At 32.8% G+C, this 57,671-nt stretch carries 53 protein-coding genes (1 of these 53 running past the window's edge); 20 read left to right on the forward strand and 33 right to left on the reverse strand.

Annotated elements, in window-relative coordinates:
* Nucleotides 1–14 precede the first annotated feature (14 nt).
* Both F0000_RS28605 and F0000_RS12680 read left to right on the forward strand, forming a co-directional pair.
* The gene (locus tag F0000_RS28605) at nt 15–161 is read left to right on the forward strand and encodes an IS3 family transposase (protein WP_223148899.1); all 147 of its coding nucleotides are present in this window, start codon (nt 15–17) and stop codon (nt 159–161) included.
* Between the two features lie 67 nt (nt 162–228).
* On the forward strand, nt 229–927 hold the full coding sequence (locus tag F0000_RS12680; protein ID WP_255452713.1) for a M57 family metalloprotease: 699 nt from the start codon (nt 229–231) through the stop codon (nt 925–927).
* 54 nt (nt 928–981) lie between these two features.
* On the opposite strand, the gene F0000_RS12685 is transcribed toward F0000_RS12680, so the two are convergent.
* The 4 genes from F0000_RS12685 to F0000_RS12700 all read right to left on the reverse strand — a co-directional run bounded on the left by F0000_RS12685 (nt 982) and on the right by F0000_RS12700 (nt 2,917).
* Entirely contained in the window at nt 982–1,305 is a 324-nt protein-coding gene (locus F0000_RS12685; protein WP_149625096.1) for a hypothetical protein, read from the reverse strand.
* A gap of 100 nt (nt 1,306–1,405) precedes the next feature.
* Nucleotides 1,406–1,666 carry a 50S ribosomal protein L27 gene (rpmA, locus tag F0000_RS12690; protein ID WP_149625097.1) on the reverse strand — a complete coding sequence of 87 codons (261 nt, stop codon included), beginning with the start codon at nt 1,664–1,666 and terminating at the stop codon, nt 1,406–1,408.
* A gap of 33 nt (nt 1,667–1,699) precedes the next feature.
* Complete coding sequence (rplU, locus tag F0000_RS12695; protein ID WP_149625098.1) at nt 1,700–2,344, reverse strand: 50S ribosomal protein L21; 645 nt, start codon at nt 2,342–2,344, stop codon at nt 1,700–1,702.
* A gap of 99 nt (nt 2,345–2,443) precedes the next feature.
* On the reverse strand, nt 2,444–2,917 hold the full coding sequence (locus tag F0000_RS12700; RefSeq protein WP_149625099.1) for a DUF4199 domain-containing protein: 474 nt from the start codon (nt 2,915–2,917) through the stop codon (nt 2,444–2,446).
* 171 nt (nt 2,918–3,088) lie between these two features.
* Between F0000_RS12700 and F0000_RS12705 the strand changes: the two genes are divergently transcribed.
* Both F0000_RS12705 and F0000_RS12710 read left to right on the forward strand, forming a co-directional pair.
* A complete protein-coding gene (locus F0000_RS12705) occupies nt 3,089–4,411 on the forward strand; it encodes a pitrilysin family protein (RefSeq protein WP_149625100.1) in 1,323 nt (440 codons plus the stop codon).
* 13 nt (nt 4,412–4,424) lie between these two features.
* Nucleotides 4,425–6,488 (forward strand): pitrilysin family protein, encoded by a 2,064-nt coding sequence (locus F0000_RS12710; RefSeq protein ID WP_149625101.1) that lies wholly within the window; start codon nt 4,425–4,427, stop codon nt 6,486–6,488.
* Nucleotides 6,489–7,098: 610 nt separating this feature from the next.
* Here the strand turns inward: F0000_RS12710 and F0000_RS12715 are convergent.
* The 7 genes from F0000_RS12715 to mutY all read right to left on the reverse strand — a co-directional run bounded on the left by F0000_RS12715 (nt 7,099) and on the right by mutY (nt 14,641).
* The gene (locus tag F0000_RS12715) at nt 7,099–7,974 is read right to left on the reverse strand and encodes a DMT family transporter (protein ID WP_149625102.1); all 876 of its coding nucleotides are present in this window, start codon (nt 7,972–7,974) and stop codon (nt 7,099–7,101) included.
* Between the two features lie 130 nt (nt 7,975–8,104).
* Nucleotides 8,105–9,397, reverse strand: a complete 1,293-nt coding sequence (locus F0000_RS12720; protein WP_149625103.1) for a hypothetical protein — start codon at nt 9,395–9,397, stop codon at nt 8,105–8,107.
* Nucleotides 9,398–9,408: 11 nt separating this feature from the next.
* Nucleotides 9,409–10,851, reverse strand: a complete 1,443-nt coding sequence (locus F0000_RS12725) for a glutamate-cysteine ligase family protein (RefSeq protein WP_149625104.1) — start codon at nt 10,849–10,851, stop codon at nt 9,409–9,411.
* Between the two features lie 308 nt (nt 10,852–11,159).
* Nucleotides 11,160–11,735, reverse strand: a complete 576-nt coding sequence (gene gldD, locus F0000_RS12730) for a gliding motility lipoprotein GldD (RefSeq protein WP_149625105.1) — start codon at nt 11,733–11,735, stop codon at nt 11,160–11,162.
* Nucleotides 11,728–13,059 carry a gliding motility-associated protein GldE gene (gldE, locus tag F0000_RS12735; RefSeq protein WP_149625106.1) on the reverse strand — a complete coding sequence of 444 codons (1,332 nt, stop codon included), beginning with the start codon at nt 13,057–13,059 and terminating at the stop codon, nt 11,728–11,730. The genes gldD and gldE overlap by 8 nt, the downstream gene beginning before the upstream one ends.
* A gap of 24 nt (nt 13,060–13,083) precedes the next feature.
* Nucleotides 13,084–13,545: a single-stranded DNA-binding protein gene (locus F0000_RS12740; protein ID WP_149625107.1), complete on the reverse strand. Its 462-nt coding sequence runs from the start codon at nt 13,543–13,545 to the stop codon at nt 13,084–13,086.
* A 43-nt stretch (nt 13,546–13,588) separates the two neighbouring features.
* A complete protein-coding gene (mutY, locus tag F0000_RS12745) occupies nt 13,589–14,641 on the reverse strand; it encodes an A/G-specific adenine glycosylase (protein WP_149625108.1) in 1,053 nt (350 codons plus the stop codon).
* A gap of 130 nt (nt 14,642–14,771) precedes the next feature.
* Between mutY and F0000_RS12750 the strand changes: the two genes are divergently transcribed.
* From F0000_RS12750 to F0000_RS12760, 3 genes are all read left to right on the forward strand, one after another.
* A complete protein-coding gene (locus tag F0000_RS12750) occupies nt 14,772–15,062 on the forward strand; it encodes an HU family DNA-binding protein (RefSeq protein WP_024768281.1) in 291 nt (96 codons plus the stop codon).
* 298 nt (nt 15,063–15,360) lie between these two features.
* The gene (locus tag F0000_RS12755) at nt 15,361–16,902 is read left to right on the forward strand and encodes an Rne/Rng family ribonuclease (RefSeq protein ID WP_149625109.1); all 1,542 of its coding nucleotides are present in this window, start codon (nt 15,361–15,363) and stop codon (nt 16,900–16,902) included.
* 131 nt (nt 16,903–17,033) lie between these two features.
* Nucleotides 17,034–17,459, forward strand: a complete 426-nt coding sequence (locus tag F0000_RS12760; protein WP_255452711.1) for a regulatory protein RecX — start codon at nt 17,034–17,036, stop codon at nt 17,457–17,459.
* A gap of 11 nt (nt 17,460–17,470) precedes the next feature.
* Here F0000_RS12760 and F0000_RS12765 read toward each other — a convergent pair whose 3' ends face one another.
* From F0000_RS12765 to F0000_RS12790, 6 genes are all read right to left on the reverse strand, one after another.
* Nucleotides 17,471–18,877, reverse strand: coding sequence for a S41 family peptidase (locus F0000_RS12765; protein WP_188112111.1), 1,407 nt, complete (start codon nt 18,875–18,877; stop codon nt 17,471–17,473).
* Nucleotides 18,878–19,047: 170 nt separating this feature from the next.
* Nucleotides 19,048–20,451 (reverse strand): S41 family peptidase, encoded by a 1,404-nt coding sequence (locus F0000_RS12770; protein WP_149625112.1) that lies wholly within the window; start codon nt 20,449–20,451, stop codon nt 19,048–19,050.
* Nucleotides 20,452–20,619: 168 nt separating this feature from the next.
* Nucleotides 20,620–21,780 carry an AraC family transcriptional regulator gene (locus F0000_RS12775; RefSeq protein WP_188112112.1) on the reverse strand — a complete coding sequence of 387 codons (1,161 nt, stop codon included), beginning with the start codon at nt 21,778–21,780 and terminating at the stop codon, nt 20,620–20,622.
* A gap of 103 nt (nt 21,781–21,883) precedes the next feature.
* Nucleotides 21,884–22,750, reverse strand: coding sequence for a cupin-like domain-containing protein (locus tag F0000_RS12780; RefSeq protein WP_149625114.1), 867 nt, complete (start codon nt 22,748–22,750; stop codon nt 21,884–21,886).
* A gap of 127 nt (nt 22,751–22,877) precedes the next feature.
* Nucleotides 22,878–23,981 carry a biotin synthase BioB gene (bioB, locus tag F0000_RS12785; RefSeq protein ID WP_149625115.1) on the reverse strand — a complete coding sequence of 368 codons (1,104 nt, stop codon included), beginning with the start codon at nt 23,979–23,981 and terminating at the stop codon, nt 22,878–22,880.
* 112 nt (nt 23,982–24,093) lie between these two features.
* Nucleotides 24,094–25,254, reverse strand: coding sequence for a beta-ketoacyl synthase N-terminal-like domain-containing protein (locus tag F0000_RS12790; protein ID WP_149625116.1), 1,161 nt, complete (start codon nt 25,252–25,254; stop codon nt 24,094–24,096).
* Between the two features lie 143 nt (nt 25,255–25,397).
* On the opposite strand from F0000_RS12790, the gene F0000_RS12795 reads away from it, so the two are divergent.
* Both F0000_RS12795 and F0000_RS12800 read left to right on the forward strand, forming a co-directional pair.
* Nucleotides 25,398–25,838: a cytochrome c oxidase assembly factor Coa1 family protein gene (locus tag F0000_RS12795; RefSeq protein WP_149625117.1), complete on the forward strand. Its 441-nt coding sequence runs from the start codon at nt 25,398–25,400 to the stop codon at nt 25,836–25,838.
* Nucleotides 25,839–25,863: 25 nt separating this feature from the next.
* A complete protein-coding gene (locus tag F0000_RS12800) occupies nt 25,864–26,886 on the forward strand; it encodes a hypothetical protein (protein WP_149625118.1) in 1,023 nt (340 codons plus the stop codon).
* A 240-nt stretch (nt 26,887–27,126) separates the two neighbouring features.
* Here F0000_RS12800 and F0000_RS12805 read toward each other — a convergent pair whose 3' ends face one another.
* Both F0000_RS12805 and F0000_RS12810 read right to left on the reverse strand, forming a co-directional pair.
* Entirely contained in the window at nt 27,127–28,371 is a 1,245-nt protein-coding gene (locus F0000_RS12805; RefSeq protein WP_149625119.1) for a YncE family protein, read from the reverse strand.
* Between the two features lie 80 nt (nt 28,372–28,451).
* The gene (locus F0000_RS12810; RefSeq protein WP_149625120.1) at nt 28,452–29,675 is read right to left on the reverse strand and encodes an AraC family transcriptional regulator; all 1,224 of its coding nucleotides are present in this window, start codon (nt 29,673–29,675) and stop codon (nt 28,452–28,454) included.
* 259 nt (nt 29,676–29,934) lie between these two features.
* On the opposite strand from F0000_RS12810, the gene F0000_RS12815 reads away from it, so the two are divergent.
* Complete coding sequence (locus F0000_RS12815; protein ID WP_149625121.1) at nt 29,935–31,140, forward strand: M57 family metalloprotease; 1,206 nt, start codon at nt 29,935–29,937, stop codon at nt 31,138–31,140.
* 215 nt (nt 31,141–31,355) lie between these two features.
* Here F0000_RS12815 and F0000_RS12820 read toward each other — a convergent pair whose 3' ends face one another.
* The 8 genes from F0000_RS12820 to F0000_RS12855 form a co-directional block, all read right to left on the reverse strand.
* Nucleotides 31,356–31,892, reverse strand: coding sequence for a GNAT family N-acetyltransferase (locus F0000_RS12820; protein WP_149625122.1), 537 nt, complete (start codon nt 31,890–31,892; stop codon nt 31,356–31,358).
* A gap of 461 nt (nt 31,893–32,353) precedes the next feature.
* Nucleotides 32,354–33,619 carry an adenosylmethionine--8-amino-7-oxononanoate transaminase gene (bioA, locus tag F0000_RS12825; RefSeq protein ID WP_149625123.1) on the reverse strand — a complete coding sequence of 422 codons (1,266 nt, stop codon included), beginning with the start codon at nt 33,617–33,619 and terminating at the stop codon, nt 32,354–32,356.
* A 3-nt stretch (nt 33,620–33,622) separates the two neighbouring features.
* Nucleotides 33,623–35,263: a DUF1186 domain-containing protein gene (locus F0000_RS27750; RefSeq protein ID WP_188112113.1), complete on the reverse strand. Its 1,641-nt coding sequence runs from the start codon at nt 35,261–35,263 to the stop codon at nt 33,623–33,625.
* Nucleotides 35,247–35,819, reverse strand: a complete 573-nt coding sequence (locus tag F0000_RS12835; RefSeq protein WP_149625124.1) for an alpha/beta hydrolase — start codon at nt 35,817–35,819, stop codon at nt 35,247–35,249. Before F0000_RS12835 ends, F0000_RS27750 begins: the two co-directional genes overlap by 17 nt.
* Nucleotide 35,820: 1 nt before the next feature.
* On the reverse strand, nt 35,821–36,438 hold the full coding sequence (gene bioD, locus F0000_RS12840) for a dethiobiotin synthase (RefSeq protein ID WP_149625125.1): 618 nt from the start codon (nt 36,436–36,438) through the stop codon (nt 35,821–35,823).
* The gene (locus F0000_RS12845) at nt 36,438–36,815 is read right to left on the reverse strand and encodes a DUF2007 domain-containing protein (protein ID WP_149625126.1); all 378 of its coding nucleotides are present in this window, start codon (nt 36,813–36,815) and stop codon (nt 36,438–36,440) included. The genes bioD and F0000_RS12845 overlap by 1 nt, the downstream gene beginning before the upstream one ends.
* A 14-nt stretch (nt 36,816–36,829) precedes the next feature.
* Nucleotides 36,830–37,978, reverse strand: coding sequence for a pyridoxal phosphate-dependent aminotransferase family protein (locus F0000_RS12850; protein WP_149625127.1), 1,149 nt, complete (start codon nt 37,976–37,978; stop codon nt 36,830–36,832).
* Nucleotides 37,979–38,370: 392 nt separating this feature from the next.
* Nucleotides 38,371–39,123 (reverse strand): VCBS repeat-containing protein, encoded by a 753-nt coding sequence (locus F0000_RS12855; protein WP_149625128.1) that lies wholly within the window; start codon nt 39,121–39,123, stop codon nt 38,371–38,373.
* Nucleotides 39,124–39,538: 415 nt separating this feature from the next.
* Here F0000_RS12855 and F0000_RS12860 point away from each other — a divergent pair, with 415 nt between their 5' ends.
* On the forward strand, nt 39,539–40,078 hold the full coding sequence (locus F0000_RS12860) for a GNAT family N-acetyltransferase (RefSeq protein WP_255452712.1): 540 nt from the start codon (nt 39,539–39,541) through the stop codon (nt 40,076–40,078).
* On the opposite strand, the gene F0000_RS12865 is transcribed toward F0000_RS12860, so the two are convergent.
* Together F0000_RS12865 and F0000_RS12870 are read right to left on the reverse strand one after the other, a co-directional pair.
* Entirely contained in the window at nt 40,056–42,905 is a 2,850-nt protein-coding gene (locus F0000_RS12865) for a prolyl oligopeptidase family serine peptidase (RefSeq protein WP_188112114.1), read from the reverse strand. The genes F0000_RS12860 and F0000_RS12865 overlap by 23 nt on opposite strands.
* A 359-nt stretch (nt 42,906–43,264) precedes the next feature.
* A complete protein-coding gene (locus F0000_RS12870) occupies nt 43,265–44,278 on the reverse strand; it encodes a hypothetical protein (protein ID WP_149625130.1) in 1,014 nt (337 codons plus the stop codon).
* A gap of 314 nt (nt 44,279–44,592) precedes the next feature.
* Between F0000_RS12870 and F0000_RS12875 the strand changes: the two genes are divergently transcribed.
* Complete coding sequence (locus F0000_RS12875; RefSeq protein ID WP_149625131.1) at nt 44,593–45,213, forward strand: dual specificity protein phosphatase family protein; 621 nt, start codon at nt 44,593–44,595, stop codon at nt 45,211–45,213.
* Between the two features lie 14 nt (nt 45,214–45,227).
* Nucleotides 45,228–46,283 (forward strand): NAD-dependent epimerase, encoded by a 1,056-nt coding sequence (locus tag F0000_RS12880; protein WP_149625132.1) that lies wholly within the window; start codon nt 45,228–45,230, stop codon nt 46,281–46,283.
* On the opposite strand, the gene F0000_RS12885 is transcribed toward F0000_RS12880, so the two are convergent.
* Nucleotides 46,280–47,959: a glycosyltransferase family 39 protein gene (locus tag F0000_RS12885; RefSeq protein ID WP_149625133.1), complete on the reverse strand. Its 1,680-nt coding sequence runs from the start codon at nt 47,957–47,959 to the stop codon at nt 46,280–46,282. The two genes, F0000_RS12880 and F0000_RS12885, sit on opposite strands and share 4 nt — an antisense overlap.
* Nucleotides 47,960–48,155: 196 nt before the next feature.
* On the opposite strand from F0000_RS12885, the gene F0000_RS12890 reads away from it, so the two are divergent.
* From F0000_RS12890 to F0000_RS12910, 5 genes are all read left to right on the forward strand, one after another.
* Nucleotides 48,156–49,130 carry a glycosyltransferase family 2 protein gene (locus F0000_RS12890; protein WP_149625134.1) on the forward strand — a complete coding sequence of 325 codons (975 nt, stop codon included), beginning with the start codon at nt 48,156–48,158 and terminating at the stop codon, nt 49,128–49,130.
* Entirely contained in the window at nt 49,090–49,974 is an 885-nt protein-coding gene (locus F0000_RS12895) for a lysylphosphatidylglycerol synthase transmembrane domain-containing protein (RefSeq protein ID WP_188112115.1), read from the forward strand. Before F0000_RS12890 ends, F0000_RS12895 begins: the two co-directional genes overlap by 41 nt.
* Nucleotides 49,975–50,381: 407 nt before the next feature.
* A complete protein-coding gene (locus tag F0000_RS12900) occupies nt 50,382–50,885 on the forward strand; it encodes a hypothetical protein (protein ID WP_149625136.1) in 504 nt (167 codons plus the stop codon).
* 289 nt (nt 50,886–51,174) lie between these two features.
* The gene (locus tag F0000_RS12905; protein ID WP_188112116.1) at nt 51,175–51,666 is read left to right on the forward strand and encodes a Crp/Fnr family transcriptional regulator; all 492 of its coding nucleotides are present in this window, start codon (nt 51,175–51,177) and stop codon (nt 51,664–51,666) included.
* 48 nt (nt 51,667–51,714) lie between these two features.
* Nucleotides 51,715–51,969 carry a 4-oxalocrotonate tautomerase family protein gene (locus F0000_RS12910; protein WP_149625138.1) on the forward strand — a complete coding sequence of 85 codons (255 nt, stop codon included), beginning with the start codon at nt 51,715–51,717 and terminating at the stop codon, nt 51,967–51,969.
* A gap of 311 nt (nt 51,970–52,280) precedes the next feature.
* Here the strand turns inward: F0000_RS12910 and F0000_RS12915 are convergent, their stop codons facing one another.
* The 3 genes from F0000_RS12915 to F0000_RS12925 all read right to left on the reverse strand — a co-directional run bounded on the left by F0000_RS12915 (nt 52,281) and on the right by F0000_RS12925 (nt 56,302).
* Nucleotides 52,281–52,556, reverse strand: a complete 276-nt coding sequence (locus tag F0000_RS12915) for a F0F1 ATP synthase subunit epsilon (RefSeq protein WP_149625139.1) — start codon at nt 52,554–52,556, stop codon at nt 52,281–52,283.
* Between the two features lie 89 nt (nt 52,557–52,645).
* Nucleotides 52,646–54,154 (reverse strand): F0F1 ATP synthase subunit beta, encoded by a 1,509-nt coding sequence (atpD, locus tag F0000_RS12920; RefSeq protein WP_149625140.1) that lies wholly within the window; start codon nt 54,152–54,154, stop codon nt 52,646–52,648.
* Between the two features lie 450 nt (nt 54,155–54,604).
* Nucleotides 54,605–56,302, reverse strand: a complete 1,698-nt coding sequence (locus F0000_RS12925) for a M48 family metallopeptidase (RefSeq protein WP_149625141.1) — start codon at nt 56,300–56,302, stop codon at nt 54,605–54,607.
* A 331-nt stretch (nt 56,303–56,633) separates the two neighbouring features.
* Between F0000_RS12925 and F0000_RS12930 the strand changes: the two genes are divergently transcribed.
* Both F0000_RS12930 and F0000_RS12935 read left to right on the forward strand, forming a co-directional pair.
* A complete protein-coding gene (locus F0000_RS12930; RefSeq protein WP_149625142.1) occupies nt 56,634–57,080 on the forward strand; it encodes a hypothetical protein in 447 nt (148 codons plus the stop codon).
* Nucleotides 57,081–57,509: 429 nt separating this feature from the next.
* Nucleotides 57,510–57,671, forward strand: partial view of a T9SS type A sorting domain-containing protein gene (locus tag F0000_RS12935; protein WP_149625143.1) — the 5' portion only. The gene runs 3,609 nt beyond the window's last position; the window shows 162 of its 3,771 coding nt (coding positions 1–162); it begins with the start codon at nt 57,510–57,512; its stop codon lies beyond the right edge, outside the window.

Consider the following 57,671-nt stretch of genomic DNA (forward strand, 5'->3'; position numbering starts at 1 on the left):
TAAAATATGAGAAAATATATCTCAATCCGCCTAATGGTGGATTAGATTTATATCAAAAAGTAAAAGAATATATTGAGTTTTACAACACCAAAAGAAGACATACTGAAATTGGAAAAGTACCCCCAAATCAAATATTTTACCAAAAACAAATGGCTTCTTAGAAATTAAAAATATCTTTAAGCTGTCCTAAGCATTGGGAGTATCATATACCGTTTCGATGATATTTTTATTGAATCACAAGATCTAAAACAAATGACTAAAGATTTCAGTCATCAATCAAGTGAAACCACAACCAAACTCTATGTAAGAACCAACACAAATCGGATTAGTTTACCAGCAAATGGAAAGCGAACTATAGTTGTCGCCGGGCTTTCTAATACCGAAAGAAAACTAGACAACACACAGATGCAGGCATTAGAAGATGCAGTTAATGATCTAAACAGTCTAAATCTGGAAGCTGTAAGTCTAAAATTTGAAAAAAGAACAGAAAAGCAACACGAGGAATCCAACAACAAAAACTCAACCGTACTCATACTCAGAGACGCTAGAAATATTAATGATTTCCGAGAAGGAGAATTCGCGATAGCAAGTTTCTCAAAAAATGGCAACCCTGGATCACCCATCACCATAACTCCTAATAATACTGAATTAAATACTCCAGAATTCTTTTTTAAAGGCATTTTTTTACACGAACTTGGACACACATTCGGAATTGTTCACTCCGATTTTGATACGCGAACCTCTTGTGGTTTGAATACTACTGATGGTTCCAGAAACAGAGTTATCGAACACATTCCAGGTACCAGCACTGATACCAGTGATACCAATTCAATAATGGCTGCCTGTGCTACCGATATCGGCGTATTCTCACTGACATCACAGGATAAAACCGCAATCCGCAGAATTTTTCAGAGAGCCGAATTTTAATAATAACAACATAGAAGGTCATCTAGAATTTCTATATGACCTTCCTATTTTAAGCTACTTTCTCTTTCTAAAAATATAACTCATCCAGACTGGATCATTTTCTTCAGACACTACCGATTGGCGATCGACAAACTCCCAATTAGCATCATTCATATAATTTAACAAATCAGACGTTCCTTCCAAGTCTTCTATTTCTTTAATAGTAATTCGTTTTCCTTCTAAAGATTTCTGCTCTTGTACTTTTATTCTTTTTACTCGCCCACTATTATTAGCCTTTTGGACTACTATAATTTCTAAATAATTGTATTTAGGAATTTCCTGTGATTGTATCGAAAAAGAAATTAACAAAAGAAAAACTGTAATTGTATATGATTTCATGTGTATGGTTTTAATCTTTTAAAAATAAATAAAAAACAGAAAACCCTTCTTGAGATCAACTCAAAAAGGGCTTCAATATTTATTACAAAGGAAAATATCCTTATGCTTCAAAAGGAACTATAGAAACATAAGATTTATTATCTTTTTTCTTAGTAAACTTTACTACACCATCAATTTTAGCGTGTAATGTATGATCTTTACCAGCGTAAACATTCTCACCTGGCTTATGTGTTGTACCTCTTTGTCTAATAATGATGTTACCAGCAACAGCAGCTTGACCTCCGAATATCTTAACTCCTAAGCGTTTTGATTCGGACTCTCTACCATTCTTCGAACTACCAACTCCTTTTTTATGAGCCATTTTCTTTAGATTTTATATGATTAATCAGTTGGATTATTTCTCAATCCCACCATCTAATTTATCTTGCCATACTTTTAATTCATCCCACTTACCATCAGCAGCCATTTCTGCCTGTTTAGGCCAGGTATCAGGCACGTGATTACCACGAACATCCTTGATAAACTCAGCAATCTGATTAGGGTCAGCTTTTGCCAAATCTGCAAAAGTTACAATTCCATTAGCATTCAAGGTTTCAGCAATTTTAGGACCGATCCCTTCAATCTTCTTAAGATCATCTCCCTTTGCTGTCTTCTTTGAAGCGGCTTTCTTTTCAGTTTTTGGAGCTTCTTTTTTAGCCTCTTTCTTTGGAGCAGCTTTTTTAGCTCCAGAAGATACTATATCTTCTATTATGATTTCAGTAAGAGATTGACGGTGACCATTTCTAACACGGTATCCTTTACGTCTCTTTTTCTTGAAAACGATAACTTTATCACCTCTTAGGTGTCTTGTGATTTTTGCTCCTACTTGAGCTCCATCTATAGCTGGGGCGCCTAAAGTAATATTTTCACCATCTACAGTAAGAAGAACTTTGTCAAAAGCGACTTTATCTCCTTCTTCACCTGCTAAACGATGTACAAAAACTTTTTGGTCTTTTGCAACCTTAAATTGCTGCCCTGCTATCTCTACAATTGCGTACATAGCGTAACGTTTAATTTATTTTATACTAATAAAAGAACTACTGCCTATTCAATTTAGGCGGGTGCAAATATACTGCTAATTAATTAAATGGCAAATATTTTATACTTTTAAAGAATAAGAATTGGAGTTTTTTTTCGTATTCCAGCTTTCTTTAAATAATTGCATAAAAGATAGTGTTAATACAAAAGTGGTTGCAAACCCCATAATAGCCGAAACAAAAACGACAAGACCCACACCTACATGATAATGAGAACTCCAATTGGCAAGCATTATCGGAAGAAAATCAGTATTTATATTCGTAACGTATACTGCAAAGAAAATAACAAAACCTACTGTAGCATTAAACCCTGTAAATAATCCTGCCATAAAACCTTTCTGATATTCAAAAGCACTTCCTTTCTCTTTTTTATAATCTTTCATAGCTCTATACAAACCAATGGCAACGATAATACCATTTCCTAAACTAAATATAGGATTCGTTTGTACACCTATCAATGATAAAATTAAAAAATATGCGATCAATCCTATTGCGATGAGAACTCCATATTTAACTGGTATCGTTGACTTCTTCATGATTCAATGTATTTGATTTAACATAAATTTATGAAATTTAGATCGTTTTTCAACCCAACAAACTGTTAATTTATTGTTTTTAAGTAAATTAGAATTACGTATCGCTTTTTCACAAAAGTTGTAACAAAACACGATATTTACATACAAATCTGATAAATAAAATTATTACTAATGAAAACTAAATTTTACACAATTGCTTGTGGACTTGTAATTGCCGCATCTATTAGTGCTCAGGAAGTGGAATTTACGGAGTATGACATGGAGAATGGTCTTCACGTAATTTTACATCAAGACAATGGGGCACCAGTAGTAACAACCTCCGTTATGTATCACGTAGGCGGAAAAGATCGTACGGAAGGTCGTACTGGATTTGCTCATTTTTTTGAACACCTCTTATTTGAAGGAACAAAAAATATAGGACGAGGAAAATGGTTTGAAATCGTTTCCTCTAATGGAGGACAGAATAATGCTAATACCTCACAGGACAGAACGTATTATTATGAGGTTTTCCCCTCTAATAATATAGAACTAGCCTTATGGTTGGAATCAGAACGAATGTTGCATCCTGTGATTGACCAAAAGGGCATAGACACGCAACAAGAGGTTGTAAAAGAGGAAAAAAGATTACGTTATGATAACTCTCCTTATGGTCAGCTACTACCCGTTTTAGGAAAAAACCTATTTAAAATACATCCTTATAAAGATCCTAATATAGGATACATGAAAGATCTGGATGCCGCCACATTGGATGATGTAATTGCCTATAATAAAAAATATTACATCCCTAACAATGCCGTTTTAGTCGTTGCGGGAGATATTGATATTGATAAAACCAAAAAATTAATTAACGATTATTTTTCTGCCATTCCCAAAGGTGAAAAAATTACGCGCAACTACCCTAAGGAGGAACCTATCACAGAACAAATTAACACCAAAGCATATGATGCCAATATTCAGATTCCTGCAACAGCTATTGCCTATAGAACACCAGGATTTAGAGAAAGAGATGCTTATGTATTAGAAATGATCTCCACATATTTGAGTGATGGAAAAAGCTCAAAACTTTATAAAAAAATGGTGGATCAACAAAAACAAGCCTTACAAGTAGGTGCTTTTAGCATCCCGCAAGAAGATTATGGGATGTATTTGGTATTTGCACTTCCGGTAGGAGACACTACGCTTGATGTATTAATTACCGAAATGGAAGCAGAAGTTGCAAAAGTAAGAGATGAATTAATCTCTGAAAAGGACTATCAAAAGTTGCAGAATAAATTTGAAAATCGTTTCGTAAATTCTAATTCCAGTGTGTCTGGCATCGCTAATTCTCTCGCAAAATATAATCTGCTATACAAGGATACCTCTTTGATTAATAAAGAAATCGAAATCTACCGCTCTATTACGCGTGAAGAAATTAAAGAAGTAGCAAGCAAGCATCTGAATCCTAACCAAAGAGCCATCATTGATTACTTACCAAAAGATAAAGCTGAAAACTAAGAAATTATAAAAAATGAAAAAAATAATAATAACATTGGTATTGGCTTTTGTGGTCATAAACCTTAAGGCGCAAGTTGACAGAAGCAAGATGCCTAAATCTGGCCCAGCTCCAGAAATAAACCTAAAAGAAGCCAGACGTTTCGAACTCAATAACGGATTAAAAGTATTAGTAGTAGAAAATCACAAGCTACCCAGAGTAAGCATACAATTGCAAATTGACAACTCTCCTATACAGGAAGGAGACAAAGCCGGAGTTGCAAGCCTTACATCCAGCCTCCTAGGCAATGGCTCTACCTCCATATCAAAGGATGATTTTAATGAAGAGGTTGATTTTCTGGGTGCAACGATGAATTTTGGATCACAGAGTGCTTTTTCATCTTCTTTATCCAAATATTTTCCAAGAATATTAGAGTTATTGTCTGATGCTGCCATCAATCCTAATTTTACTCAGGAAGAGTTCGAAAAAGAAAAAGCAAAGCTGATTACCGGGTTAAAAACTCAGGAAAAAAACGTTGCCTCTATTGCTGGCAGAGTGCAGAGAGTACTGGCGTATGGAGCAAAGCATCCTTATGGAGAATTCACAAGTGAAAAGACTGTAAATAATGTAGCGCTGGAAGATGTGAAAAGTTTTTATGAAAAATTTTTCACTCCCTCTAATGCATATCTTATTATTATAGGAGATGTTAATTTTGAAGAAGCGCGTTCATTAGTAAAAAAAAGTTTTACTCCCTGGTCTAAAAAAGGGGTGTTTTCGGTTAATTTCTCTAAGCCTGCTAATGCCCAATATACACAAATCAACTTTATAGATGTTCCCAATGCAGTACAATCAGAAATTGCTGTTCAAAATTTGGTAGACTTAAAAATGAGTGACCCTGATTATCTTCCTGCATTGGTTGCCAATCAAATTCTGGGAGGAGGAGGAGAAGCACGTCTTTTCCTTAACCTACGTGAAGATAAAGGATACACATATGGTTCTTATTCCAGATTAGGCAATGACAAATATGCCCCGTCAAGATTTAGAGCAACTGCCAGTGTGCGTAACGTAGTAACTGACAGTTCTGTCGTTGAAATTTTAAAAGAAATAGATCGTATTAGCAAAGAACCCGTTTCTGCAGAAGAATTAAAAAACACAAAAGCCAAATATGTTGGTAATTTTGTTTTAGCACTGGAAAAGCCAGAAACCATTGCTCGATATGCATTGAATATAGAAATTGAAGGTCTTCCTAAAGATTTTTATAAAACCTATCTAGAACGTATCAATGCAATTACTATAGAGGATGTACAAAAGGCTTCAAAAAAATATTTTAATATTGATAATGCACGCGTTGTTGTAACAGGTAAGGGAAGTGATGTTTTAGAAAATCTGGAAAAAGTAACTTTTAATGGCAAGAAAATTCCCGTTTTATACTTTGATAAGTATGGCAACAAAACGGAAAAACCGAATTATAATGCAGCCACTCCAGAGGGTGTAACCGCTCAATCCGTTTTAGAAACTTATTTCAAGGCAATTGGCGGAAAAGACAAGCTAGAAGCTGTACAATCTACTTTTATGACCGCCGCTGCGACTATGGGAGGCGCAAGTCTAAATATGACGACCAAGGTAACTACAAACAATCAAACAAATACAGACATCTTATTTGGCGGTAATTCTGTGAGCAAAAACATATTTGATGGCATAAAAGGATATAGAATGGTTCAGGGGCAAAAAATTGACTATACCGAAGAAGAAACTACAGACGCAAAAAAAGAAGTTTTTCCTTTTCCAGAACTTAAGAACGCTACAGCAGCATTAGATGGTATTGATTCTTATGATGGTGGCAAAGCGTATAAACTAAAAATGAGTGATAAGAAAACTACTTATTTTGACACAGAAAATGGTCTGAAAGTGAAAGACATTTTAGTACAGGAACAAAATGGTCAACCAACTACAACAACAATTGATTATAGTAATTATAAAGAAGTTAATGGAATAAAATTTCCTTTTACCATTTCAATTGCTGTCGGTCCGCAGAAATTTGATTTCAATGTTTCTGATGTCAAAATCAATGAAGGTGTAAGCGATGAAGATTTTAAATAGCACGTCACATTAGACAAAAAATATAAAGACCCGTTCTACACCAGAACGGGTCTTATAGTATTTATGATTTAAAAATACCCACATAAAAGTTGAAATAGTAAACTACCTCGGGGCAAGCCCGAGGCATTTATTGAAAAAAACATGTTGACTTCGAGGAAAGCCACGGAGCATTTAATACGATTTGTGATTAAAAAATTCGTATAAATTCATTGAATTATTTTTTCTTTATGCAAGGCAAAAAAATCAAGCATAGCTATAGCTACGGTTTATTTTTTAAACGAAGTAGAAAGAAAAAAGAAACGATGAATATGCGAAATTTTTAGTTATAAATCGTATAAATCTCGATTATCGAGTAACCTGAGCTTATTATGTAGAAGATTAAAAACCATCAATCCTAGTGTTTTGAAAAAGAAAAAGTGTATCGAGATTAGGTTTTTATACCAAATTCTTAAATGAAGTCACCATACCCTGAGTTAAAAAAGAAATTATTTTAGCATGTAATCTCATTTAAGAAATGGCATCACACCCAAAACACTTGTTTTCGAGACAAAATTTTTATCAGAATTTCACTCAAATCGACGCACTGGAGTTAATCAGAATCAGGTTCGTATTATTTTTTTCGATTTGCCAGATATACTCCCAGAATAATGATTCCTGACGCTAGTCCCTGATATAAAGTGAATATCTCACCATCTAGCATACCCCATGTCATCGCAACAATTGGGATGATATATGTAACTGATGTCGCAAAAACCGGTGTGCTTATCTGAACAAGCTTGTTAAATAAAACCTTGGCTATTCCTGTACCCAAAATTGCTAGAATAAATATATACCCCAAACTTGTATGCACCTTTGGATCTGTCAACACTGCAGTCTTAAAAAAGCCTGAAAAAACCAATATAACCAATGAAGGTATTATCAACATTATAAAATTACCGTTGGCAATAGCCATTGGGGAGATATTTTGCATATAGCGTTTTATAATATTTACATTTATAGCATAACAAACAGAAGCAACAAGCACTAGAGAAACGTACCAATAATTTTGATTAGGGTTGACAGCGGCTCCTTCCCATATCAATGCCAAGCACCCCATTAGCCCCACAATCACGCCAATTAACTGATTTTTATGAAACCCTAGTGAAAATATCAGTGTTCCCAAAATCAATGTTACCAATGGAGTTGTAGAATTTAGTACAGAAGCAATTGCACTGTCTATTTCAGTTTCGGCAAATGCAAATAAAAATGCTGGAATAAAATTTCCAACAAACGCAGAAATAGTTACCCATTTCCATTCTTGCTTTTTTATTGTTTTTATACTTGAAAAACCAATTAATAGTAAAAATATCGCTGCTAATAATGTTCTGATTGCTCCTAATTGTATAGGAGTAAAACCAATCAATGATTTCTTTATCAAGATAAAAGAACTACCCCATACTAATGACAGTACTATCAGGTAAATCCATTTAAGATTTTTCTCTTGCATTTCTTTTTAATAGATCGCAAAAATCACTAAAATTATGCTAGCAGTATCTACATATCAGAAAAATTTAACGAATATGTGATTTATTTAGAGAATAAAATTCAATCGCTCTAAAATATCAATATTTTTACCTCTAATCAAAAATAACAACAGGGCTAAAACCATATCCTTCTTTGTTATTATCTCCAAAATGAATCTTATAAGTGATCTCATCATTTTGATCTCTACTTACATGCCCAATTCTGGCCATGGGTACAATTACCATATCGTCCTTATACTGAGCAGTCATAAATCTTAATTCTACAATTTTCTGCAACCCGTCATCTGTCTTAAAAATTTTGAAATCTACCTTCTCCTGTGCAATATAATCCTGTAAATTTCCTGACAAACTATCCAGCTCTTCTAGTGTTGGAGACAAGATTATTCGATGACCTGCTGCCCCCCATTTATGTTTCCATATATAATCTTCATATTTTAACATCCCTCCTCTAAATTGATTTTCTACTGCCGATAACTCATAACAAGTTGGATTAAAAGGATGTTTTATATAAGGCGAAAGTCGTTTGGAAACCTGAAACTGCCTAGCAGGATGATTAACAAACTTTAAAGAATTATACTTTCTATCAAACCGAAACCTCCACACGTCTGTTTTTTCCGGGTAATTTTCTTCAAAAAGTGCTTCAGATATCAATATTCTATTATAAAACCGAGTAAGCCTGATCAATGATGTATTCGTATCAGAATCAGGGTAAAACAATTCGCCATCTTTTTCAAAAATAGATAGTGCATCCACCATAGCAACACTTTCTTTTAATTCCTTTTGTGTTGCATAAAATTCAAAATTAGTTTTTTGGTTTTTAATATTAAGATCTACAATGGCAGCTCCTGCTGTTCCTGTACCAGTTATCAACTCATTGTACACTTTTATGAAATCTTCCCAGGAAGTAAATGGACTATCTGCAAAAATAGAAGCATTCATAAAAGACATCCTATCCAAGAGGATTTGATTTAATTTTGCAGCGCTAAAAGGATACGTGGCTACGGCCTGAAATTCAATATTCTGAAGACCATTCTCTGAAACTGCCATATCAAAACTACCTAGAGAAAAACCACCTCCCTGTTCGACAGGCAGAAGGTTTTCTAAGACTGAATCAAACCCATCAAGCACACATATATCAGGAAAAGTATCTTCTGATATTTCCTGAGTAGCCTTTTTAATAAAATCGACAAAAGAATTTGACAAAGAACGGCTAATACCTACATAGTAGTTCGCTATTCTCATTTGTCCACCATTCTCGAGACCATTCTTAAAATGATATTCTTCTGTAAAAAAAGTTATCATTTCCTGATAAATTTTATCAGGAATACGATCAATAAAACATTCTTCTTCGGTAATTTTATTCGTGTTCTTTTTTTTATTTTCCAATTGACCTCGAATTATACCATATCATCTTTAAGTTGACTTATGGATGTGTTTTTCATAACTCTTATGCAATGCTCTTTTTTAAATGAATAAAAATCTAAAAAAAGCTTTATCCCGCCATTTCTAAAAACCTCTATTCCTGTATCGCCTGGAGAAGCCTGGCTTTCTAATCTCCTATACAAAGGCTCTAAAAACAGCTCTTCGCATAAGTTTCTTTTCTTTAACCCTTCCTTTGCGATATCCAGCAGTTCTCGAAGTAAACTAATAATAGGTTTCCCGTCAATGTAAACACAAAAAGCTTTCTTGATAGACTCTGATCGTAAATCCTGCCATTCCTGTAATGAGAATCGATTCATCAATTTTTCTGAATTTTCTAAGTTCTCAATCAATCCTAATGTTAAAGCAACAGAAGTTAAGGTTTCCTTTGGAGGTTGCTGACAGCACATTCTGCTTTCTATGGTACCATACCTGGGTACTAAGCGAGCATTAAACCAACTAAATGGAATCAGATATTGCATGTCCGTGATATCTGGCTCTATACTCACCCTGTTTCCTTGCAAATTAGTTGCTATTGTGGCCGTTTTTCCGAATAAAAATTCATAGAAAGTTTTTTTGTTTTCTATCTTTAAGAATTTACCTGCTCTCTTCACCAGCAAGGGTTTAAAATCCAGTAAATAGCTCACATAGGCTTCTATATTTTTAAATTTAGGTGGAATTCCTATTTGATTACGTCTATCAGTAAAACATTGTTCCCAGAATATTTCGCGATTGGTTTTACACACTGCATCTATGCGACCATTCCATATAGGAGAATTAGAATGCAATGCAATTTGCAAACCAGAAAGAGCGTTCAATACATTTGTAGCACGTACAGCATCTTCTAATTCAATTTCTATATGGCATTGATTAGATGCTGTTATCGTTAATAAATCAGCGTCCACTCCTTGTGATGCTGAAACTATATAATTCGTATAAGAAAACTTCTTAAAAAAGCAATATCGCTCCCTGGACATCAGCAATTTAGAAGAAGGTGGTGTAACCGGTTGTATACCATATCCTAATATCAAACAAGATCGATGATCAAAATAAGTTATCAGTACTAATAATAGTTCTGAAAATCTGGTCTGAATATCATACAAATTATCCTGAGGCGCTAAAACTAATTCTAATATAGCATACCCAACATCTGTTGTCACTGAATCAAAATCATAATTGTATTTACCAAGATTAGTGGTATTGATCTTATTTGCAACTGTAAACAGACCAGAAAAAGAATCTTTTCTAAGCACAAAGCCTTTTCTTTCTAAATACAGAAACATATCCTGAATAACATCACTACCTACCGCTTCACCCTTGTGAGTAACAACTGGTAATTCACATTCAATCCCGATTCCTCTTGCCTTGTTATTCTTTGTAAAACGAAAACCTTTTGTAAACTCTGAAACTATGGCTTGCATTAATATTATCTATTTAAAGAAGTACATAAAAACACTATCTGCCATATATTTATAACAAATAAAGCAATTCAAAAATAGACTAAAATTTCCCCAAAAAATAAAATAAAAAAACCAAAAAAAACAGGATTTACCGCAACAAACTACTTCACAATGTATTACAAAAATGAAAGAGGTGAATAACCATACAATTATTATTGTTTCATAATAATATATTCATAGTGAGCATATAAATCGTGTAATATCATTTGCATTTTCTTACTTTCTGAGGTTATGCAGGAATTTTGAGAAAAACAATTCAGGAAGTTATATTATTCTCCCCACTTGATAGTTTCTACTAGATGCAGTACATCATTATGCAAATAGTTTGCCGCTGGTTGTATAGAATCGTAATTGGGTCTTACTTTAAAATATACAGATCCGGATAAAAAATGCGTCGTACTATCTGTCACATAAAACTGACTCTGTGATGCAGCATTACCAGATACAGTATAGATTCTACCATATATTTTGTCTTCAGTATTTATAAAATCTTTTGGCTTAATGGCATCTGCTTTTACAAAATGTTCCTGGGTAAGATTCTGAGCATCTCTGAGAAGTGAATCCAGGTTATTATGTATTTTGTGATATGAAATATAGACTGTTGCCTTTAGGTCAGGATACTCCAGATTGTACCAGCATTTTCTATTATATTTTGGTTTTTGAAACTTGCTGATCTTATTTTTCTCAAAAGTATACGAACAATCTGTTTGAAATTTTTCATAATCAGGAGTAGGATAACTTAATCGCAGCATCCCTTTAGGTTTAGGTAAAGTCTCTCCTCCACAAGAAATCAATAAGCAGAAAATAATTACTAAAAACAAAGGGTATGAAGTTCTCTTATTCATGAATTGTTATTTTTACTCTTTTAATACGCTTGTTATCTAAGGCTTCTACCTTAAAATCATAATTCGTTACAGTTAGTACTTCTCCCGGCTTAGGAAAGCTTCCTGATATTTCTAATAAAAATCCTGCTACAGTCTCGGCATCACCTTTTTTACTCTCAAAAATGCTCGTATCTTCTAATTTTAAAATCTTATAAAAATCTTTTAATGAGGTTCGACCTTCAAAAACATAATTATAATCATCTAACTTCGAAAATATTAAATCTTCATCATCAAACTCATCACTAATATCTCCTACAATTTCTTCAATAATATCTTCAAGAGAAATTAAGCCACTTGTCCCGCCATACTCATCAACTACAATTGCCAAATGATTCTTTTTATCTTTAAAATCGTTTAACAAATCATCTAATTTCTTGTTCTCCGGTACAAAATATGGGTCTCTAAGCAAATTAATCCAATCAAAATTTTGATGATTTATATATGGCAATAGATCTTTTACATACAGAATCCCGATTACCTTATCAATACTATCTTCATAAACAGGGATGCGAGAATATCCTTTTTCAATAATCTCTGATAAAATATCCTTATATGCAGTCTGATTATCTATTGCAAAAATATCAATTCTGGGGATCATAACCTGTTTAGTATCGGTATTACCAAAAGACACAATTCCCTCTAGTATTTTTTTTTCTTCGGTAGTGGTATCTGTATCAGAAGTTAATTCTAATGCCTGAGATAATTGATCTACACTAATATTTGACTTCTGTTTTCCTAGTTTATTGTGAATTCCGATAGTTACAAAACGCATTGGAAGGCTTATCGGGCTTATAAGCCAATCCAATAAACCCAATGGTCTAGCCATAAAATTAGCAAATTTGAGTCTATTTCTACTTGCGTAGACTTTTGGTAAAATTTCCCCAAATAGTAAAATCAAAAAAGTAACTACGCCAACTTCTACAATAAATCTTAGTTTTAACCATTCCAGCCCAAATAATACAATTTCATCAAGTCCCTTAAAATAAATTTTTCCAAGAGAATCAAAAAGAAGTACGATAGCTATATTAATAAAATTATTGGCGACTAATATAGTGGCTAGTAATTTCTTAGGTTTACTTAATAATTTGCGAATTATTTTTTGATTTATCGACGCATCCTCATCATCTGTTTTTAAATCAGAAGGTGTTAAGGAAAATAAAGAAACTTCACTACCAGATATAAGCGCAGAACAGAGCAATAAAAACAAAAGCACAGCAAGATTAATTAGCTGTGAAGTATCAAAAGCTGCTAATAGAATAAATAACGGTTCAGGATCAGGATCCAAATTAAGAGTGTTTAGTTAAACATATCAGAATGGAAGATTATCTTCTTCCATCCCTGGGGATGTTGATGAAACAGACTGTTCACGAGAATCAGAAGTTTCTACTCCCGATTGTTTTTTTTGTGCAATCATTTCAGTTTGTTGGTTTTCATTTTTTGGAGTTAAAAACGTAAAATCAATACATTGTATTTCTGTGCTATATCTGTCTTTACCCTGATCATCCTGCCATTTTCTTGTTTTAAGGCGACCTTCGATATACACTTTATCTCCTTTTTTTAAATATTTTTCGCATATTTCTGCAGCCTTATTACGAACTACGATCGTATGCCATTCTGTAGAAATCATCTTTTCTCCAGTACTTTTATTTACATAAGAATCATTTGTTGCCAGCGGAAATCTACCTATGCATCCTCCTCCTTCAAACCAACGCATCTTTACTTCATCACCAGTATGCCCAATAAGCATTACTTTATTTAACGTCCCCGACATATGCTTTATTATTTATAGTAAATGTAATAAAAAAGCACCACACCTAAAAAACCCGATCTATAAAATTACCTATTAATATGGGAACCGGATATTCTTTGATTTTTTTTGTCTCCACAAGTGTATGTCCCTCAATTTTGTTTGGTTTTTTTATAAGATTAATAATATAGAAACGAGTATACAAATGTTGGTGTGATAACTTATGGATTATAAACGGCTCTTCATAAAGCGTAATTTCATACTTCACATCTCCTATTATATCCTTAAAAATATCAGAATTCTCTATATAATTCATATCTACCTCACTATTGGCTTCTACTAACGGAAACTCATAAAGGTTTTGCCAAATACCTTTGCCTGCTCTTTGCCGGATTATTGTTGTACGTGTATCGATAAAAAATATCAGATAATTAAAGTATCTTTTTTTTATCTTTTGTTTTTTGAGTTTTACAGGTAGTACCGAAACCTTTCCTTTTTTAAGCCCTTCGCAGCTTTCATTCAAAGGGCAAATGATACAATACGGACTTTGAGGCTTACATTGTAATGCTCCAAACTCCATAATTGCCTGATTATGAGTAGCAGGATCTTTATGATCTATGAGTTCAATTGCCAGTTTTTTAAAGTTCTTTATTCCCTCAGTACTATTAATAGGTGTAGCTATATTAAAATAACGGGATAAGACCCTATATACATTTCCGTCTACTACGGGAACAGCTTCATTATAACATATTGATGCGATCGCGCTGGCGGTATAATCTCCAACTCCCTTTAGCGTCAGTAATTCTTTATAAGTGACAGGAAAAACACCTTTAAGATCATTAGCAACATACCTGGCAGTAGCGTGCAAGTTCCTTGCTCTGGAATAATACCCTAATCCCTGCCATAATTTAAGCACCTGTTCTTCCTCGGCATTTGCCAGGTCAAATACCGTAGGATAGGTATCAATAAACGACATATAATACGGTAATCCTTGTGCAACTCTGGTCTGTTGCAGTATAATTTCGCTGAGCCAAATCCGGTAAGGATCTGTAGTTTCTCTCCACGGCATTGTTCTTTTGTTTTGTAAGTACCACGAAATGAGTTTTTTAGAGAAAATCATAAGTAAATCATAAGTTTTACAAAATTAAACGTTTAAAAGATGATAATTTCATCTTAAGTATTGATATTTTGGATTTTAAATTATTATATTTGCCCCCTTGAAAATTTAAAAACCCCTAAATAGGAATCTAATGACTAAAGCAGATATTGTAGCAAAAATTTCAGAAAAACTAGGAATAGAAAAAGGAGATGTTCAGGCAACCGTTGAAACTTTTATGGAAGAAGTAAAAAGTTCTTTAGAAAGTGGTGATAATGTATACCTAAGAGGATTTGGTAGTTTTATCATTAAGACAAGAGCAGAAAAAACTGGACGTAACATTTCTAAAAACACTACAATTAAAATTCCAGCACACAACATCCCAGCTTTTAAACCGGCAAAAGTTTTTGTAGAAGGAGTAAAAACTAACGTAGAAGTTAAGTAAAAAATTAATAATAAATAAACAAGCACACACTATGCCAAGTGGTAAAAAACGAAAAAGACATAAGGTAGCTACGCACAAGCGTAAAAAGAGAAGAAGAGCTAATCGTCACAAGAAAAAGTAGTTTTCTAACTACTTTTTTCTTTTAAAAAAGTTCTTTGAAATCGAGATAAAGTATACTATAATTCTACCTTTATTATACTTTATTTCAACGGGATTATTAAAATTCCTGTGAATAAAATTGTTTAATCCATCTGTCTCGATACAAAATATTTCGAGGTGGATAAAAATCTAATTTAGAGTGAACAAAGAATTGATCATTAGATCCGGTTCCTCCACAGATTTTGCCTTGTTAAAAGATGGAAAACTAATTGAATTACATAAGGAAGAAGATGACAGTAATTTTGCTGTAGGTGATATTTTTATTGCCAAAATACGCAAAGCTGTCCCAGGTCTTAATGCCGCATTTGTTAATGTTGGCTATGAGAAAGATGCATTTTTGCACTATCATGACCTCGGTCCTCAAGTATCTTCTTTACTTAAATTCATTAAACGTGTAAGCACAGGTAAAGCAAAAGAATATTCTCTTAAGAATTTTTCTTTTGAAGATGATATTAATAAACATGGTATTATTACTGATGTATTAAAATCAAATCAATCACTATTGGTACAAATAGTAAAAGAACCTATATCTACAAAAGGACCTCGAATTAGCTCAGAGCTATCGATTGCTGGTAGATATATAGTGTTAGTACCTTTTTCAAACAGAATCTCTATTTCTCAAAAAATAGAATCTTCTGATGAAAAAGAACGTCTGAAAAGACTGGTAAAAAGTATTAAACCTAAAGGATTCGGAATTATTGTTCGTACTGTAGCGGAAGGCAAAAAAGTAGCAGAACTAGATAAAGATTTGCAAAATCTAGTTGGGCGTTGGGAAACTATGTGTAAGAAATTATACAAAGCACATCATCCGTCAAAAGTTTTAGGTGAAATGAACAGAGCATCTTCTATACTAAGAGATGTTTTTAATGACACCTTTACTTCGATCGTTGTAGACGAGGAAGAACTCTACAATCAAGTAAAAGATTATCTGCAAGAAATTGCACCAAAAAAAGAATCAATCGTAAAATTACACACTTCAAAAACTCCTGTTTTTGAAAAACATGGTATTGAACGACAAATCAAGACCAGTTTTGGCAAAACAGTTTCCATGAGTAAAGGTGCTTATTTAGTCATAGAGCACACAGAAGCAATGCATGTCATTGATGTTAACAGTGGAAACCGATCAAATAAAGCCAAAAACCAGGAAGACACTGCCTTAGAGGTAAATCTAATCAGTGCAACAGAGCTAGCTCGCCAACTACGTCTTAGGGATATGGGGGGCATTATTGTAGTCGATTTCATAGACATGAATAATGCAGATAACCGAAGAACACTCTTCAATCACTTACGTGAAGAGATGAAAGACGACAGGGCAAAGCATAAAATTTTACCGCCAAGTAAGTTTGGCTTGATTCAAATCACGCGACAGCGTGTACGACCAGAAATGAATATCAAAACTCGTGAGGAAAACCCTAACGGAGGAAATGGTGAGATTGAGGCACCAATAGTTTTAATAGATAAAATTAAGGTCGATTTAGAAAAGTTAATTAAAAAAGAGTATAAAAAGATTACGCTAAGTGCGCATCCTTTTATCGCAGCTTTTTTAACTAAAGGATTTCCATCCACCCGTTTTCAATGGTTTTTTAACCATAAAAAATGGGTAAAAATTATACCTAGAGACGCTTACACGTATTTAGAATATCATTTTCTCGATGAAAATGGAGAAGTGATAAAATTATAAAACGAAACCCAGCTTATTATGTATAGGCTGGGTTTTTTGTTTTTACTACATTTAATAAAAGCTTTGTACCTTTATACCGTATGTATCAAAAACCACCTCAATCTATTACTGTATCCGAGGCACTTAAAAAAATGGAACACTATTGCGCCTATCAGGAAAGATGTCACAAGGACATCATGGACAAGTTGACGACTATGAGATTAATCCCGGAAGCAAAAGAAACAATTATTTTACACCTTTTAGAGCATAATTTCCTAAATGAAGAACGCTTTGCCAAAAGCTATGTCAGCGGTAAATTCAGAATCAAAAAATGGGGAAAAAAGCGAATTATCAGAGAGCTTAAATTCAGACAAATATCTACCTATATTATAGAAAGTGCCCTAAAAGAAATCCCGGAGACAACCTACTTGGAAACTTTTCATGAATTAGCAGAAAAAAAAATGGCATCAATTACAGAACAAGACCCTACTAAAAAGAAAAAAAAACTAATTGATTACCTATTGTATCGAGGCTGGGAAAATCAATTAGTTTTTGAAAAGGTGAATGAACTTTCTTAGTAATGAACTGTTTAATTACTCAATAACTTGACAGCTCTATCGATGCCACTATCTTTTTCTTCCATAAAATCTTCATTAGAAAACAATGGAGCTCTATTCTCTTCTGCTGGTCCAACCCCTATCGCTTCATAAACTACTCCTTGTGCATCACTATACACTTCATTAGACAGGCTTAGCTCTGCTCCATTAGGCAGTATATGCGAAAGAATATCAGAAAATCCACCATTTGTGTTTTCCCCAGCAATAGTTACGTATGGCGCATCTTTTAAACATAAAGTAAAGATCTCTGCAGCACTAGCGGTAAGAGGACTGGTAAGCAACACAATATCACCTGTGAATTGAAAATCTCCTTTGGGCTCCACAGATATCGTTGTTAACTCTGTAAACCCGTCTCCTAACCTTGCTTTTTTAGAAAATGCAATGCGTTGCTGATCCATAAATCTGGAGGCTATATCTACAGCAACTACATCCAATCCTCCGCCATTAAAACGGATATCTAGTACTAATTTAGAGACTTCGGAATTCTTCAGATCATTCATCATTTTGTCGAGTACTGTATTCAATGTTGCTAACTCATCATTAATGCCGGATCCATATCCTGCCATCCCAAAAATATTAACATACCCAATATCATCTGTGATCGTACCCCAAGCTATATTTTCACTTTGATCAATCTCAAAATCTCCACCGAGATATTTTATAATCATCTCTATCTTTTGGTCATAGGCTCTGCTATAACTATCTCCATCACTAATTACATACTCACCACTAAGGTTTGAATTTAATCGCTCCAGTAAACTCTGTGATTCTGAACCAATACCAATACCATTAGCTTCATCATAAATACCTACATGCCCATCTTCAAAAAGGAGAAGCAAATCCTCTATAATATCATAAAAATTCTCTGAGGTTACCTGTTCTCTTAAACTATGATATTGCGCCCAATCCACATCTCTGAGTTCAAAAAAAGCATAATAATCATTAAAAATATGCCAAAAATGATCAAAATTCACTTTTGGATCTTCTGTCTCAGAAATCTGACCCGGTAGACAAAACTCATTTTGATTTGGCAGTCTGGTCAACTTAATATCTGCAATCAATAATTCTGAACTCCCTACTAATTCATCCGGACCAACCAGATTGAATTCCACTCCCAAAAAATCTTCTGATGTAAAATCACCTTCTAAAACTGAGCATCCAATGCTATTTATATTATATGCTACATCTTTACCATCAGTAAACTCTAATATATATCCTTTATCAGCAACCAACCAAAAACCATTTATAGAGTCTTGAGGAGGAGGAGGAGGACTATCATCATCCGACTGACAAGCTATAAAAAAAACTAACATTATACATAAAAAATATCTTTTGATAGTACGCATACATTTTATTGTATTATAATTGTGTGAATTCATATTAGTATTGATTTTAAAGGTTTTAATACTACTTATATATATGACAAGTGAAAAAATTAAGGGTTGCATTGATCAACTTATTTATAAATAAAACACATATTTAACACATCCTGTTTTAATTATCAAATACTTAAGCCCAATATATTTTTAGAATAATCAACGTATGTAGTTTAATTGCGTAACAATTCAATTGCTCTTTCTATTCCACTATCTTTTTCTTCACTAAAATCTTCGTAGGAAAATACAGGAATTCTATTTTCTTCATTATCAGGTCCTATTCCAATAGCCTCAAAAACTGTTCCTTCTACATCACTATACACTTCGTTAGACAACACAACTGTTGCTCCATTTGGTAAAGAATGAGTAAGTTCTGTGGAAAAAACACCTTGGGTATTTTCTCCAACGATTGTCACATAAGATAAATCCTTAAGGCATAAAACAAATGACTCGGCTGCACTTGCCGTAACAGGGCTCGTTAAAAGAACAATATCATCTGTAAATTGAAAATCTCCTTTTGGACCTATTGAAATTGTTTTAGGTGCGGTAAAATTATCTCCTAGCCTATTCTTATAGGAATAAACAGGGAGTTCTCTATTCACAAAACGTGATGCAATATCCATTGAGATTTTTCCGTGACCACCTCCATTAAAACGAATATCTATAATTAACTTAGAAACTCCCCATTCTTTTACAGTATTCATTACATCATCAAGAGCTTCATTGAGTGCTGATATTTCATTTTCAAAACTACTACCAAAATCCTCCATATCATTTATTGACACATAGCCTATATCATCTCTCACTAATCCCCAAAACATATTACCCCCATCGTTTTGAAACAGTTCTCCTACAATGTACTTTTCTACTATTATATTATTTTTTATTTCTAAAGTTTCCCAATAATCGTCTATATCTTTGATAATTAAATCTCCTTGAAGATTCGTGTTTAATCGTTCGATTAAACTTGGAAATCCAGATTCGATTTCTATATTATTATCTTCATCATTTAAACTTACATGTCCATCTTTTAACTTAAGAACCAGCTCTTCAATGACATCATAAAAATTATCTTCTGTAACCTGATCCCCTAAATTTTTAAAATCTCCCCAATTCACATTTCTTTTTTCAAAAAACGCATAATAATCATTAAATATATTCCAGAAATAGTCATAGTTTATCTTTGGATCTTTTGTGTTTGCTATTTGGTCGGGTAAACAATGATCGTGTTGATTTGGTAATCTCACAAAATTAATTTCTACTTCAAAAAGATCCGAAGTCCCCAGAAGCTCATTTGCACTCACTTCTTCTAACCTTAACCCTGCTAGTTCTTCTGGTTTAAAATCATCATTGAGAATTGTACACCCGGCAGCGGATATATTGTACAATACATTTTTATCATCGCTAAGCTCGATAATATACCCTTTATCTTCAGCAAACCAAAAACCATGTATAGCTTGTTCTATTGGAGATTGATCATCATCTGATTGGCAGCTTATCAGAAAAACCGATATTATGAATAAAAAATATCTTTTAGTAAACATAGATCTTATCGTATTATAATTATATCTATTCATAGTAGTATTGATTTTAAGGATTATTTTTATCAGTTTTGATTAGCAAAAAAATCAGTTTCAAAATGACTTTTCAGAAAAAGTAACAGGATTAACTAGCCATGAAACACCTTTTAACGCTTGTCAAAACTAAACAGGACAAAAGAAACTAATGTCCCATATTATTAAGATTTAAAAATTTGGAACCTTTTTGTGATTTGATTTGAACTGACTTGGAGTAAGCCCTGTTTCTTTTTTAAATGAAGTATAGAATGTTGTTTTAGACTTAAAACCTGCTTCTAATCCTATTGCCAATACACTATATTTATCAAATTCTGTATTAAGAATCATGTCTTTAACTTCCTGTACCCGATATGAATTAATGTATACGGCAAAATTTTTTTTCGTAATGTCATTTACGATCTGCGATAGATAACCTGTACTAATATTTAATCGTTTTGCTATCGCCTCCTGACTCAAATTAGGATCACGATAGATATAGTCTTTTTTGAGTAAGTTTTCTAGTTTTTGAAAATATCTATTATCTTCTGAAAACGAATTACTCAAAACCATTTGATTTTTACTTTTTACCTCATCAAGAGTTTCTAGCATACTTATACCTGAAATATCACTTTTAATACCGCTAACAAGACCTCTATAAGCACCTGTAAGTTTTAATCTATAAACCCCATTATATACTAACCAAAATATAAATACAGAAGTACTGGTACATATAATAGAAATCCCTATTTCATAACTTATCCCAAAAATCATATCGATGATATCTATTATAATCCATAATGTTACCAGAAAAAATGTCCAAATACATGATGCTTTCAACCATTTATTATTAGGGTAGTTCGTATATTTTTCTTCACTAATCACCTTATATGACCACATAATCAGAATAAAATTGAATGAATAGTATCCAAATTCCTGAAAACCAAAAACCCAATCATACACTAATTCTGTGTAATCATAAGAATCAGCAAACCATTGATAAGCCACTTCCAGATTAAAAAACGCATTAATGACAACAGAAAAGAAAAAAGGAACATACAACCAATACATTTTCCTGTTTTTTTCTAAATCATGATTGATTGATTTTAAAATATAAAGAAAGAAAAAAACCGGAAACAGGAATATCCATTCGATATCATACAATATCATAAAATCTGGATACATTTCAAATACACCCTCAAAATCAAGATAAACATTGAGCATTAATGAAGTTAACACCAGAATCGAATATCCCAAATACTTATTGATATGACTTCTAAAAAAAGGAGAGAAAAGTATCGAAAGTCCAAACACAAATCCCTGGGAAAAACTAACAAGCAATAATAGATTCATAAATTTCATGGATCATTTTGTATGGTTTGTACTTCAAAAGACAAAAACGAACAACAAGGGTTGCAATACAAAACTTAAATGAGAGGTAAGATGCTATGCAAAACTACGAATCCTTTGCTCTATTTGTTCTTTTAATTGCTAGCTCGTTTTTATATTGAATCCATTTTGACCCACGAATCCGACGCATAAAATTATCAAAATATCGCATAAAGAAGATATTATATGCAGCTTTATTCATATTCCCTAATTTTGTAGCCATTGCTCGTATACTCATAGAAAAACCAGGTGTGGTATAGGTCATCTGATGCCAATATCCTTCTGGCATATACAAAGTTTCTCCGTGTGTAAGATGTGTAACATATCCTTTGGCTTTCTTAAGTGCCGGCCACTTTTTTAAATCAGGGTTGGTAAAATCAATATCCTGATGTGCGATTAACGCATGAGGTACTTTATATAGGTATTTGGTTTCTGAAGGTGGAAATAATATGCATTGTTTCTCGCCGTGAAAATGAAAATGCAATATATTTCCATAATCAATATCATAATGCATAAACACTTTGGATCCCTTACCTCCAAAAAAAAGATATGGCATTTTTTTAAGCAACCTCAGACCTATATCGGGATATCTATAATCACTCCTGAGTTTTGGCACTTCTTTTAATAGGTTATACAGAAAAATTCGATAGCCGGTAGGTTTGGTTTTTAACAACTGTACATATTCGCTCATTTTCATGCTCATATGTGGTTCGTTAAACTTAAATTCAGCATTTATAGGTCTATTATCAAAAAGAGGTACTTCTTTATGACCTGCAACTTCATTAATGTAATCTAAGCTCCATTTTTCATACGCTGGCCAATCTTCAATCAATTGCTCGATTACCACTGGCTTTTGTGGTATGAAATAATTTTCAAGAAACTCCTTCTTCGTTACTGTCTTTACTCTTGTTATTTGTTCTAAATTTAATTTCACAGATAATTGCTTAAGATCAGCATCTATCAAAATTTAATAATGCCTATCGTATCAAAGTTAATCAATATCAAGTTTGTTAAACTTAAAATATAATGAAAGCCTTACTCATATATTTCTAATACAGCTATCAATTTTTATCAACTACTATTTTTGATTTCTGTTTAGCTACCTCATTTTTGTCAATAGTATGACCGGGTCTGGTCCATTTTGGTTTTTCTCCTTTTGCTTCATACTTAGAATCTTTAGCTTCTATGGTATCTGGTTGAGATTTCTTTACAAAAGGTTTTTGAGGGTTTAACCCTAACTTTTTAAACATCTCCATATCCTCATTAACATCTGGATTTGGGGTTGTCAATAATTTATCTCCTGCAAAAATAGAATTTGCTCCTGCAAAAAAGCACATTGCCTGTCCTTCTCTGCTCATCTCTGTTCTCCCTGCGGATAATCTTACCTGCGTTTGTGGCATTACGATCCTGGTCGTTGCAACCATTCTGATCATATCCCAGATCTCTACCGGTTTTTGATCTTCCATAGGTGTTCCATCTACAGCAACAAGTGCATTGATAGGCACAGACTCTGGCTGAGGGTTTAATCTTGCCAAAGCTACCAGCATTCCAGCTCGATCTTCTATCTTTTCACCCATTCCGATAATCCCACCACTACACACGGTAACATTCGTTTTACGAACATTATCAATAGTTTCTAACCGATCCTCATATCCTCTGGTAGAAATAACTTCTTTATAATACTCTTCTGATGTATCAAGATTATGATTATATGCATATAGACCGGCTTCTGCCAACCGTTGCGCCTGATTTTCTGTAATCATACCTAAGGTACAACACACCTCCATATCCAGTTTATTAATAGTTCGCACCATTTCCAGCACATTATCAAACTCTGGTCCATCTTTTACATTTCTCCAGGCGGCTCCCATACATACTCTGGAACTCCCCGAAGCTTTAGCTCTCAATGCCTGTGCTTTTACCTGCTGTACACTCATCAGATCATTCCCTTCTATATCAGTATGATATCTGGCAGCCTGCGGACAATAGCCACAATCTTCAGGACACCCTCCTGTTTTTATGGATAACAAAGTAGAAACCTGCACCGTATTCGGGTCGTGGTACTCTCTATGTACTGTAGCTGCTTCATATAGCAGTTCCATCATGGGTTTATTATAAATATCCAGAATCTCTTGTGATGTCCAATCGTGTCTTACAACGCTCATAAATTAACAGTATGTGAATTTTTCAAAAGTAATTGTTTAAAATCAAAAAACACAAATTAGATTTATCAAATTCAATGATTTTAATAACAATAAATTGTTGAAATCATTATTCTCATACCGGTAGTTCCAGTAAGATACTAACAGCATTCCCCCCAAATCCCACTGCATTTACCATAATCTTGCTTAATGAATCAGGCGATACACCCTCTATATAAGGGACTGGAATAAACTCTTGATGTTTCATCATCAAAATTGCTAATTCTATACTCAAAATTCCACTCGCTCCGAAGGTGTGCCCAATTTTCCATTTATTGGTCGTTAAAGCAGGGATATGTTCTTTAAAAACGGATTTAATTGCATTATATTCTGCCATATCTCCTTTTACAGTTCCCGGTGCGTGTAATACAATTGCATCTATTTCCTGAGGAGTTGTGCCGGATAATGCCATTTTCATAGAATCCTGAAAACAATCTGCATGAGTAGATATCGATATATTATGTTTTAAAGGCTCTGTTGCGTACCCTATCCCCGTTACTAATGCTACTGCGTTCTCTTTAACTCCATTCTCTAAACAAGCAACAGCAGCTCCTTCTCCCAAAAACATAGAGTTTCTGGTTTTACCCCAATTCATTGCCTGACATGGATATACGTCTTCTTGACCGGAAGCATATATTTTTAAAGCTTTCATCTGGGCGATGGTAAATGGAGTTAGTGGAGCTTCACTCCCTCCTACCAAAAACTTATCGCTCAACCCTGATTGAAGCCATGCAATACCATTTAGCACAGCGTGCAAAGCGGTGGAACATGTAATAGAATGACTAATCTCCGGACCTTTTGACCTGAGATCTTGCGCTATCCAGGAAGAAATATTACCTAGGGTTGTGGTAGGCGAACTTAATGTAGCTGATTGATGCGTCTTTAGAAATTCTTTATGATATTTTTCAAATAGATGAGTAGCCCCTCTGGAAGACCCCATATTAATCCCGAAATTAAATTCCTGCTCCCAATTTGCCTCTCTGATAGCAGCTCTTGCCGCAAAAATCCCAAATAACACCGAATCATCCAGAGATGCGTACTGTGAATTCTCTATCTTTAGTTTTTCAATTTCTTTTTTGCATTCTTCAGGTAATTGAGCAATGGGTGTTTTTTGATCTCCAAAAGCTTCAAAAGTAATATTGTGAGTATGATTTTTATATTCGCTCCAAATCTTCTCAGGGATAAATCCCAATGGGGATATCGATGAAATTCCGGTTATAGACACAGGGTTTTGCAACACTTAATTTTTCAGCAAATGTAGGGGTTTGTTCCATTCTGTTCAACTGTCTACTGTATTTTTCTTTTTAATTCCCAAACTTTAATTGTAACAAAAACCAAAGTCTTATGACTTATATAATAACCAAATAAGAATGAATTGATATGGAGCATCAAACGCAACGAAAAAGTTGGTTTAGTAGAAACTGGCCATGGGTAGTACCTGTAGGGGGTTGTCTCACATTAACTATCATTTTTATTATCTTTATGGGATCTGTCATTTTTGGGGTCTCTAAAGCTTTTACAGCTGCTACTCCTTATCAGGAAGGACTTGCAAAAGCTCAGGAAGATGAATATATTATCCGGGTACTTGGAGAGCCTATAGAAACCAATGGCATTATGAGTGGTAGCCTAAAATTTGAAAACAGTACAGGATATGCTGATATTTCTATTCCTATAAAAGGCCCTGAAGGAGAAGCTCAGATTTATGTGGTAGGTACCAAAGAAAATGATATCTGGGCCTATTCCAAAATGTATGTGATCATTGCCGAAACAAATGAACAAGTAGATCTCCTCTGGAATGAGAAAAAAGAGACTATATTTTAATATTCATTATAAAAAACCAGTAGCCATGACTAAACAACTAGATATAAAAAGTCTGTTCATTATTTTTGGTATTCCATTATCCAGCATCCTCTTATTAATCTTATTGACTACTTCGAGATTATTTGAGGCGAACCAGCAACTATTGTCTACTGCCATCACAGCAGATCTTATTTTTACGATTCCTTTTGTTTATTTCTTGCTGATTAGAAAAAAGAAAATCCCGAAACTTACCATTATTTCATTTGGCATATTAGGAATGATGATCTCTTATATGATTATTCCAAAAGAAAATCAACTCCTACTTTCTATTATAAAAACCTGGGTATTTCCTTTTGTAGAGTTAGGGATTGCTTTTTTTGTTATTAGCAAAGTACGATCCACCTTAAAAAAATTTAAAAAAAATCAACATATATCTCCTGACTTCTTTACAGTATTACAACAAACATGTAGAGAAATTTTACCTAAAAAAATTGCAACTCTTTTGGCAATGGAAATCGCAGTTTTCTATTTTGGTTTTATGTTCTGGAAAAAACAAGTCCTGCATAGTACTGAATTTACATATCATAAAAATAGTGGCACTATTGGTCTGCTCGCCGGATTAATACTCATTATCACAATCGAAACATATGTGTTGCATATATTACTTATCAGATGGAGTACCGTAGCTGCCTGGATCATCACAGGTTTGAGTATTTATTCTGGAATTCAAATTTTTGGTTTTTTAAAATCCATCTATAATAGACCCATTTTAATCCAAGATGGAAAACTCTACCTGCGATATGGTATTATGAGTGAAACTAGCATAGATATTAACAATATTGTCTCAGTAACAATATCTTCTGCTTCAATTGAATTTAACGACAAGATTAGGAAATTATCTCCATTTGGCGAACTAGAAAGTCATAATGTACTTATTACTGTACATAAAGAAAATGCCCTCTTTGGTTTGTACGGAATGAAGAAAAGTTTTAAAACTCTGGCTTTATATATTGATGATAAAGAAAGATTTAAAACCGAAATAGAAGGTCAATTACCTCAGAAACAATAGTGTAATCAGAATCGTATTTATTAATAAAAAAACTACAATTCTGATTACTATATAATGTCTGGTCGGAAATACAGCAAAATCAAATATGTATCTTTTTACGAAATTTTGATTTATTTTTAATTTACTGTAATTAAGGTAGTTACTTCAAAAAAATCTAAATTTTATCAAAAATCTTTCAAATTATGAAAATCGTCTATTTCAGACCGCACACTTCTATCTTAAAAAAATTGTTTAAAAAACTTATGGTCTCTTAAAAATAATTTTTCGTACGATACCATTGCTCGTAATATAGGCAAATTTTCCATCTGGTGTTGCTTCGATACCATTAGGATTGGTAAAAGAAGCCGTAGCTGCGGTTCCATTAACTGTTCCTACAGCTCCAGTTCCTATAACATCTACTATATCACCTGCCGTATTTAATCTAAAAACTTTATGCTCTAAAACGCCTGTAACATGCAGATGATCATTCGCATATGATACATGACCAATCGAAGATGGTGATTTTGCTACTTCATTGAGTGTCCCATCAGCTTCTACACGAAAGATCTTTCCATCAAGAAAATTAGAAACATATATATGATCTCTAACCTTATCATATGTCAGTCCAACCGGGCCATCTAATAAAGAACTAGAAACAAATTCTTCTACCTTATTATTACTAATTTTGAATATTTTCTTTACCGCAAAGAACGTATTAAAAATTTCTCCATCATTATTAATGATGATTCCGCCACCACCTACAAGTTGCGGATCACTTACTAATACGTTTTCTACTCCATAAGCATCAATAGCAAAAATATCAGTACTTCTAAAATTAGTAACATACACTGTTTTATCAGGGCCAACAGTACAACCCACAGGATACTTCAGGGAAGTGGAAAATTCCTGAACTTCTCCTTGTGGGTTTATTTTATATGTGATGCTTTCGTTTGATCCTCCACCATTAACATAGAGATTAAAATCATCATCAAGAGCTATATCTTCGTCTGCCATAATATTACCTGAGGTAATCTTCAGATCGGTAACCAGCGTTTCGTTTTGTAATTGAAAGCTTTCTTTCCCAGAAACCAGATACGTCCTATAATTATTCGTTTTTATAAGAATATGAGGCCTGTAATGGGTACCTTCCTTTATCAGATCTCCATGACTATCATAGAGTATTTCCTGAATTTGTTCATCAATACTTTCATTAGGAGTAATTTCCCAAAAAACGCGATCTGCTAACCCTGGTACATCTCTCGAATGAAGAGAGGTACTTTCTTTTGAGAATAGTACGTACATCTTTTTAATTTCAGGAATTCCTTTTGTAATCTTTAGCTTGATAGTGATATCAGAACTATTATTCTCATTACCACTATCAGTGGCATAAATTTCTGTAACTTTTATAACACTGGTATCTGGTACCCCTGAGACATCATCTGTCAGCGAGCAAGAAAATAACAGTAAAGAAATTAACAATAATTTGATAAAAAAATTAGTTTTCATGAGTATTTGATTTTAATGAATAATGATTCGTTTTCCTTTACAAGAGTATCTTGTTAAGGGAGATCAAATAAAAATGAATATTAATTGAATTTCGCCCCAATTTTGGAAGTTGAGACCTTTCTTTTATGTAAAAATTGACTGGGAGTGATTTTAGTATACTTTTTGAAAATACGATTAAAAGAAGCTTTACTATTGAACCCCGAATCTAGCGCTATTGCAAGTAATGTCAGTTGGTCATATTCTGAAGAAGTAGCTCTTTTTTTAAATTCATCTACTCGATATTGGTTAATGAAATCATAGAAATTTACCCCAAGATTTTTATTGAGTTGTTCTGACAAATTATGAGAAGGGGTATCCATCATAGCTGCAAGATCTTGCAATTTTAATTCAGGATTGAGATAAGGTTGTTGTGTTTTCATAAGTTCTGACAACTTATCCAGTTCTAAATTTTTCCCCTTCGTTTGTTTTTCTTTTATTTTCTCTTTTTTGAGTACAAAAAAAAGTTTTTCGGGTTGTTGAATCGTAATTATAGCAATAACAACCAGGAAAATAGAATTGATCAGGTGCAAGTAGATTTCCAGATAATACACCTTGATATGAAAAAAGTAGCTTACAAGAAAAAACAGAAAACTAATACCACTATACGCTCCAAATATATAAATAACGCCTTTGAAACGATTCAGATAACTGATATTAGTATCAGAGGAAATCTTTTTTAATCCTTGTTTTTTTTTATTGAGTAACCAAAGTGCATAACTAACATATGAAAGCCTGACTATTGCCAGAGAGAGTAAGGTAAAAATGGTATCAATATCAGGAATATAAGGTTTTTTGTTATAAATATATGAGATCGTTTTTATTTTTTCTTCGGCATTCATCGTTATATACTCCCAATTCCAGGAAAAAAATAAGAGATAGATAAAAATAGAGCCGTGTAAGCTATCTATCCATCTAAAATTTCGATGAGGATACAGTAGATATAAAACATAGAAAAAAAACAACGGACCAATCAATCCATTAAGAGAATAAAATAATATTGGAACATGGGGCATTTGGGGATAAAGCCCTGAAAAAACTACAAAATTCTGAAAAATAATAAGGCTTTGAGCGATCAATAAACCCATCAAAAATAGATTAGCTTTTCTTGATCCTTTTTTAAGAAAAAAGAGGTTTGCGGCAACCAGAAAACCCTGAAAACAACCAATACTAGTCATTACAGAGGGTAGTACATCAAATTGTCCTATAATGATCATTAGCACTGATAAATCAAAATACCAAACTACAAAAAAATTGTAGAACACCATACTAATACCAAAACGGTTTAAGCTTTTTTTAAATTTTATTTTTCCCTGTTTTCAGTAAAAAAATATCACTGAAAATAGGGAACAAATACATCTTATAAAACACTAATTTTGAACATATTACACAAACAAAAGCTTAGAAGGTACCGGATCTAACTTTATATTTCTATTAACTAAAACAGGATTATCAATTACGTACATAGACATTTTGATAAAATATATATGTTACCGACCAGATAATCACAAATTAAAATTTAATTTTATGAAAAAATTTATAAAAATAATCAGTTTATTCCTTTTCGTTATTTTTGTTACGGTTTCCTGTGAAACAGATAATAATGATGTTGAGCAGGAAATAGCAACTCAGGCTATCCCGGATAACATTATCAAAAAACTCAAAAAAGCAGGGTTTTATACTGAATATGGACTATCTAAGTACAAAAATGGCTATATTGTAGAAACAGATATTTTTCTTACCGAAGCACAAATAGATGAATTGCTTACTGGTATACAACCTGAAACAGGGACTATAAATTCTAAACAATATCGAACCAATCGTTTAGTGAGTATTAATGGAGCCAGTAGAACTTTAAACGTATTTTTTGACCCTGGTTTTAATCAATTTATGCAAAGTTCCTTTGATGCGGCACTACAACGTTATAACAACTTAGATCTCAAACTAAGATTTAAACGTACAAATAATAGAAACAATAATGATATACAGATCCTGTTAGGAAATTTTAGCGACCCTAAAATTTTGGGTAAAGCTGGATTTCCTTCCCGCGGAAATCCTAAAAAGGAGATCACATTAAGTCGCAGTCATTTTAACACAGGAACGAATCGGAGCGATGCTACAACTGTGATTGCTCATGAAATAGGACATGCCATAGGTTTTCGTCATACAGATTTCAGAAACAGAGCTTTTAGTTGTGGCGGCTCTCCAGAAGATGAAGGATCTACGAGTATTGGAGCTAATTATATTCCTGGAACACCCTCCGGACCAGATGCAAATTCGTGGATGTTAGCCTGCAGTAGTGGTCGTAATAGATCCTTTACAGACGGGGATCAGGCAGCATTAATTGCAATATATGGTAATTCTACTGTAGATCCAACGGCAACACTAAATAGAACTACTGGTGAGTTTAGAGCTAAACCAGGGGCACAAATAAAATTAACTTACAGTGGAAATTTTATCACATTTTGCGCTCCTCAAGGAGAAAGCTTATCAATAGGTATTATTGGAGTAAAACCGACAAATATTTATGATTATATAAGTTGGTCGCCAAATCCATCTTATGCTAATATCCGAAATTCAGGTTCGCTGGTATTCAGAATGCCTGCAAGTGGAATTGTAAAAGTTGATGCTTCTCTTACCACAGTGGGATGTTCTGTAGCTTCGATTACATTAAATGAAAATCAAAGAATCAACTTAGGCAATAGAAATGGCGGAAATTTTAGATTCCCATAAAATAATATATTACCCAAAATCTCAATCATAAAATATTGAGATCAATCATGGATAAGAAAAATCACGCTGATTGACGTAAGTTTTCTTATCCATGATTCATATTATATTTGGGGTTTTCCTTTTCTATCATCTCGAACTTAACAAAAAATTAATTCAATTTTGTCTGTTCATCATAAAACCCAAGTGTCTATGATAATTCGATTTCTCAAATGAGATTACTTATCAAAATCATTGCATTTATCTGATAACCAACTTTCTTTTTTTAATTTATATACACGCTCAAAAGAGTTTGTCTTTTTACAAAAAAATTCTTCTATAAACTCCATTTCTTTTTCAAGAATGTAAATAGAACTATTGTTTTGAGCGCTTACATATGCAGATAATTCGTTTAGATTGGTTTTTTCAAAGCAATAATTTATCAGATTTATTGCAATTTCGGCTCCATAACCTTTTCCCCAATATAACTCCCGAAGCCTATAGGCTATTTCAAATTCTGATTTTTCATTTTCATAAACACCACATATACCCATGAAATCTTCGTTATCTTTTCTTATAACTGCCCATATTTTATAGAAAATTTCCTTATTCTCATAATAGCTTATAAATCGTTTTAATTCATTTTCACTTTCTGAACGATTCATATATTTTTTGATATGCCGCATCACATTAGGGTTGCTTTGCATGTCATAAAAGTTTTCTATATCGGATGTACAGAGTTTTCTTATCAATACCCTTTCTGTATCAAATACCATACATATCACCTTTTTTATTTTTCGTCAAATCCGCCAAAAAAACGGTGTCATTCCTAACAAGATATACAAATTAACTTATACAATTTGTGATTAAAAAATTCGTATAAATTCATTGAATTATTTTTTCTTTATGCAAGGCAAAAAAATCAAGCATAGCTATAGCTACGGTTTATTTTTTAAACGAAGTAGAAAGGAAAAAGAAACGATGAATATGCGAAATTTTTAGTTATAAATCGTATTACATCAATTGCATAACACATCTGATTCAATACTATCCATTGTTTATACGCAAGTGATTCATGTTGATCGATCTCTTCTTTTGTATTCTGGTTTTCTGAAAACTATTTTTTTGACGTATCAGCAAACTAATATCATTTGCCATTTGAACTTACTGGTATAACACTAACTAAAAATTCTGCTTTCTATTTTGGATGCTTTTAAAACAACTTATAAAATTAGTATTATACTACTTCTAATAAAGCTACTATTGATTCATAAATTTTATCCAACTGCTCTTCTGTAATTACATAAGGAGGCAATATGTATATCGTTTTACCCAGAGGACGCAAGCAAACTCCGTGCTCCATAAAATGATCAAAAATCTCATATCTTTTTTTACCATAACGATCCATTTCTATATCTAGATCTAATGCATAAATCACTCCTTTTTGTCGGGTTGTCTTGATCTTGGAATGGCTTTTAATTTTGGCATCAAAATCTTTATGAGATTGTATAATTCTTTGAATATTATTTTGGATTTCTGCCGATTTCAAGAGTTCTATGCCAGCAATGGCTACAGAGCAGGCTATAGGATTGGCAGAGTATGTATGGGCATGAAAGAAAGCTTTGCCTACAGAGTCATCCAGAAAAGCATTGTATATATCTTGGGTACAACTGGTCACTGCCATGGGAACAAAACCAGCTGTTAATGCTTTGGACATTGAGATAATATCTGGTTTTGTTTCTATATATTCTGAAGCAAAGTTTTTTCCAGTCTTACCAAAACCTGTCATTACCTCATCTGCAATAGTTACGATATTATTTGCTGAGCAAATTTTTAATATTTCATTGAGATATTCTGCCTCAAACATATGCATAGCATTGGCTCCCTGAACTAAGGGCTCATAGATAAAAGCGGCTACATTATAATCCCTAATTATCCTCTGTAATCTCTCCAGAACAATTTCTATAGTATCAATATCAGGAGTAGGGATTCGCTGTACATCTATAAAAAAATCTTCAAACGGCCCATTATAAACTGATAAACCTGATGCAGACATCGCCCCAAAAGTATCTCCATGAAAACCATCCTCAAACGCAATTATGGTATTTCTCTTTTCGCCTTTATTAAAATGGTATTGCAATGCCATTTTGATCCCTACTTCATTAGCTGTTGATCCATTATCAGAAAAGAAAATCTTTTCATGAGTATCTGGTAGTATTTTTATCAATTCTTCAGATAATTTTATTGCAGGCTCATGAGTAAATCCTGCAAACACAATCTGATCCAATTGCTGCATCTGAGCAGCGACTTTCTCCAGAATATAGGGGTTACAATGACCATATACAGCTGTATACCAAGAGGCAATACCATCGATATACTCTCTGCCCTGATCATCAAACAATAAAGCCCCTGTTGCCTTTACAATAGCCAAAGCATCCGGATAAACTTTATGCTGAGTTAGTGGATGCCAAAGGTGTTTTTTATCTCTCTCCTGTAAGGTCATATTTTATTTATTAATGCAACATTTTTTATATTTTTTACCACTACCACAGAGGCAAGGATCATTACGACCTATTTTTTTGGGAGCAATATAGGGTTGATCATCAGGAATCTCTTTATAATCATCATAAAAGTCATCAGAACTATCATCAATTTCTTTCTGTTCGGATTGATGAATCCAATTTTGATAATAGTTTTCATACAATTCTTTTACAGTCGTTTGTTCATACACTGGTTTGAAATATGTTTCAAGAAGTTGTTCTATATCACGTATCCTGTTTTTTACATCATCATACTGCCCGCAGACCCAGTATCCTACCAAATTAAGATCAAAGAACTCTTTTATCTGTGGTAATAATTCCTGATAGGTCTTACTTGAAATACCTCCTATCAGTAATCCTAAAAAATCTGTATCAGCAATTCCTTCTTTATGTTTATGCTCTTTATAAAATGTAAACACTTCTTTGAACCAAACGATTACTTCTTCTTTTGTATCAGGGAAAACAAAGGGCATCTGAGTTACAATATCAGTTACTACGGATTTATTGAATGCATTTATATGAGGTTCTTTTACGAAATCCATCAATATTGGCAATTGATCTTTTGCTATCTTAAAAAGTGTTGGACATATAATCTCATTGGTCGCATCCCCAAACCATAGATCCATAAACTCCATGTCCTGTCTTAATATTTCTAAGATAATAGCTAAAGATTGAGAAGTTCCTGTTTCGTATAATAAATAAAATGCGTGGTGCGGTGCATTATACTCGTAGTCATTCCAACCGGAATCCTCCATTTTTTGCATGAAATAGTCAAACCTATATATAGAATCTTGTAGGACTTTTATCAGGTCTTCTTCTAAAAGATTCTTTGGTAGTTTTTCAAAATAAGCTAGCCAATCCTCTGTGACCTCCAGATTACTTGTATATAATAGCGCTATTTGTTCTGGAAAATTAAAATCAGGTAGTTTATCTGTCTGTAAATGGCTTCTTCTATCTATGGTTGCTACTTTTATGCTAAACTTTTCTTCTTCTTCCATTCTTTTTCTTGCCTTCTTCAGATTCTCTACTGCCTTATTATGATCATATTTTTCAATCTTATGATGTCCATAGAATTTTAATTTTAATTGTTCCAGCAGTTTTTCTTCTTCATGAATATAATTTGTATTCCACAAATATTTGGCAACCGTTAGGTAATATGTTATTACTTCATCTTCATGAAATAATTCTTTCTCTGGATATAAATCAACAAGCTGTAATGAATCTCCTAAAAGATCCTGAGCTTCTTGATATTTTTCTTCTTCGATATGTATACTGGCTAAGTTTATTTTCGCAAATAAATAGTCAGGATGCGCTTCAACCGTTTTTCTTACGATTTCTTTAAATTTTTGATCGTTGCCTTTATTCATATAGGCAACTGCCAGGTAATTTTTAAAAACAGCTATTTTAGGATATCTCTTTATATATTTAAATAATCGTTCAAAAACAGATGATTTACCTTTCTGGACATCATAATACAACTTTTCAATAATTGAATTTATATAGGGTGTTCTACCATCATCATCCAGAAACCTATCCGGGTCATCCGAAGTATGCATGGCTGCTATATCAAAAGAATATTTTAGAGTATCGTTATTTTTTAAAATCATTCGTTCTTATTTTTTTTAGAGTATTTACAATGATTTCATTGCATATCCTATGCATAAAATCTGTGTCTGTATATAATTGATGGTTCTTTTCTTTATAAATTATAGGTTTAATTCTTCTTTTTTGAAACCAATCCCGATCGGGTATATTTTTATCTTCTGCTCCAAAATAACATTTCACTTTACAATTGGGGGTCTCTAATTCATAGCGCAATCTGGTTGAAGATACGGTATACAGGGTATCGATATCAAGACCTTCTAATGCAGCTTTCCATGCAATAGTTCCTCCTATACTCAATGCAAGTATATTGACTTTCTTTTTTTCTTTTTCCAGTAGAGAATTAACCGCAGTTTTGATTCCTCTTTGAATAAATTGATCGTGTATATCTTTTTCTATACTCTGTGAGACATCAATCTCTCCTAAACTACAAGAATCGTATATATGGATTTGGAATACCGTCTCCAAAATTTTCCTATATTCCTGTAACCAATCTGACCTCTTAATTCCCCATAAATCAGAAATAATTATTAATCTTGACTTTATACTGCTTGTTATCACACTACAATTTTTCTAGTCTATCTCTAAACAATGCTGCATATTCTTTTATCACCATAGTATCGAAATAAGGCTCATTCTCTATTCTTCCAATCACTTGTACTCCTGTCATTTTTTTGATAATACTTTCTGTAGTACTATGCTCATCTCCACTAAAAATAATCACAGGATCAAAACCCTTATTTTTTAACAACTGTATTGTCATTAGCGTATGATTAATACTACCCAAATAGTGTCTGGAAACAACAATTACCTTATACTCCGGTTTTATTAGATCCAGTATTGTTTCGTGATCATTTATGGGTACTAATAATCCGCCTGCTCCTTCTATTACCATATTATTTTTAGTTTCTGGCAATGTAACCGCATCCATAGTAATAGTTACTCCATCTATTTCTGCAGCTGCATGAGGACTCATAGGTGTCTCTAAAGCAAAGCTATTAGGATGAAATTTTGAAATATGATTTGAGACGAGCTCCTTTACTCTATGAGTATCAGCATATGATAAATCTCCAGCTTGTATTGGTTTCCAGTAATCAGCCTCCAGAGCTTCTGTTACAATTGCAGCAGTTATAGTTTTACCTACATCTGTAGAGATTCCGGTTATAAAATAAGTATTCATTAAAAAATAGTATTACAGACGTTACAACGATATTTAGTTTTTTCAAAAAAAGGGAATAGCATATAAAATATATTCTTGCGCGAAGGATCTGCAATTAATATTCTGGTAGATCCACAGTTTACACAAACAATATCACTCCCGTTTTTATCCTTTTCATATACTCTAATCCTATTATGTATCTTTATCGCTTGAGTCAGGTCGTCGTTATGTACAAGCAATTTAATCCCTCCGATAGCTTGACTAATTAAAGGATCAGAATCTATTGTTTTTTCATCCAGAAGCATTACCTGAATACCTTCTGATTCTAATTTGGATTTTGTTATTTGAGCTTCTGTAGAATACGGAAATGTAGCTAGTATGGTATAATTATCGATCATACAATGGAGTAGTTTTAAATAAAGGTAATAAGTAAGTTCAGAACTTGCGATATTTCTTCTTTTGAATTATACGAATGCAGACAAAAACGCAATCGTTCTTGCCCTTCGGGAACAGTAGGTGATAAAATAGGTTTTACATCAAAACCTTTTTGTTGAATTTTTGTTGCCACCTTTTTTACTCGTTTGTTTCCGGATAGGATACAGCAGTGTATCGCAGAATTACTTTTTATAAATAATGAGTTGAGATTTATTTTTTCTACTTCTCGATTGAAAAAGTCTATATTCTCTTTCAGTTTTTTTGTGGCTAAAGTAGTTTCTAACTCTTTATACATTACTAAAATCGATGCTACAGAATGTGGTGGTAATCCTGTAGTATAAATAAAGCTCCTCGCAAAATTAACCAAATAGCTTTTTAATTGTTCTGATCCCAGAATTACTGCTCCGTGGCATCCTAAAGCTTTGCCAAATGTATTGATTCTGGCAAACACCTCGTCTTCCAGTTCTAATTGCTGAAGAAGACCTACACCTTTGTTACCAAACACTCCCGTGGCGTGTGCTTCGTCTACAATCAGGTGATAATTATTTTTGTTACAAAAAGAAACAAATAATCTCAAATCCGGCGTATCTCCATCCATAGAAAACACAGATTCTGTAACAATATATACTTCTTGATCACTACTCGAGTCCGATCTAAGCGATTGTATTTTTTTTTCTATAGCTTCTAATTGATTATGAGCAAACTTATAGGATTTGGCATGACTCATTTGTATACCGTCGCGAATAGAAGCATGAATATACTCATCATACAAAATGATGTCTCCTCGCTGAGGAACAGACGAAAAGAAACCTATATTAGCATCATATCCTGAATTAAATACTAAAGCAGCTGCCGCATTATGAAATGTTGCCAACATTATTTCTACTTCTGTATATAATTCATGATTTCCAGAAAGTAATCTTGATCCTGTTGCCCCGTTTTGATACAGTTCTTTTTGTTCTAAAAAGTGATGCGTTTTCTGAAAAATGGTTTTAGAAGATGCAAATCCTAAATAGTCATTAGAAGAAAAATCTATATGATTACTCTGACCACATAGTGTTCTCAGTGCATTGATACTTTCTCTATTCTGAAGCTTTTTTTGAAGTTTTTTAGGCAGACGATCCATAGTGCTAAAATACGATAATATCACGATCCACCCTTAGTACTATTTATGTGTTTAATTTGCATAATAAAACGATATCTTTTTAACTGATTCTTCAGAATAAAAGTTAATCGTAACTCAAGATATACTGTTTAGACTAACATCCAGAACTAAAGAAAGCTACAGAATTACATTCTGTAGCTTTCTTTAGTTTTTATGAAGAGTTTATTAAAAAGAGTGAAGTCTAATACGATTTGTGATTAAAAAATTCGTATAAATTCATTGAATTATTTTTTCTTTATGCAAGGCAAAAAAATCAAGCATAGCTATAGCTACGGTTTATTTTTTAAACGAAGTAGAAAGGAAAAAGAAACGATGAATATGCGAAATTTTTAGTTATAAATCGTATAAGTCTCTCAATGAGCAAACAATCTTCCTCCAATAGCAGATACAATTTCGTCACTACCATCACCCGTATAATCCATCGAAAAATTATAGCCTTCGCCACCCCAGTTTCTAGGTGTCAATAAAGATTCTAATGACCAACTTTGTCCACTAATCCACTCTCTTTTCAATATCACATTATCAATCGCAGTAATGATTTCATCTTTACCATCAGTATCAGTATCTGCCATCCAAGTAAATGCACTACTACCCCAATTATTTGAAGTAGTATGAGATTTACTTATAAATCGAGTACCCGTAGATTCTTTAATAAAAATCGTTCCATAATATAAAGAAATAATATCATCTTTACCATCACCATTATAATCTCCAGCATAGGTATAATCACCCCCGCCATATTGACCATCAGTTGACCAGGTTTGACTAGAAAATGCATTCCCTCTGGAAATTTTCATATACATCAAGGAGTAATAAGCAGAGGCAATATCAGATTTACCATCACCGGTAAAATCACCAACTAAGGTATAATCACTACCTCCCCAGGCATTATCTACGTTCCAATTGGCATTAATAAACCCTTTTCTATGATTATTCAATTTCATGTAAAAAGTTCCATAATGTGCTGAAGCAATATCAGCAAATCCATCACCGTTAAAATCTCCTGTAAAAGTGTATCCCGAACTCCCATATCTTCCGTCTGTTATCCAAACTTGCGAAGTTGCATTAATAAAGAATCCCCGAGGCAGAGCCATAGGGGTATTCAACGGAAGAAAGTTTTACAATTTAATGAAAACCATCCGTTTTCAAACTTTCCTCTAAAACCTCCGATGCAGAGCATCGGGGAATTCTATTGATTAAAATACCCTATAAACTACGGTTTCTTTGGATTTTGAAACGAGGCGAAAAGAGAATATGTTATCTCAGAAAATTCAAGGAATAAACAGTATTAATAAGTCACTGAATACGAGACAACAGACCATCTTTATCTATTCATAATCTTATCTTCTGCAAGTCACCGTCTCTATTTGGGTAATAATACTCTTAACATCAATATGCCTTACTGGATAAAAGTTCATCAAATTGAAGTGACAATTTTAGGTTAAAAAATAGTAAAACATATACTAGATTTCCTAAATTTATTCTTAATAAGAATGGTACTTAAAAAAACAATTATAAGCTGTGAATATAACTTATACCACTGCATCGACGAGCAGAGAATTAGAAGAAATTCTTCAACTTCAACAACAGAATTTAGCTATCTCAATCTCAAAAGAAGAAAAGAAAAAAGAAGGATTTGTTACTGTACAACATGATATCGAGATTCTCAGTAAAATGAATGGCATTGAACCACATATTATTGCTAAAGATGGTGATACTGTTATTGGCTATACTTTATGTATGACAAAAGATTTTGGTCAGGATATCCCTGTACTCATACCCCTATTCAGAGAAGTTGAGAAGTCTACGTATCGATCTAAAAATTTTATTGTAATGGGTCAGGTTTGTATTGATAAGGGATATCGTGGCCAGGGGGTTTTTAGAGGATTATATCAACATATGAAAAAAAAATTACAGCACACATATGATATATTGATTACAGAAGTGGCAGCAGACAACCTTCGTTCTTTACAGGCTCATCAGGCTATTGGTTTTAAAACTTTAGTCACCCATGAAAATGATGGTATAAAGTGGCATCTTATTCATTGGAACTGGGAATAACCATTTTTGTTTCTGTTTCTTCTAGATCGTATCCAAAATCTTTTCCTTTTTCTACTCGAGAGACGCCCTTAGTCATCCACTTTGGTGCAGGTTCTCTTTTTAAATAATGATCAAAAAACTGCATCATCCTAATCGATAAATCTTGCTTATTCTTTTCTTTTCGTAAATTATGCCCTTCATCATTGTATACCAAAAGCCAGACGGGTTTTTGCAATCTACGCATTCCCATAAACATTTCTATTCCCTGATAATAGGGGACAGCCCCATCATTATCATTATGCATCATTAACAAGGGCGTTTGGATTTTTGGGATACCAAACAATGGAGAATTTTCTATATATAGATCGAACCCATCCCATAAGTTCTTTCCGATTCTACTTTGAGATTTCTCATATTGAAAAGCTCTACTCAATCCGGATTGCCATCGTATGCCACCATATGCAGATGTCATATTGCTTACAGGAGCACCTGCCATAGCAGCCTTAAATTTATTAGTAACTGTTATTAGATATGCTACCTGATATCCTCCCCAGCTCTGCCCCTGAATTGCCATATTCTTACGATCAATATATCCTGACTGTTCTAAAGCTTCTACACCAGAAACAATACAATTATATGCACTCGGCCCTGGTTTACCATCTTCATAAACAATATCCGGAACAAACATTATATAATCATTACTTACCAAATACGATGGATTTACTATGGATGCGCTGGGTCTTGGAGTATAATATCTTCTGTAACTATCTGACCTTTTTTCATAAAAATAAGTAATCAAAGGATATTTTTTTGATGGATCAAAATCTTCTGGTTTATATACAATTCCTTCTAATGGTTTGCCATCATAGGTTTTCCAAGAAAAAAGCTCTGCAGTTCCCCATTTAAATTCTTTTTTATGTGGATTTGCTTCTGTTATCTGAGCTATGGTAGAAAAATTATTATTAGTTACGTGAACATCCTGAAATGTATTGAAATTTTGCTTTCTAAATGTAAATATGGTTCCTTTTTTAGCTTTTCGATATTGATTTATAAAAAACTCTGTTGGTTTGATTTTTTCTTGTAATCTATTATTTTTTAACCCGTATAAACCAGAGGCTTTTGTTTTTTTACTAAAACTTGTAATCATCAATGAACCACCAATATAAGAAGCCATGTTTTTATTTTCCTTGTCTAGCCTTTGAGTTCTGTATTCTGTTTCATTTTTTCTACCATTCCCTGTAATATTAACAGGTATTGATTGAGTAGAAAGAGAAACTTTCCAGATATCGTATTTATCAAAAAGCAATGCATTCCCTTCTTTATCAAATCCTCCAAAACCATATGGATATGGCAACATAGGTCGATCTTCATCTTCATTATAAAACGCAACATCCAGGGTATTGGTTAAGTTTACTTTCTTCGTTGTTGACAAATTTATAGAAAACCAATTTTTGCCGCTCAGGTCATAGTATAATGCATATTTACCATCAGGTGACAAGATAGGGTCTAATCCAGCATTTCTAAGACCTAATCGTTTCTCACCTGTATAGGTATCAATGATATAAAAATCTCCTTTCCAGGGCAGGTTCCAGGAACGTTCGAGATCATTATAGCCTGTAAAACCCAGTATATAACGCTGCTCTTTATTGTTATCAAAGATAAGTTCGTTAATAGTTTCGTCTTGTATATCTACATAGATTTTCTTTGTAGTATCATAGTATGATGTATACGATTTTTTGTTTAACTCATCAAATCGTGATTTTTGTTCTGGTTGTATAATTTTATCCTGCCAGTTCCAGACATCAACTTGTGGTTTTTCATCTTCTAATAAAATAGTATCTTTTGCATATGCCAAAATAGGTTTAGAATTAAAAAAAAGTCTATCACCACTTTCTGAAAAAGAAGGTGATTGATCTTTACTCAACTCCCAATGATCTCTGAGGTTTCTTCCTAATGTATCTATTAATCGAGTAAGTTTTTCATTCGTATAATAGAATACTTCAAATTTCAAGGAATCTACTGCTGTAGAATCTTTTGCAGAAATAAAAGAAAACTGCTTTCCTGTTTTGTCTACCGATAATTTTTCATACACATAATGGCTCGTATCTATTGTTGTTCTAGACTTTGACAATATATCATATTTGTAAACTCCTAGATCTTTTCCTTTTTTCTTTTCATTTTTTAAACTAAAATAAAATGTATCTCCTCTTCTAGGAACAGCAATATCTTTTATGTGATGAATGGTGTCTTTTTTCTTTGTTTTCAGTATGTAAATAAGTGCATAATCCTGTTTAAAAGCTTCTCCAATCTTGTTTTTTAAGGAATCCTTCTTAGCCTTTGTGAGACTATCTTTTTCTTCTTTTTTCTTTTCCTTTTTTTGCTCTTTATATTTTTCTATTACAATCCATCCTTCTTTTTCTTTTGGTATTTCGTATTTTTTTACATTAAGAATAGAATCATATAGTACCTTATTCTTTACATCATAAATGAACAAATCATCTTTTGATCTACTATCATTTTTTTCTTTTTTCTTTTTTTCTTCTCTAAGAACCTCATATTTTGGTTTTCTCTTAAAAATTACAAAGTTTTCATCATTCGTTACAGATGCATCATAACCATTAAAAAAGGTGAATTTCTCTTTATCTTTCGTATTATATATTTCGATATGTCCATCGCCACGTTTGGTAGCAGTCTTTATAGTAGAAACAACTAATTTTCCCGTATTAGAAATTGTAACATCATGAATACTTTTCCATAAATCATAATCATTATGGCTAATAGATTTTTTCTGTGAAAAAATTAGTGTTGTGATGAAGAGAAAAAGCAGAGTGATTATATTCTTAACCATTACGTTGAGTTATCTATTACCAGATTACAATGGAATTATTAACTAAAATCTTATCTTTTTGATTCAGTCAATAATGATTTCATATAAAACTGATATAATTCTTCTGAAATGTATAAAACGTTTTATTTACATATAATCGTTTAACATAATTTTATATATAAAATTTAGTAATATTCTGAAAATATCCAGTAGCTGAGAAAAAAAGAGGATGTTTAAAAATTCAGACATCCTCTTTTTATATTACAGATATTTCAAAAAAAACAAAATGGAATTACACAGAGATAATCATAATTTTCTGAATCTTTTCTCAAAGTATGATATTCGTTATTTATTCTAAAAAATTCAAATGGCAAATGGTATTACTGTATTCCCAAATAAGGGTTATAACTATACGTTTTACTAAAACGTCCTAGCCCATCAAAATACTGATCTACCAAGTGTGCTGGATAGTATGCTAATCCACCAGCTAACAGACCTTGACCTCCTCCATCATTTTTATCATCCCAATTCCAGGGTGCATTAGCAGTCCCATTGCCATAGGATTTTCTGAATGATTTGGCATTGCTAAACAAATTGGTATTAAATCGTTGATCCCACATACCGCCTCTATCAAAAATATTTACTAGTTTATACTTCACATTTCTATCATAAATATTTGAAGGATGTTCGCTAGTTGTTTTACTTGGGTAGTAAACGACATAATCGTTACCACCAGGTTGTAGCTTTGCGTGCGCTTTGATCCCATGTCCTTTGGCTTCTGCCGAAGTTTTAAAACGATTTATGCCATTGTCATTCTTTGTAGTCAAGGTACCATCTATATTTTCATTACCATTAGTAAGCCCGGAATTAGAAGCTTTGTAAGAATAAAAATCTGAGTGAAATACGGTTACAATGCCCAAGGCTTTACCATAGGTAGAGTTGTCTTTTTTAACAACTGTAAGGACTCCCTCAAGATCATTTTCATGTTCATCAATTCTGTACAGAAACCAAACATCTGTCCAGTCTCTAGGATGAAAAAATGCATAGGTGATAAAATAATGCGTAGATGTTTCTACTACAGAATAATAAGATACTGCTTTTCCTTTTCTGGAAGAATTCGAAATGTTATTCCAATTATTCCGCGCATTGAGATCACCATCAAAATCATAACGCGTAATATAATCTGCTTTACCACTCAATCCATGTGAACCTGTATTGTCTACATCTTGATAATGAATAGGCGCATGACGATATGCCAGATCCAGATAGAAATTTTGATTTTTATTTGTTGTTATAAGATCTTCTTCTACTCTCTTTTCGAGAAACAGATCGTCCGATGTTTGGCAACTATACAATAAAACAGAAAGCGCGAAAAGTAATTGTGTTTTTTTCATTTTAACTAAATTTTCAGGTTAGTATATACTGCTAAAAGTATCTTTTTGAAAAAGGCTACATATTAAGAAGGGATTAAGAATTATGACTAAAAGTTATATTATCTTCAAGTAATAAAAACAATAAGAACAACGAGGTTAAATCACTAAAAATAAAGTTATTAAATTCATTTTTGTTATTTAAATGTTATGAAAAAAAAGCAACAAGTGACGGTATGTTTCTAGATCTTTATATTATTATTAGGGTTTCTAAAACCACTATTTTTTGGCGGTAGGATTATCTATTTTCGAGATATAAAATTATAACCACATCACTCATGAAATCTACGAAGAAGTTTGTCTTTTCTATCTTAGGTATTGCAATCATAATTACATTATTATACGTATATGAAGTTCATTTTGATTATCGGTTTACAGAAGTCACCAAAGGAAAAGTATACCGATCTGCCAAGATTCCTCCTGATCAAATTGATGATTACATCAAAAAATATGGAATAAAAACTGTAATTGACCTGAGAATTGGCAATTTAATAGACCCATTGAACCCAAGCTTATCAAAAGACATATCTTCAGAAAAAAAAGCCGTAGAGACTATAAAAGGTGTTAACTATATAAATATCCCGTCACATCAGATTCCTTCTGAGCAGAATCTGCAAATGTTTTATGAAACCCTGGATAAAGAAAATGCTTTTCCTGCTCTAATACATTGTCATCATGGTACTGGTAGAGCGATATTATATAGTGCATTATACCGTATAGAATACGAAGGTCTCTCCAACGAAGAAGCTAGATTACAAACAAAGTTTCCGATATATTTAAGTTCTTTTGACAAAGGTACACCAAAAGGAGAATGGCTTAAAAAATATGACCGCCGCAAAAACACTGAATATGCAGTATCTCCTGATATGATACAAGGTGATAAATCAATTGCTAACTAATTAACTAATTTGATATGAAAATTTTAGTAACAGGTTCCGCAGGGTTTATTGGTTTTCATGTAACTCAAAGATTACTAAAAAACGGACATCAGGTAGTAGGTTTTGACAATCTTAATTCATATTACAATCCTCAATTAAAATACGATCGACTTGCAGAAACAGGAATCCCGTTTCATAAAATAATAGATGCGCGGTTCGTTGAGTCTACTACCCATTCTGGATATCGTTTTATCAAAATGGATCTCACACAGAAAGGCGCATTAATGGATCTGTTCAGATATGAACGTTTTGACACCGTAATCCATCTGGCTGCACAGGCTGGTGTACGTTACAGTATAGAAAATCCTAGTATTTATGTAAAGAGCAATATTGAAGGGTTTCTAAATATTCTTGAAGCCTGCAGACACTACCCTGTTACCCATTTAATTTATGCATCAAGTTCATCTGTATATGGCAACAACAAAAAAGTGCCATTTTCTATTGATGATCGTGTAGATAACCCAGTAAGTTTATATGCCGCCACAAAGAAAAGTAATGAATTAATGGCGTATACGTATAGCCATCTTTTTAAAATCCCTACGACTGGATTACGTTTTTTTACTGTATATGGCCCCTGGGGAAGACCTGATATGGCTCCTTCTCTTTTTACCGATGCCATTATTAATAACAGGTCTATAAATGTTTTTAATAATGGGAATATGGAACGTGATTTTACATATATTGATGATATCGTAGAAGGAATCACCAGAATATCCCAAAAAATTCCTATTTCTGAACCTGAAGAAAAAGCTCCGTATACATTACACAACATAGGGAATAGTAACCCCATTAAATTAATGGATTTTATAACTTCTATTGAGAAAAATCTAAATACGAAAGCAAAAAAGACTTTTCTCCCTATGCAACCGGGAGATGTACAAAAGACCTATGCAGATATTAATAGTTTGACTGAATCCGTAGCGTATTCTCCCTGTACAAGATTAGATGATGGCGTAAAAAAGTTTATAGATTGGTATATTTCCTATATCGTAAAAGATCAATTTAATAACAAAAAGAAAATGACTGTTTAGTCTTTTTTAATCTGTAACAAAAAAGCTTTTTGCAGGATGCTATCTCTGGTATTAGGGTTTAAAAAATCTAGAGATAATCTTGTTATTCTGTGATGGTTAATCTCATATCGATTAGACCATTTTATATTGTTTTGCTGTAAAACTTCCATATGATCTTCGTATATAAACAACCAGCTATCATTTGGTATTTTTTCTGAAACTTCGTTAATATCAATTGTAGGAGTTATCCTTTTGGTATAAAAATCTAAAGACCAGCTTGGTCTCCCTTTTACCATAAAAACCTTGTCCAGTTCAATCTTTTCAGTTGTAATAATTTTGGCTACATTATTACCTGCCTGATACAATAAAAGTCTTGGGTAAAACTGAGTATTCAGACAGAAATTTATAAAAATCATAAAGTAAACAGAGATCATTAGCAATCTTCTTACACTATGCATTTCTGACGTAATGATATAACATAAACCTGCAAATAATAGTAGATAACATAAGATGATCCCAACATGAGGCATCGAAAAAGCCCAAAAAATCAGAAATAACACCAGGATACTTCCTGCTATCAATATAATATATTGTGCTTTTAGTATAATACCAACAATTTTTAGTTTGTTGTTTTCATATAATTGAATGATATATCCGCCTATTAATACCGATAGAACCGGAAGTAAGCTATTGAGATAATGTGGTAATTTAAATTTTGAAAAACTAATTACTACCATCACTAATAGAAACCCTACTGAGGTTAATATCTCTACTCCTGATCTAAACTTGAACTTTAACCGCCATAGTTGGTTTATTTTCGAAAACAATGCCAGATATGCAATCAATGACCAAGGTAAAAACGCCCATAATACGGTATGAAAAAAGAAAAAATAATCTGGGCTGGTTTCCTCAAAACCAGCAGCTGTTAATCGGTTAAAACTCTGATCCCATAAGATGAATTTAATCCCCGAAATATTAGATTGCCCATTAATTATCTTTTCAGGATGAAGATCAAACTGCATATAATACGCATACAAAACCGGTAATATTGCGCAGATAAAAGCCATAATCCCTACAACTGTTTTCCAGGACCAAATCACTTTCCAGGATCGACTATAAATGAGATAACTTAGGATACACACCCCTGCCACAAAAACTCCTAACTGCCCTTTTGTAGAAAAAGCAATTGCCACACCAATGCTTCCCAAAATAGCATTTATCAGTTTACTATAGTTTATATATAGCACTAATTGCCACATCCCAAAAATTGTAGCACCTGTGAGCACCGCATCAGTTCTTACATCATGATTAGCCAAAAAAATGGCTTGAGCAGACAAAAAAGCCAGTGATGCAATATGAGACGCTTTATCTCCATAAAATTCTTTTGCTAATCGGTTACAGGAATAAGCGCCCAGAACTGTAAACAAAAGAGCTGGAATACGATATGCCCAATGAGAAATTCCAAAAATTTTAAATGACAACGCAGCTAACCAAAAGTGCATATGTGGTTTATCCAAATAGTCTTGACCTGCCTTGTAAATATTTAGAAAATCATTCTCCAGATACATACGCATTGCCATAGTGGCATGTTGTGCAGAATCATTTTCCATTAAGGGAATCCATAAGCCTGATAAGTAAACAGCACTTAGTAATATATATAGTAGTAAGTAATCTTTTTTTAAAAGAAATGCGTCCATTCAGAATTTGAGGGTAAAATTTATGACACCCCTGCTAATTCATGTAAAAATACCAATAGAATATTGCATAAAATAAAAACTAAGGCTGACTTAACAATTTTATAAATCTAATGCTATTCCTTATCAATTTGATATCAATTTACAAATATTCAATTGATCTAAGCAGTATAAATTAGCTATTCTAAGCTATTCAATTATGAAATCCTCCATATTACTATCTATTGTTATCCCTCTATATAATGAAGAAGGGAATACCAGTTTACTGACCGAAGCAATAGAAAGAGCCTTAAAAGACTATCGGTATGAGATCATATATATTGACGATTTCTCTACAGACAATACCAGACACGAGATCAAACTATTACACAATCCCTCTGTTGCGCTTATTGAGCTTAAAAGAAACTATGGGCAGAGTTCTGCTTTGGCAGCGGGAATAGCATATGCAAAAGGAGATTATGTTGTCACTATGGATGGAGATATGCAAAACGACCCTGCTGATATCCCGATGATGTTAGAAACAGCAATTCGAGAGGATTGTGATCTGGTTACTGGTATTCGACAAAAAAGAAAAGATAATTTTATCAAAACCCTACCTTCAAAAATTGCCAATTTTATTATTAGAAAAGCGACCCAATTCCATATCACTGATGCTGGATGTGCTCTAAAAGTAATGACCGCAGAAACAGCAAAAAACATTCCTCTTTATGGAGAACTACATCGTTTTATCGCATTAAACGCACACATTGATGGAGCAAGAATCACACAAGTCCCTGTAAAACATCATGCAAGAAAATTTGGAGTTTCAAAATATGGGTTAGGGAGAACATTTAAGGTAATGAATGATCTTTTATTAATTCTTTTTCAACGTAAGTACCTGCAAAAACCCTTGTATTTGTTTGGTAACATGGGAATGCTCTTCTTTGGCACAGGAATGCTGATCAATATATATCTGATCAGTATCAAACTTATGGGCGAAGATATCGGAACAAGACCTTTATTACTATTAGGTATTTTACTAATACTTGTGGGAATCCAGTTTTTTACCATTGGTATCGTTACAGATCTTTTGATGAGAACTTATTATGAATCTCAAAATAAGAAACCATATAATATCAGAAAAATTATCACTTTTGAAAAAAAAGAAAAAACACCTATTCTCCACGTTTCTTAAGATAGGAGTTACTATTTTTTTACTATATCTCGTTTTTACTAAAATTCCTTTTACAAAGGTTTGGGATATTCTGAAGCATGCCAATATAACACTGCTTTTAATGGCATTGTTTTGTTTTGTTTTATCTCAATGGATATCAGCAGAAAGGCTTTCAGTTTTATTTAGATCCGTTAACTTCTTTTTGACCCCCAGAAGCAATCATATTCTGTACCTCATCGGGATGTTTTATAACTTCTTTATTCCCGGAGGCATAGGCGGTGACGCTTATAAAATTTACATCCTCCATAAAGAATTCAACTGGTCTGTAAAAAAGCTTTCTGCAGCTGTTTTTGTAGATCGATTTATGGGGCTAACGGCTATAGGCATATTGATCTGTATATTTTCCTTTTTTGTTCCAGGTTTTTTTAAAGAAATGCGACAATGGTTTTTGCCATTATTACTCAGTATAAGTATAACCGCATCTTATTTTTTTGTGAAACGACTATTCCCCTCGTTCTTTTCTGTTTTTACTAAAACAATAATACAATCTATCGCAGTGCAGTTGCTACAGTGTATTTGTATAGTTATATTATTAGAAAGTATTACGAATACACATAACCACCTTATTTATATTACTGTTTTTCTAATTTCTTCGGTTGTATCTGTTTTTTCTTTTTCGGGAATTGGAATTCGTGAAATGATCTTTTATCAGGCTGCAATCTTATTTGTTTTTGATTCTACTGTTGCTGTCACTATAGGATTACTGTTTTCAGTGATGACCGCATTTGTTTCTTTATTCGGAATTCTTTTCCAATTCAAAAACCCCAAACTATATATAAAAACAATTAATTCAATGCTGCTTTGAATTGTATAATTTGAAACTAGCACATATTGATAGCAAATGAATGGTAGCCTCTATAAGAAATGCTAAGAATAATAAAGATCGGTATATCATTACTTTCTAAAAAAAACACATCTTCGGATCTCTTAATGTATTGAAACATTCTGAAAAAAGTGTAGGGGCAACTGTTGCTAGTGTTGCTTTAAAAGCTACTGCCAAAAAATCGTTGTACATCATATACTCACGCATTGTCTGTAACACACCTAATTAGAAAATCGAACAGCTTTATGATATCTACATCCCTATACAGGAGATAGTTACACAAAAACAACAACAATTTATGCTTGAGGGAGTTATAAAAAATTTTGAATCCATCCTAAATCCACTAGATTTGTAAATAACATACATTAATTAAAAAACAAGTACTAAAAATGAAAAATCAGTTACTATATCTTTTTATATCATTATTGTCAATGTCTATTTTTAGTCAAAGTAAATATTCTATAATATATGAAGCGGATGCCAATGGAAAGTTAATATCTGGGAATATAAATGACTTAAAAACTGTTGTTCAGAATGGAAATCCCATAAGAGTTGGATGGGTCTTAAAATTACAAAATGAGAAAGGAGAAATTAAAGAATTAGAACATTGGACGGATACAAAGTTTTTAACCATAATAGATGACAATATATACGCTCAGATACACTCAATTTATCAGCAAATGACAGATTTTAATAACCCAGAAGGAGCATTAAAATTTTTAGACAATCAACCAGATGGATGGGTTGCAATTATAAGCACTTCTGGAATCATGAGACAAAAATATGCTGATATCTTAAAATGGACTGAAGGTATGTCTAAAGAAGAAATTAGTGAGATGGTAAAAGAAATGGAAACTTCAAGGGTACGAACTAAATGGGCGACTATTGAATAAAAACGAATGTTTAACATTATATTTCATGAAATCAGAGCAATTTAGTACCATATAAAGAAACTATATTAATTTCTTAAGATAACGTCAATTTTAAGACTTAAAAAAAACAGAGCTTAAAATCAGGTTAAACACTAAAAATAAAGAAATTTGAACGAAATTTAACTAAAATTGACGTTCGTCAGAATAATGAATCCAAATGAGTGATTTTGTCACATATTTAGAAAAACAGATTAAGCTATCATTTCGAGAAAGACAATCGATAATTGATTTCACAAAGAAAAAAAAATTATTGAAAAATGAAGTTTTTATTCAGCAAGGAAGAATTTGTAACAAACTTGCTTATTTAGAAAATGGAGCTTTTCGAATGTTTTATACAACAGATAGTGGAGATGAAGTCAATACTGAGTTTATTGTTTCAAAAGGCTTTATTACAGATTACATTAGTTTTCTAAAAAAGGAAGCTTGCTCTGTGACCATTTCGGCAATAGAAGATTCTGAAATTTCTATAATAGACACAAATTGGCTGGACAAATCTCTGCTTAGAAAGCTAGCAATGCTTGGAAAAAATTATATTCAAAAAAAATGCCTCCCAGTGCTATTGGATTATCAAATTATTGTTGCAGAAAAACCAGCTTTACGGTATCAAATGTTTGAAAATAAGTACCCAGAATATATACAAAGAATTCCTCAAAAACATATTGCTAGTTACTTAAAAATAAGACCTGAAACATTAAGCAGAATTAAACGAAAATTTATTGATTTAAATCAACTTAAATCTTAATAATCAATTTTAATTTTACTCTATTAATAATACTAAAAAATTAAAATTATGCCATTTGTTAATGTCAGAACATTTAAAGGAGCACTTTCTAATCAAGAAAGAAAAGAACTTCAAACCAAGATCACAGACTTATTAATAGAATATGAAGGAAAAGGAAACCCTGAATTCAAAAAATTTGTATGGGTTATGTTAGAAGAAGAAGAGCCTAAAAACTGGATGATTGGAGGAACTACCATTTCTGATGTCTTGGATAACAATCTTACATATAAACAAAATTATCTTGCCAACCTCTCGGAAAAGTAGAAATTATTATTTCTAACACTTTAGAAAACATAGGGCAATTTATACCATTTTTGCTTTAAAATTACCCAAATAAAATACAGTTGTTTTTTCTTTAGGTAAAAAAGAAAAGTTCAGCATAGCCTAAGCCCTACGGTTAATTTTTATTTTGAAGCATAAGGGAAAAGAACAAATTTTAGTGAGTAATTTTAAGGTAGAAATGGTATAAGAAATCGCATAACCAAAAGACATAATCGAATCTATCCTTTAAAAACAAAAATCCCTATTAATGATTATTAACAGGGATTTTGTAATATGGATATTGTAATTACGAATTAGTCAGCTAAAACGATTACTTTATTATCTTTCATTTCGATAGTTCCAGAATTTATAGAAAGTAATGTTACTCCATTATCTTTCACAAATTTCTCAGCAACCTCTTCCTCTATATTCATATCGCCATATATCTTTATAGTACCTTTGGCAAGTAAAGAAACAATAGGTGCGTGATTATCTAACATCTGAAACTCTCCATTTACACCTGGCACTGCAACAGAGGTTACATCACCACTAAATAATACTGATTCTGGAGTTACTATTTCTAAATACATATGTATCGTTGTTTGTTATTCATTGTTAGTCGATAATTATTTAGAACTACTTTTTCTAAAAACTATCAAACTAGTAACAATTCACTAAATTATGCCTCGGCTAACATTTTCTCACCAGCTTCGATAGCTTCTTCAATCGTACCTTTAAGGTTAAATGCCGCTTCTGGCAAGTGATCCAACTCACCATCCATAATCATGGTAAATGCCTTGATTGTATCTTTGATATCTACCAAACACCCTGGAATACCTGTAAATTGCTCTGCTACGTGGAATGGCTGAGAAAGGAAACGTTGTACACGACGCGCACGTCCTACTGCTAGTTTATCTTCTTCTGATAATTCTTCCATACCAAGTATCGCAATAATATCTTGTAATTCTTTATAACGCTGTAATAGCTCTTTTACTCGTTGCGCACAGTTATAGTGCTCATCTCCCAAAATATCAGCTGTAAGAATTCTCGATGTCGAATCTAATGGATCCACCGCTGGATAAATACCTAGCTCAGCAATCTTACGAGATAATACTGTTGTGGCATCCAAGTGAGCAAAAGTTGTTGCTGGTGCTGGATCTGTTAAATCATCAGCAGGTACATAAACCGCCTGTACAGATGTAATAGATCCTTTCTTAGTAGAAGTAATACGCTCCTGCATCACACCCATCTCAGTTGCCAATGTTGGCTGATATCCTACCGCAGATGGCATACGCCCCAGTAATGCTGATACCTCAGAACCTGCTTGTGTAAATCGGAAGATATTATCTACAAAGAAAAGTACATCCTTTCCTTGCCCATCGCCAGCTCCATCACGGAAATATTCCGCAATCGTAAGACCTGATAATGCCACACGAGCACGTGCTCCTGGTGGCTCATTCATTTGTCCGAATACAAAAGTAGCTTTAGACTCTTTCATTATTTTTTTATCCACCTTAGAAAGATCCCATCCTCCTTCTTCCATAGAATGCATAAAATCATCGCCATATTTGATAATTCCTGATTCTAACATCTCACGAAGTAAATCATTCCCTTCACGTGTTCTTTCACCTACTCCTGCAAATACAGAAAGTCCACCGTGACCTTTTGCAATATTATTAATCAATTCCTGAATCAATACTGTTTTACCAACTCCTGCTCCTCCAAATAATCCAATTTTCCCTCCTTTTGCATAGGGCTCAATAAGATCAATTACTTTGATCCCTGTAAACAAAACTTCTGTAGATGTCGATAAATCTTCAAATTTAGGTGCCTGACGGTGAATAGAAAGACCGTTATTTCCTGATTTAGGAAGATCTCCAAGACCATCAATTGCATCACCAATTACATTAAATAGACGTCCGTATACATCTCCACCGATTGGCATCTGGATTGGAGATCCTGTTGCAACGGCTTCTACACCTCTACTTAATCCATCACTGGAATCCATTGCGATAGTACGCACAGTATCTTCTCCAATGTGAGACTGAATCTCTAACACCAGTTTGCTACCGTCTGCTTTATTAATTTCTAACGAATCGTAAATTTTTGGTAATTCAGCACCGGCTGCGAATTCTACATCGATAACCGGACCTACAATTTGTGATACTTTACCCGTAACTTGAGACATTATATAACTATTTAATGTTTAGTATTTAACTATTTAAAAAGACCCCTATTTCCTTACTTATAAATACGACCTTTTTTCAGGCTGCAAATATAGGTTTTTAAAATGAAAAAAATGGCGTCTTTTATTTTGTTTTTTAATTGCAAAAAACACAAGACTTTTTACACCCCAAAAACAGCCTGTTTAAGAGAACTACATTTGATTTTGAGATCATTAAATAATAATAATCGAATATGTATGTTTTTTATTTTCAAGGATAGTTTACATATACAATAGAACACAATTCATAAACGATACACTTAAAACACAGAAAAATATTTGATCAAATGCTGTTTTTTGATCTTATGTCATTTCATATAAATCAGAACAATAATTTAATGAATAGTAATCAGTATTAACTATCAGATAATATACAATACAAACGTACACAATTATGAGATTCGCAACTATTCTCTAATTGACTTTTATAAGAAGTAGTTCTTTATCCAGAAAATCTCTTAAAGATACGTCCTCTGGTAGACGTAATTTTGATTTTGCCCGATATCTGGCTGTTTTAACAGTATTAGAATTAACATTTAATAAATTAGCTGAGTCTTTTACAGAAAAACCTAGTTTTACTAACAAACAATGCCTTATATCAGTTTTAGAAAGTTCCGGACAAAACTCTTTAAGCTGCATTACCAAACCTGGGTATTGAGATTCTATCCGTCTGGGCAACGTATTACCTGATTCATTATTTCTCAAAAACTGATCAAATGATTTTATTGGTTTCTTTAATTTCTCAGGAATATCGTCCTCAATAGCGGTTTTAAACTCATCCCGAATCTCCATAAGTCCATCCATTTTTTTTGTGATCCCGATCAATGTGGCAGAAAGCTCATCTTCTCTTAATTTAATATGATTTTGTAATATTTTTTTCTCATCTTTCTTTAAATTTTTAGCTTGATTTTTTTTATGATAATGGATAAAAGCAATACTTCCGAATATCAGAGCTACTACCCCAAGAAATAAACTAATAATATAATATTTTTGTCTACCATTGGCTTTGGATAATTTGTATTCTTTGAGTTTTATTTTCTTATTTTCTTTAGCCACTTCAATAGCCTCTAATTTAGTTTCATAAAATTCTGTATAAATCTTTTTTTCAAGATTCCTTATACTATCAACCATGTGATTTTTTTGATTGTTATAATAAAGAGCAGAATCTTTTTTACCCATTTCTATGTAATAACTGGTAAGATATCCATATAATTTAGGAAGGTCATTCGGTGGAGATTTTTTAATAGCTTTTCTCATCATATGAATGGCTTTTTTAAGCTGTCCCAATTTTGCATAAGGAAGCGACGAAAATTGATAATGATTTACCAATCCTGTAGGCCAATATTTTTTCAATAGATTAAAATTAGCCTTTAGTGAATCTATTGATTTTTGATACTCCTGTTTATAATAATAATTATGTGACTGAAACACTTTAGCATAAACATAATGTAAACTATCCTGATTTTGAGAGGATTCTCGAATAACATCATCTAATAGAGGCTTACTATACTCCGGTTTTTCTAGAGATTGATAGGCAATAGCTAACGAAACCTTCATAACATTTTTGGATCTGACATTTACATGAATAGTATCTTTGATAACTTTTTGAATTTGTTTAATCACCAAATCATATTGCCCTTTATACAGATAACAATCAGCAATTACCTGGTTTAATTTAAAGTTAACCTTAGAATCCTTTTCATTATATAACCGTATAGCATCAACATTGTATGGCAAAGCATATTCTGGCAAGTAAAACTTATACAATAATATGTATCCCATTGCCCTCAAATATTCTAAATGTAGCTTGGTATCGGGATATAGTTTTTGATATTTATCAAATTGTCTGCTATAGCTAAATATGCTATCAATATTAGGGTGAGCATAATAATAACGTAGGATTTCTATATGCGGTCTTAAAATCCCTCTCTTATACCCTATTTTTTTTGATTCTTCCAGTACATTTTGATAAGAACTGTAGTCTCTATTGCTATAATTCGACCTATCCAATTGCATAAGACTATCAATCTTTTTACCTAACTGTAATGTATCTAGTTGAGCAAAAGATAGGAAACAATAAAATTGAAAGAATAAAAAAAATAATCGTCTCATAGATTTATTTTATACGCCAAATTGTCTAATAAATAAACGTTTATTAAACCAATAACCCTACTCATAATTGTTAAATTATAACAAAAAAATTCGTCATTTTTCAAGAAAAAAAATCGACAAAACAACTGCTTACCTTTTGATATCCTCATATGATGACCTTTTGATGACCTCTTTTTTATCAATATTATTCCAAATCTATTTAATTTTGAAACGACAATTTTATTCAGACCGGTCGAACAATTGTTTTAACACTAAATTATATGCTAAAAACTGATACAGAAATTGGTTGGCATATGTTATAAATATTAATAACTTAAAATCTAATAAAAAAATGAAAACTAACAAAATTAATATACTAGTAATTCTTATTGCGATTATTTCTTTTGCTTCCTGCGAAAAGGAAGAGACAAACTTAGAACCATTATCCGTAGAAGCTGAAATTGCTGAATTCGAAAATTTTATAAAAGAATCTGGATCTGATGAAGGAGATGGTGGAAATTCTGGAGAACAAGTATCAAATTGCACTATCGATGGGCTTTTTGATCGTGTGACAAGAATAGGGCATTTTGTTGGAGTAAATGGATCTGTTTCTCAATATGGTGCTGATGCTTCAGCGACATGGACTATAAATGGTACTGTGTTCATTCCCAGAAGACCTACATTCATAAATATTAATAATCATATTTCTCAACCAGGTACTATAGAAGTATGCTTTACAGTTGTTTCTACAGATTGTGGTACCGTAAAAAAATGTAGTCCGATAGATTTTCAGGGATAACATTCTTGATCATGTGATCCTTCATCAAATATAATTAATACTTACGGGTATCAGTAGAAATCCGGATAAAATATCCGGATTTCTTTACTGTAAAGAAACAAATTATTCAATTGAATTATATCTGTATACAATAAGAACTGTAAATCTCAGTCCCACAAAAAGAACCCTAAGTTTGATTGAGGAATATATATATATCTATTTATGAACTCGCTATCCTCTATCATCTCTATCCTAAAAATATAATTAAGTCATAATACGATTTATAACTAAAAATTTCGCATATCCATCGTTTCTTTTTCCTTTCTACTTCGTTTAAAAAATAAACCGTAGCTATAGCTATGCTTGATTTTTTTGCCTTGCATAAAGAAAAAATAATTCAATGAATTTATACGAATTTTTTAATCACAAATCGTATAATTCCATTTTAAAATGAAATATATATACATCCTGTCGATTTTGTTGATTTCTTTTTTAAATCAACCTGTACTGTATGGTCAAAAAAAAATGAATGCCTCTGTACCTCAAGGCCATCAACTCTACAAGAGTCTAAAAATCAAACAAAACCAGAATAAAACACAGCTCCCATCTAAA

This window comes from Aquimarina sp. RZ0 (assembly GCF_008370685.1).
Taxonomy (GTDB): Bacteria; Bacteroidota; Bacteroidia; order Flavobacteriales; family Flavobacteriaceae; genus Aquimarina.

Excerpts from the sequence above, each read along its gene's own strand:
- F0000_RS12685 (WP_149625096.1), bottom strand. The coding sequence starts at position 1,305 with ATGAAATCATATACAATTACAGTTTTTCTTTTGTTAATTTCTTTTTCG.
- rpmA (WP_149625097.1), bottom strand. The coding sequence starts at position 1,666 with ATGGCTCATAAAAAAGGAGTTGGTAGTTCGAAGAATGGTAGAGAGTCC.
- rplU (WP_149625098.1), bottom strand. The coding sequence starts at position 2,344 with ATGTACGCAATTGTAGAGATAGCAGGGCAGCAATTTAAGGTTGCAAAA.
- F0000_RS12700 (WP_149625099.1), bottom strand. The coding sequence starts at position 2,917 with ATGAAGAAGTCAACGATACCAGTTAAATATGGAGTTCTCATCGCAATA.
- F0000_RS12705 (WP_149625100.1), top strand. The coding sequence starts at position 3,089 with ATGAAAACTAAATTTTACACAATTGCTTGTGGACTTGTAATTGCCGCA.
- F0000_RS12710 (WP_149625101.1), top strand. The coding sequence starts at position 4,425 with ATGAAAAAAATAATAATAACATTGGTATTGGCTTTTGTGGTCATAAAC.
- F0000_RS12715 (WP_149625102.1), bottom strand. The coding sequence starts at position 7,974 with ATGCAAGAGAAAAATCTTAAATGGATTTACCTGATAGTACTGTCATTA.
- F0000_RS12725 (WP_149625104.1), bottom strand. The coding sequence starts at position 10,851 with ATGCAAGCCATAGTTTCAGAGTTTACAAAAGGTTTTCGTTTTACAAAG.
- gldD (WP_149625105.1), bottom strand. The coding sequence starts at position 11,735 with ATGAATAAGAGAACTTCATACCCTTTGTTTTTAGTAATTATTTTCTGC.
- F0000_RS12740 (WP_149625107.1), bottom strand. The coding sequence starts at position 13,545 with ATGTCGGGGACGTTAAATAAAGTAATGCTTATTGGGCATACTGGTGAT.
- mutY (WP_149625108.1), bottom strand. The coding sequence starts at position 14,641 with ATGATTTTCTCTAAAAAACTCATTTCGTGGTACTTACAAAACAAAAGA.
- F0000_RS12750 (WP_024768281.1), top strand. The coding sequence starts at position 14,772 with ATGACTAAAGCAGATATTGTAGCAAAAATTTCAGAAAAACTAGGAATA.
- F0000_RS12760 (WP_255452711.1), top strand. The coding sequence starts at position 17,034 with ATGGAACACTATTGCGCCTATCAGGAAAGATGTCACAAGGACATCATG.
- F0000_RS12765 (WP_188112111.1), bottom strand. The coding sequence starts at position 18,877 with ATGAATTCACACAATTATAATACAATAAAATGTATGCGTACTATCAAA.
- F0000_RS12770 (WP_149625112.1), bottom strand. The coding sequence starts at position 20,451 with ATGAATAGATATAATTATAATACGATAAGATCTATGTTTACTAAAAGA.
- F0000_RS12775 (WP_188112112.1), bottom strand. The coding sequence starts at position 21,780 with ATGAATCTATTATTGCTTGTTAGTTTTTCCCAGGGATTTGTGTTTGGA.
- bioB (WP_149625115.1), bottom strand. The coding sequence starts at position 23,981 with ATGAGCGTTGTAAGACACGATTGGACATCACAAGAGATTCTGGATATT.
- F0000_RS12795 (WP_149625117.1), top strand. The coding sequence starts at position 25,398 with ATGGAGCATCAAACGCAACGAAAAAGTTGGTTTAGTAGAAACTGGCCA.
- F0000_RS12800 (WP_149625118.1), top strand. The coding sequence starts at position 25,864 with ATGACTAAACAACTAGATATAAAAAGTCTGTTCATTATTTTTGGTATT.
- F0000_RS12805 (WP_149625119.1), bottom strand. The coding sequence starts at position 28,371 with ATGAAAACTAATTTTTTTATCAAATTATTGTTAATTTCTTTACTGTTA.
- F0000_RS12810 (WP_149625120.1), bottom strand. The coding sequence starts at position 29,675 with ATGGTGTTCTACAATTTTTTTGTAGTTTGGTATTTTGATTTATCAGTG.
- F0000_RS12815 (WP_149625121.1), top strand. The coding sequence starts at position 29,935 with ATGAAAAAATTTATAAAAATAATCAGTTTATTCCTTTTCGTTATTTTT.
- F0000_RS12820 (WP_149625122.1), bottom strand. The coding sequence starts at position 31,892 with ATGGTATTTGATACAGAAAGGGTATTGATAAGAAAACTCTGTACATCC.
- bioA (WP_149625123.1), bottom strand. The coding sequence starts at position 33,619 with ATGACCTTACAGGAGAGAGATAAAAAACACCTTTGGCATCCACTAACT.
- F0000_RS27750 (WP_188112113.1), bottom strand. The coding sequence starts at position 35,263 with ATGATTTTAAAAAATAACGATACTCTAAAATATTCTTTTGATATAGCA.
- bioD (WP_149625125.1), bottom strand. The coding sequence starts at position 36,438 with ATGAATACTTATTTTATAACCGGAATCTCTACAGATGTAGGTAAAACT.
- F0000_RS12845 (WP_149625126.1), bottom strand. The coding sequence starts at position 36,815 with ATGATCGATAATTATACCATACTAGCTACATTTCCGTATTCTACAGAA.
- F0000_RS12850 (WP_149625127.1), bottom strand. The coding sequence starts at position 37,978 with ATGGATCGTCTGCCTAAAAAACTTCAAAAAAAGCTTCAGAATAGAGAA.
- F0000_RS12865 (WP_188112114.1), bottom strand. The coding sequence starts at position 42,905 with ATGGTTAAGAATATAATCACTCTGCTTTTTCTCTTCATCACAACACTA.
- F0000_RS12870 (WP_149625130.1), bottom strand. The coding sequence starts at position 44,278 with ATGAAAAAAACACAATTACTTTTCGCGCTTTCTGTTTTATTGTATAGT.
- F0000_RS12875 (WP_149625131.1), top strand. The coding sequence starts at position 44,593 with ATGAAATCTACGAAGAAGTTTGTCTTTTCTATCTTAGGTATTGCAATC.
- F0000_RS12880 (WP_149625132.1), top strand. The coding sequence starts at position 45,228 with ATGAAAATTTTAGTAACAGGTTCCGCAGGGTTTATTGGTTTTCATGTA.
- F0000_RS12885 (WP_149625133.1), bottom strand. The coding sequence starts at position 47,959 with ATGGACGCATTTCTTTTAAAAAAAGATTACTTACTACTATATATATTA.
- F0000_RS12890 (WP_149625134.1), top strand. The coding sequence starts at position 48,156 with ATGAAATCCTCCATATTACTATCTATTGTTATCCCTCTATATAATGAA.
- F0000_RS12900 (WP_149625136.1), top strand. The coding sequence starts at position 50,382 with ATGAAAAATCAGTTACTATATCTTTTTATATCATTATTGTCAATGTCT.
- F0000_RS12910 (WP_149625138.1), top strand. The coding sequence starts at position 51,715 with ATGCCATTTGTTAATGTCAGAACATTTAAAGGAGCACTTTCTAATCAA.
- F0000_RS12915 (WP_149625139.1), bottom strand. The coding sequence starts at position 52,556 with ATGTATTTAGAAATAGTAACTCCAGAATCAGTATTATTTAGTGGTGAT.
- atpD (WP_149625140.1), bottom strand. The coding sequence starts at position 54,154 with ATGTCTCAAGTTACGGGTAAAGTATCACAAATTGTAGGTCCGGTTATC.
- F0000_RS12925 (WP_149625141.1), bottom strand. The coding sequence starts at position 56,302 with ATGAGACGATTATTTTTTTTATTCTTTCAATTTTATTGTTTCCTATCT.
- F0000_RS12930 (WP_149625142.1), top strand. The coding sequence starts at position 56,634 with ATGAAAACTAACAAAATTAATATACTAGTAATTCTTATTGCGATTATT.